Raw genomic sequence first — 54,632 nt, 5'->3', positions numbered from 1 at the left:
GTGTCCACGAAGGTGAGGATGGGCTTCTCCATCCGCTCGGCCAGCTCCATCAGCCGGCGCGCCTTGCGGTAGCCCTCCGGGCGCGGCATGCCGAAGTTGCGCGCCATGTTCTCCTTGGTGTTGCGCCCCTTCTGGTGCCCGATGACCATCACCGTCTTGCCATCGAAGCGCGCGAAGCCTCCGACGATGGACGGGTCCTCGCCGAAGTGCCGGTCGCCGCACATCTCGAAGAAGTCCGTGAAGAGGTGCTGGACGTAGTCCAGGAAGTACGGGCGCGCGCTGTGCCGCGACAGCTGCACCACCTGCCAGCGGGACAGGTCGCTGAAGATCTCCGACTGGAGCTTCTTCGCCTTCTTCTCCAGCTTCGAGATCTCCGAGGAGAAGTCCACGGATCCGCTGGTGGAGAGGGCCTTGAGCTCCTCGATCTTCTTTTCCAGCTCGATGAGCGGGCGCTCGAAGTCGAGCGCGTAGCCAATGCCGGTTGCCATGGCGCCGAACTAGCACCAGGGTTCAGGCCAATCAACGCGCAAGCGGTTACGCACCCCTGGAATGTCCAGGGGGGCCGCCCGTCTGGTGAAACATGGTCCTTGCCCTGTCCCTGCTGGCCGTGACGCTGTCCGCCGCTCCCGCCGGGCCCCCTTCCGGCCGGGCCCTCAACACGCAGGGGTTCCGCCTCTACCAGTCCGGCCGCTACGGCCAGGCCCTGGAGAAGTTCCAGGAGGCTGCACGGGCCACCCCGGACTATGCCCTGGCCCACTACAACGCCGCCGCCACCCTGGGCGTCCTGCGCAAGCAGGGCAAGGTCTGCGAGTACGGCGCCCACCGCGACGTCATCGTGGAGAAGCTGGCCACCGCCGTGCGCCTGGACCCGCGCCGCCTCCAGCGGGCGAAGGACGACCGGGACCTGGACGTCATCCGGGACACGCTGGGATGGCAGAAGCTGCTGGGCCGCACCCCGGAGAAGGAGGCCGACGTGCCGGCCCTCCTCAGGGCGGTGTCCTGGTACGGCCCCGGCGTGGGCGTCTACGGCACCACCCGGACCCTGAAGTTCCAGGACGCAGGCCGCGTGGAGCTCTGGAAGAAGGACGTGGACGCCTCCGGCTCGGCTCACGAGTCGCGGACCCCGGGCACGTACACCGTCCGGGGCCGCACGGTGGAGGTGAAGCTCCCGGGGAGCGCGCCCGTCACCGGGACCCTCGGCGCGGGCGGCGCCCTCACCTTCCCGGAGCCCCTGGGCACCTTCACCGACAGTCCGTCGGAGTGTGACGCCTGACGTGAAGTGACGACCCGTTCACGCCTGCACACCCCGAGGGGGCGCCGCCCTGGCACGCGTCCTCGCCGGTGCGCAGCTTCCCCGGGGGAGCGGAACGGGGGGAAGCAGTGCACCGACTCAACGCAAGACACTGGGGGCTCGTCGCCATGATCGCGGCTGCCCCCGTCGTCCTCGCCTTCATGCTGGGAGCCGCCGCGCCGCGGCTGCTGGAGCCGGTGCTGGGCACTCCGGTGGGCGGCCTGAGCTGGCTGCTCGCCACGGTGCTGGGGCTCATGGGCGGCGCCCTCTTCGCGCGCATCCTCGCGGCCCTGCAGCGCCCGCGCATCCAGGCGTCCCCGGTGCTGCGCGTGCTGGGCACGGTGGGCGGCGCCAGCGTGGCGGTGACCCTGTGCATCGTGCCGGCGGTGGCGCTGATGCTCCTGGGGCCAGGATGGGTGCTCCATCAGCACCTCGCGGTGCCGGAAGCCCCGACGGGGCGCTCACTCAAGGCGAGCGCCCTGGACCTGCTGGAGCAGGCGCGGCGGGCGTATCCCCACCGGCTGCCCCTGTCCCAGCTCATTCCGGGGCCCCACTAGGGGCGCACGGCAATCACGGCGTCAGGCCGCCTTGATCTTCGCCGGCGGCGCGGACAGGGCGTACCAGGCGGTGCGGAACGCCTTCAGCTCGCGCAGCCCCGCGGGGTGACGGCCCAGCGCGGGCGCCATCGTCACGGGCAGGCCAATCTTCTTCTCCATGGCCTTGGCCGCGTTCAGCTCCAGCTTGCGGCGGTTCTCGCACTTCTCGCAGGTGGACTTGGGGCCCACGCGGTTGACGAGCACCCGCTCCACCTGGAGCTTGCGCTCCTTGAGGTACTCCACCAGCCGCTCGGTGCGGGACGCAGCCAGGTCCTCGCCGCGCGTGACGACCACGAAGCGCGACTCGCTGGGGGACGCCAGCGCGTCCTCGAAGCGCTTCACGTGCTTGAGCATCGCCGCCAGCTCATCCGCCAGCTCGCCCAGGCCCTTGGCCCGGTGCTTGTTGAGGATGCCGTGCAGCGCGCCCAGCCACGCCTTCGCCGTATCCGCCAGCTCCACCACGCGGACGTTCATCACCTGCGGCGACGAGTCCACCACGATGCGCTTGAACCGCTCCTGCACCAGCGCGTCCGTCAGCACGGACATGGCCGCCAGCTCGTCGATGCCCGGGGGCGCGCACTCCAGCAGGTTGCGCAGGTAGAGCAGGTCCGCCGGCACGTCGTTGCCCGCCTTGGGCGCGCCCTCGAAGGCCTTCTCCGCCTTCTCCTTCAGGCGCTTGCGCAGGGCGTTGAACCACCCCGCCATGTCCAGCTCGCGCGCGTACAGGCCCTTGGTGCCCTTCACCTGCGTCTCGGTGTCCGTCAGGCGGCTCTGCAGCACGTCCGACAGCGAGTGCGCGGGGTCCGTGGAGATGAGGAGCACCGGTCCCTCCTTCTCCGTCAGCGTCACCGCCGCGGCGGCCGCGCAGGAGGACTTGCCCACCCCGCCCTGCCCCACGAAGAAGATGAGCCGCGTGGGAGGCAGCGGCGGCGCCGCGATGGGCGGCATGGACGGGGCGCGCACCAGCGCCGGAGGCCCTTCGGCCGCGCTGAACTCCAGCGCCTTGGTCTCCTTGCCCGCCGCCCACTCCTTGGCGAACTCCTTCAGCCCGTCCAGCCCCCGGGGCGCCACCTCGCGGCGGCCCAGCAGGTTCACGGGCACGTTCTTGTCCAGCGCCTGGTACTTGCGCACGTGCGGCGCCTGCAGGCCCCGGCGGCCCTGGCACGCGGGGCAACCCTGGTGGTCCTCCACCTGGTTGACCACCACCTCCGTCACCGGCAGCCCGCGCTCGCGCAGCTGGGTGAAGTACATGCGCGTCTGCGCTTCGGGCACCGGCTCCGCCAGCGCCACCAGGTGGAAGGCCGTGCGCGCCGGATCCTTCAGCAGCGCCAGCAGCTTCTCCGCCTTCTGGCCCACCTGCTCCAGGAAGCCGCCCGAGGACTCCGCCGCCGCGGCGGCCGCCGCCTTCTTGCCCTTGCCGCTGGGGGCCGGGGCGGCGCGGTCCTGGCCCGCCTTCACGAAGCCCAGGAACTTGCGCAGCTGCGCCGGCAGATCGAACAGGCGCAGCGTGTGGCTGGTGGGCGCCGTGTCCACGACGACGCGGTCGAAGTCACCCGAGTCCAGCAGGTCCACCACGTGGAAGAGCGCCACCAGCTCCTCCAGCCCCGGCACCGCCTGCTGGTAGAGCTTGCCCAGCTCCTCTTCCGACAGGTGCGTGCCCTTCACCGCCGCCTTCGCCAGCGCCGGCAGGTACTCCGCCAGGAACGGCTTGAGCAGCGCGGGCGGGTTCAACTCCGCGCCGAAGAGGCCGCCCTCGCCCTTGCCCGCCTGCAGCTTGGTGGGCTTCGCCGGCAGCTTCTTCTTCACCAGGTCCGACAGGGACTGCACCGGATCCAACGAGACGACCAGCACCCGGTGCTTGGGCACTTCTTCGGAGAGCCTCACCGCGTACGCTGCCGCAAGCGTGGTCTTGCCGACCCCGCCCTTGCCGCCGAAGAAGTGAAGAACTCGCGCGTCGCTCATTGCGTTGTGGCCTTCCTTGTGCCCCCCCGGCGGCACCCCAGATGACTCACGTCGGACAACCGCCCCGTGGGGGGCGGACGTGGCCCGAAGTGACACGTCCCGGCCGGGCCCTCACCAACGGGTGGGAGAGGCCCGGAGGATCCCCCGTCCAGGGGGGAAAAGTCAAGAATTGACAGGGGTTTTCGAGACCTCCCCCGCCCGTTTAAACCGGCTTGGGGAGCCCCCGTGCGCGCCCTCCAGGAGCCCTGCCAAGGGCCCGGAATCCGGGCCTTCCTGCCTACCCGTCAGGTCAGCGGCGGCCTCCGCCGGTCCACCCGCCCCGGGGAGCCGCGGCGGATCAGCGGATGAGGAAGCTGCTGGCCCCCAAGGGGCCCTCGTTGCCCTGTCCCCCCAGGGGGCCGCCCCCGCCTGGGGCGCCCTGGGCGCGGTTCTCCGCCGCGTAGCGGTTGAGCTTGTTGTAGAGCGTCTTCTCGCTCACCCCCAGCACCTCGGCGGTGCGGGCCTTGTTGTTCCCGTTCCGCTGGAGGCTGCCCAGGATGTACTCGCGCTCCACGGCGTCCAGGCTCAGGCCGAACGGCAGCTTGAACGTGTGGCGCTCCGGGGACTTGCCGGCCATGTCCGGCGGCAGGTGCTCGCGGGTGATCAGCTCCCCGTCGCAGAGGATGACGGCGCGCTCCACGGCGTTGCGCAGCTCGCGGATGTTGCCCGGCCAGTCGTAGTTCTTGAGCACCTCCATCGCGTCCGGGTGCACGCCGGAGACGCGCTTCGCGGAGTCCCCGCGGAACTTGTCCACGAAGTGCTGGACCAGGATGGGCACGTCGTCCCGGCGGTCGCGCAGGGGCGGCAGGTGCAGCTGGAACACGTTGAGGCGGAAGTAGAGATCCTCGCGGAAGCGCTGGTTCTTGATCTCCTGCTTCAGGTCGCGGTTCGTGGCGGACAGCACGCGCACGTCCACTTCGATTTCCACCTTGCCGCCCAGACGGCGCAGGCGCCCCTCTTCCAGGACGCGCAGCAGCTTGGCCTGCAGGTCGATGGGGATCTCACCCAACTCGTCCAGGAACAGCGTGCCGCCGTGGGCCATCTCGAAGACGCCCGGGCGGCGCTGATCCGCGCCGGTGAACGCGCCGCGCTCGTGGCCGAAGAGCTCGGATTCAATCAGCGTCGCGGGGATGGACGCGCAGTTGATGGCGATGAAGGGCTTGTCGCGGCGCAGGGACAGGTTGTGCACCGTGCGGGCGACGACCTCCTTGCCCGTACCGGACTCGCCGCTGATGGAGACGCTGGCCTTGGAGGGGGCCACCTTCTCGACCATCTCGATGACCTTGCGCATCGCGGTGGAGCCGGCGATGAGGTCCGAGGAGCCCAGCTGCTTGAGGCGGCGCCGCAGCGTCTGCACCTCGCGCAGGGTCTCCTTCTTCTCCAGCGCGCGGTCGATGCAGACCTTGAGCCGCGCGGTGTCCAGCGGCTTCACGATGAAGTCGTAGGCACCCTCGCGGATGGACTCCACGGCGGTGTCGATGGTGCCACGGCCGGTGAGGAACACCACCGGGCAATCCGGCAGCTCGTCGCGCAGGTTGCGCAACAGCCAGAGACCATCCGTCTCCGGCATGGCGAGGTCCGACAGGACGACGTCGGGCCGGAACTCACCGGCCTTGCGGAGGGCGTCATGCCCGTCGAACGCGGTCTCGACCTTGTGACCCCAGGCGGACAACATCTCCGCCAGTGCCTCGCAGGTCTCACGTTCGTCATCCACGGCCAGGATTCGTGCGCTGCCCAAGGTGAAAACCTCCACTGCGATGAAGCGTGATGAAACCGGATGGAAGACCGTCCGCGCCCTGAAGGGGGAAAGCTCAGGCGCGCGGAAACACGAGGCGGCACGTCCCCGCCTGGACGACGAACTCGATGCCCAACTGGGCCGCACGGAGCGTCAGCGCGGCGACGGTGTCCCTCGCCCGCTCGGGCGCCGAGGAGCCGTCCACCACCTCCAGCACCGCCGCGGAGCCCTCGGCGCGGACCGCGACGACCACGGTGGCGCCGGACTCCGCGCGCTGGAAGGCGCGCATCAGCACCTGCACCAGGAAGAACCCCAGCTCGGTGGTGTCGTCCATGCGGGCCTGCACATCCGGCTCGATGACGCGCTGGACCTGCAGGCGGCGCCGGCGGCTCTCATGACCGAGCACGTCCAGGGCCTTGCCGGTGGCATCCGACAGCGGCGCGTCCCCGGAGGGCCCCGCCCCTCGGAACACGATGAAGTCGGAGAAGAGCTTCAGCAGGCTGTCCACGCGGGCGATCTGCTCGCGCATCGCCTTGAGGTTCTTCTCCTGCGTGGCCGGGACCTGGCCGGACTCACCCTTGAGCTTCTCGGTGAGCACCTCGAGATGGATGGCGAGCGCGTTGAGCGGGTTGCGCACGTCGTGCAGCAAGCTGTCCATCAAGGGCGGAACCGCGTCGTAGCGGGCCGCGCCCACCACAGGGTCCGACACATCCTGGACAGAAGGCACACTGCTTGCCATGGCTGATGAGCTAACCACCTGGAACTCCTAGGAATTTCCGTCTCCCCACCCCCGCCGCCGCCCTACCGGAGCCAGGATTTAGGGAGCACCCCCGGGATCGTCAACCCTGGGTCGGTAATTCTTGCCGGAGTTCTAAAATTCCCGTGTCGGAACGGCCACTTAGGACCGCTCCCAAGTGTCACTCAACGAACGGGAACCCGCTTCCGGGCGATCAGCGCGTCCAGGGATTGTCCACCCCTGGACAGCGCGTTCGCCCTCAGGTGCCCGTGGCGGGGGCCGGGGGCTGCGCGGCGGCGCCGATGCCCACGAGCTGGAGGCCCAGCCGGGCCGCGTACTCGAAGATGCGCGGGTCCCGGTAGAACTCACCGAAGACGATGCGGGTGCAGCCGCTGTTCGCGATCAACTTGAAGCACGGCCAGCACGGACTGGCGGTCGTGTAGATGGTCGCCCCGTCGATGGAGACGCCGTTCTTCGCGGCCTGGATGATGGCGTTGGCCTCCGCGTGGACGGTGGCCACGCAGTGGCCGTTCTCCATCATGTGGCCCACCTCATCGCAGTGGGGCAGGCCGCGGATGGCGCCGTTGTAGCCGGTGGACAGGATGGTCTTGTCCCGCACCAGCACCGCGCCCACGTGCTTGCGGTCACAGGTGGCGCGGGTGGCCACCTGCTGGGCGATGTCCATGAAGTACTGATCCCAATTGCCCCGAGCGGCCATGCGGCTCAACCCTCCAGACGATGTGCCCGCAGCTCTAACGCCGGATCCGCCCCGGACCAACTTCTCGGTCCGGGGCTGTTGGATCAGCGACTCGCGGTCTTCTGGGGCCCCGCCTCGTCCGCGTCCGCGGAGCGCTCCAGCAGCCGCCCGAAGCCCTTGGCCTGGAGGAAGCCGCGCACCTTCGCGCTGGGTGCGGCGAAGGTCTCACCGGGCATGGGCACGTCGAAGCTGAAGTTCTGGGACGCGACCTCGAAGTCCACCTTCGCGGTGCGGTAGCCCTCCACGATGGCCAACAGCCGCCCCGTCTCCAGGCTGAAGATTCCGCCGCCAGAGGCGCCGTACCCGATGGGCGCGTCCGTCTTCAGCATGCGCGGGTGCTTCGTCTGCTGATCCCACTCCACCTGGGACACCATGCCGCCGGAGATGGACAGCGCGCGGCCGTAGGGGGACGCCGCCACCACCACGTCCTCGCCCGGCTCCAGCTCGTCATCGGCGGCCAGGTCCGCCACGGGCCACGCCACGCCCGACACGCGCAGGAGCGCCAGGTCCAGGTCCGGCACCTGGCCTTCGGCCACCACCTCCGCCAGGTACTCGTGCGACTCCGCGCGGCGGTCCAGCACCACCTTGAGCACGGGCGCCTTCAGGTCGCCCTGCTCCACCGCGTGCGCGTTGGTGAGCACATAGCTGACGGGCCCGGACTCACCGGCCTCCGTGCCGATGACGACCCCCGACGCCGAGCGGCGCACCTTGCCGTCCTCCGTCGTCACCAGCCGCACGTTGAGCGGGAGGATGCGCCGCACCATCGCCTTGCGAGTGGGCGGAGGCGTGGGCTCGGGGCGGGACAGCGCCCGCGCCACCTGCACGGGGGCTTGCGTGTGCGCCGCGACCGGGGTGTCCGCGGAGGACTGCGACGGGCCACTGGCGCACGACACGAGGGCCCACAGGAGGGGGGTGCCCAACAGCAACCGGTTCATCAACGCTCCAGGCGCGAGGAGGAGGGACGAAAAGACGACGGCACAGGCGAAACGCGGTGCGAGGTCCCATCATCCCGAGCCCCGGCCCGGATTGAAAAGCAGGCGGGCAGGCACCGTCTCCCCGGATGCCTGCCCTCCCCCACACCCGGGCTCAGCTGTAACGCTGTCGCATCAGGAACAGGATGGCGTCCTTCGCGCAGAACTCGCAGTAGCCGTAGCGCTCCGCCATCGTCTTGAGCGTGTCCTGCACCTGGGCCTGCTCTCGCGAGGTGAGCTGGTTGCGGTCCTCGGAGAGGTACTTGAGGACGTTCTCCTTGTTCTTGCGCAGCACGCGCTTGCGCTCCTCGAAGTAGTGGTCGCGCAGGCGCTTGAACATGTCCGGGAAGATGCGCGGGTAGTTCATGGCGCCGTCCGGGTTGTCCAGCCGGTGCGCGCCGATGCTCGCGATGAGGCCGCGGCGGAAGTCCGCCGGGGCCTCGCCCTGCGGCATCACGATGGCCTCCACCTCCGCCATGCGCGCCTCGTCCGGCTTCTCCATCTCCCCCGTCACGCGGTTGCGCATCTTCTCCCCGCGCACCCAGTGGCTGACGCTCTGGATGTAGCGCTCCACCAGCTCGCGGTACTGGCCTTCGGACACCAGGCCCATGGAGTCGCGCACCTCGGAGTCCACGCGGTCCAGGTACTCGCCCTCCACCACGCGCACGAAGGTTTCATGGTCGTGGTAGCCGTCCATCACCTCCTGGAGGAGGAACTCGTAGACGCTCTTGTCCTTGCAGAGCGAGTGCAGCTCCTCCAGCACCGCCAGCGCGTGGAGGCACTTGTAGTCGGGGTTCTGCGCGGCGTTGAAGAGGGCCGTCTTAATCTCCCGCGCGCTCGCGCCGGAGCGCCCCTCGTAGTTGGGGTACGCGTCGGACTCCTCGTACATCTCCTCGCGCAGCTTGAGCAGCTCCTTGGTGTTCGCCGAGGACAGCCGCGCGGGCACCCCCGCCTCCTGGTACAGGTGCAGCTTCTCCACCGGGGCCACCTGGTCCACCAGCGGCTTCACGCTGGCCGGGTAGCGGTCCGGGAGGGGCTTCTTCAGGCGCGTGAGCACCGCCCACATCGCGGCCACCTCCGTGGCGTGCGGCGCCACGTGCTTGCCCACGGACGTCGCGGTGATCTGCGCGTCGTAGATCTCCTGCTCGACCTTGTAGCGGCGCAGGTACGGCACGCGCACCAGCTCGATGCGGCCCTTGAACGACGCGAAGTCCGGCAGCTCCTTGAACGCGTTCAGGTGCTTCTCGTTGGAGGACGCGATGAGCACCTCGTCCAACTGGAGCACGAAGGGCTCCAGGGGCACCTCCCCCGTCTCACTGAAGCCCAGCAGGTACTTGAAGGCCTCCAGCGGGCGCTTGAGCAGGTCCGCATATTCGATGAGGCCGCGGTTGGCGTGCACCAACGGGCCGTGCGGCTCGAAGAGCACCGTGCTGTGCAGCGCGGCCGGCATGTTGAGCTGGGTGCGGTCCGCAGAAATCTGCTGCGCGATGGCGTCCACGCTCATCTGCGGCTCCACCGTCACCGTGCCCACCTGGTAGCGGCGCGACACGTAGAAGCGCTCCACCTGCACGTGCCGCAGCACCTTGAGGTAGTCGCCCCCGTAGGCGTTGAGCAGCGCGGTGTAGATGCGCCGGCACTTGGCGCACAGCTCGCCCTCGCGCACGTAGTCGGACAGGAGGAAGTCCCCCGTCGCCCCGTCGCCCAGCCCCTTCTTCTTGAGCGCCCCCTCCAGGAGGCCCTTGCGCTCCGCGGGCGGCACCGCGAAGAGCGGATGGTCGCGCAGCTCACAGGGCAGGCGCAGGTCCAGGGCCTCCGCGTCCAGGTGGGCGTACGTGGTGAGCTCCCCTTCCGCGGACTTCGCGCCCGCGCGCTCGCCGAAGCCGATGGAGCCCTTGATCAGCTTCTCCGAGGGGAACACCCACGCGATGCGGTAGAGGGCCCCCTGCGGCTGGCGCGAGTAGTCCTCCATGCCCTGCTTCAGCGCGTTGACCAGGCTGGACTTCGCGCTGCCGTTGGGGCCGTGCAGCAGGATCAGCTTGTTGATGCGCCCGGCGCGCACGAAGTTGCCCAGGATGCGGTAGAGGGCGTTCTGCACCTCCTCCTGCCCGGCGACGCGGCCGTCGCGGTCGGCGGACGGGACGTCGAAGACCTTGAAGCGCCGGATGGCCCCCGTGGGGTGCGGCACCAGCTCCGTGCCGTAGTGGTCCATCACGTCCCGCAGGTATTGGGCCGCGTTGCGCGACTGCCCCTTCGGGTCCGCGAAGAAGAGCGACAGGTACTCCTCGAAGGACAGGATGGACCGGTTCTTGACGAAGTCGGCGCTGACCTGTGCGCCCACCTCCTGCAGATAGCCCTTCGCTTCCACGGCGGCTCCCCTCTGTGGATGGGTGGTCTCTCGGATGTAGCCACGGCGCGTGGCCGTCGCATGAACCCCGGGGGATGACCTTCGTTCCCGGCCCTTGGGATGTAAAGCGACCGGCCCTGCCCCGGCGGACGGTGTGTTCGGGGCCGCGCGCTTGGCCGCCGGGCGTGTCCCACCCGGCCAGGCGGGCGGCTGGAAAAGGAAGGTCCAGGCGCGCTGGAAGTTTGAGGGCGTCCGTCGGATGACGGATGGTTCGCGATTCGCGCACCCGGGACGGGTGAGATACGGTCCCGGACGGCCACACCCCATCACGCCGCAACGCCTCAACCGGAGCCCACACGCGATGCACAAGGAGCCCATCATCGGCATCGACCTCGGCACGACGAACTCGTGCGCGGCGATCGTCGAGGACAGCGGGAACGTCAAGCTCATCCCCTACAAGGGCGGCGAGTACACCATCCCCTCCATCTTCGCCATCGACGACAAGGGCAACGAGCTCATCGGCTTCGAGGCGAAGCGCCAGTGGCAGCTCAACCCGCGCAACACCGTCTACGGCGCCAAGCGCCTCGTCGGGGTCAACTACAGCAGTGACGTCGTCGGCGTGATGAAGAAGTCCGTGGCGTACAACATGCGCGCCGGGGCCAAGAACGACGTCACCCTGGACGTGGGCAAGAAGGAGTTCACCCTCCAGGAGATCAGCGCCAAGATCCTCGGGAAGATCCGCGACGTCGCCTCCAACTACCTGAAGACGCCCATCAAGCGCGCGGTGGTGACGGTGCCCGCGTACTTCAACGACCGGCAGCGCCAGTCGGTGAAGGACGCCGGCAAGCTCATCGACCTGGAGGTCGTGCGCATCATCAACGAGCCCACCGCGGCGGCGCTCGCCTACGGCGTGGGCAAGACGCTCAAGGAGAAGGTCGTCATCTACGACCTGGGCGGCGGCACCTTCGACGTCTCCATCATCGAGATCCGCGACCGCGTCTTCGAGGTGAAGGCCACCGGCGGCGACGTGTTCCTGGGCGGCATCGACTTCGACAACGCCATCATCCACCACGTCCTCAAGGACTTCGCGGCCAAGACGGGCATCGACCTGGCCACGGACCCGGTGGCCATGCAGCGCATCAAGGACCTGGCGGAGCGGACCAAGATCGATCTGTCCGCGCGCGAGGAGGTCCCCTTCAACATCCCCTTCATCACGATGACGGCGCAGGGCCAGCCGCTGAACATCGAGATGAAGTTCACCCGCAAGATGCTGGAGCAGCTGACGAACCAGTTGGTGGACCGCACCCTCCAGATGGTGGCGCGCGTGCTGGTGGACTCCGGCCTGTCCACCAAGGACATCGACGAGGTGATGCTCGTGGGCGGCCAGACGCGCATGCCCGTCGTGCAGGACCGGCTCACCAAGTTCTTCGGGAAGCCGCCCAGCAAGGGCGTGCACCCGGACGAGGCGGTGGCCATTGGCGCGGCGCTCTATGCGCACTCGCTCGAGGACAACACCAACCTGCGCATCCAGCTGTTGGACGTGATCCCCATGGCCATTGGCCTGGAGCGCGGCGACGGCGGCTTCCACGTCGTCTTCCCGCGCAATGCGTCCATCCCCAACGCCAAGCAGCTGCTGGCCACGACGAGCATCGACAACCAGACCGAGCTGGCGATGCGCATCTACCAGGGCGACCACGACACGGTGGCGCGCAACGACCTGCTGGGTGAGTTCACCTTCTCCGGGATCATGCCCGCCAAGGCCGGCACGGTGAACGTGGAGATCATCTTCGACGTGAGCGTGGAGGGCATCCTCACCATGCGCGCGAAGGACCCCGCCACCGGCCGCGAGATGAAGACCACGGTGCGCGTCACGCAGAGCTGACGCGGCACCTGGCGCCAGAAACACCACGGCGCCCCTGCCTGCGGTGAGGCGAGGGGCGCCGGATGGAACCACCGACCGCCTGCGGGAAACCTCAGGCGGTCTTCTTCTCCTTCTCCATGACGATCTGCGGGGGCTCGTGCTTGGTGATCACCTGTTCGGTGATCTTGCACTCCTTGACGCCCTCGCGGAACGGCACGTCGTACATGATCTCCAGCATGGCGTCCTCCATGATGGCGCGCAGGCCGCGCGCTCCGGAGTGACGGCGCATCGCCTCGCGGGCGATGGCGCGCAGCGCTTCCTTGGTGAAGGTGAGCTTCACCTTCTCGATCTCGAACATCTTCTGGTACTGCTTCACCAGGGCGTTCTTCGGGATCGTGAGGATGGTGACGAGGTCATCCTCCTTCAGGTCGTTGAGCGTCGCGATCATCGGCAGACGGCCGATGAACTCCGGAATCATCCCGAACTTCATCAGGTCTTCCGGCTCGGTCATGGCCAGCAGCTCACCCACGCTGCGCTCTTCCTTGTGGGTGATCTTCGCGCCGAAGCCCAGGCCCTTCTCACCCACGCGGCGCTTGATCACGCCGTCGATGCCGTGGAAGGCGCCGCCGCAGATGAAGAGGATGTTCGTCGTATCGACCTGGACGTACTCCTGCTGGTTGTACTTCTTGCCGCCGCGCGGGGTGACGTTGGCGCGGGTGCCTTCGATGATCTTCAGCAGGGCCTGCTGCACGCCCTCGCCGCCCACGTCGCGGGTGGCGCTGGGCATGTCGCCCTTGCGGGCAATCTTGTCGATCTCGTCGATGTAGACGATGCCGCGCGCGGCCTTCTCCACGTCGTAGTCGGCGTTGTGGAGGAGGTTCTGGATGATGTTCTCCACGTCCTCGCCCACGTAGCCGGCCTCGGTGAGGCTGGTGGCGTCCGCGATGGTGAAGGGGACGTTGAGGAAGCGCGCCAGGGACTGCGCGAGCAGCGTCTTGCCGGAGCCCGTGGGGCCGATGAGCAGGATGTTGCTCTTCTGCAGCTCCACGTCCTCGCCGCCGGGGCTCTTCACGCCGGGGCGCGGCCGGGCGGCCGGCTTCTTCTGGTAGATGCGCTTGTAGTGGTTGTAGACCGCGACCGAGAGGACCTTCTTCGCCTGGTCCTGACCGATGACGTAGTCGTCGAGGAACGCCTTGATCTCCAGCGGCGTGGGCAGGCTGACCTGCGGCTTGCCCTCCTCGCGTTCGTTCTCGTCCGCGATGATGTCGTTACACAGCTTGATGCACTCGTCGCAGATGTAGACCGTGGGTCCGGCGATGAGCTTCCGAACCTCGCGCTGCGACTTGCCGCAGAACGAGCAGGACAGGTTGACGTGGTGCTCCTTCTTCACTGCCGCCTCCGAGTTCGCCGGTCCCGGCTCGGGACCTTCTCCGCCGACCACCACACTCCAACACCCGCGAAGCCGCCCACGTCTTTACGACGGCTCCAGGCCCACATGCTACAGGCCCTGAACCCACTATAGGGCCCTCCCCTCCGGGCAGGAAGCCCGGTGGAAGCGCCCTGCCCCAGGAGCGTTCAGCCCAGGTCAACGGGTCGGTCTTGGATAACAGCGACTCAGGCGTCCGTCACGCTCGACGCGATCTCTTCGACGTCGTCCGCCAGGGCGGCCGCCCGCTCGGCGACAGCGTTGGGGACTCGGCGGCTTCCCGCCAGCTCGGAAGCGAGCTTTCGCGCCATCTGCGCCAGTTTCCGCACCTGGAGGCTCTCCGGGGGCGGCTCCGGCGGGGGACGGGGGAAGCGCTCGGCGAACTCCTTCTTCAGCTCCGTGGGGGACTTCTCCGGGCTCCAGATGCTGTCGCGCAGGGACTTGTACTCGGTGGGGGAGAGCTGACCCCGCTCCTCCGCGTCAGCCAGGACTTCCACCACCTCGAAGGCGGGCGCCTTCTCCGGGAACTCCTGCTGCTGCAGCTCCTCCGGGTCCTCGTGCTTGGCCAGGAAGCTGAACGAGCGCGTGAGCTTCAGCGCGGTCTGCTTCTTGATGTGCAGCTCCTTGAGGCAATAGGCCTCGAAGGTGGCGTGGCCCCACTCTTCGTACTTGGCCTCGTCCCGGACCTGGACGAGCAGCTTGCCCAGCTCCGCCCAGGTGGACTTGAAGCGCTTGGCGGCGAGCAGGACGGTGTGGCGGAACGTCCCCGGGGGGACGCTCATGGCCTTCTTGGCGATTTCGACTTCGGCGACAGAGGCGGACATGCCTGTTGTATCGGGCACGTCCGGAGGGTGGGCAAGAAAGTCGCCCTACCCCCGCTTGCCGATATTGAACGAAAGCCCCACGGTGGCGCGCTCGCCCTCGTAGGCCTTGAAGGGCCACTTCTTCAGCTCCGCGAACAAGCACTCGTAGAGCGGCCCCTGCTTGAACTGGGGGTTGTCCACCCAGAGCTTCGCCACGCGGCCGTCGTTCCCGATGACGAACTCCATGGGGATCTTCGCGGCCAGGCCGGGCGTGCGCTCGGCCTCCTCCTTGAAGCAGCGGAAGAGCTTGGACTGGTTGCCCGCGACGACGCGGTTGATGGCGCCCTGGTCGAACTGCTGGGCCATCTCCAGGCCGTCCGGGTCCGTGGAGACGTTGCCCGTGCGCGGCGGCCGGTTGCCCACCGCGGCGCTGGCCACCGCCCCTCCGACTGTCTTCCCGCTGGCACTGCCCTGCCCCTGGGGGCGATCCGGGCGGCGCGGGTCGTTGGTCGGGTAGGCGAAGAGGTCCTCGTCGTCCGCGCGCCCCTGGGCCAGGCGGATGGTGGGCGGGTCCATGGTGATGCCGTCGCCCTCCTCGCCTTCTCCGAAGAGGCCGTACACGGCGGCGTTGCGCGCCAGGTACCAGCCGGTGACGCCCAACAGGAGCGCCACGCCCGCGGCGACGCCCGCCAGCACCTTCACGCGCTTCTGGTTGCGCGCCTGCTCGACGAGCATCGTCTGGGCGACGCGACCCTGCGCTTCGAAGCGCGCGATGTGCACCTGGAAGGCGGCGGTGTCCCGGAGGTTGCGGAACTCCCGCTCACCCGCCGGCGCCACCTGGCTGTCCGGGGTCAGCTCCCCCGTATAGAGCTTCTCCACCACCTGTGACGCGGTGATGGGCCCCAGCACCAGGTCGCCCATTCGGAAAAGCCACTGCCCATCACTGTCCACCGCGAGTTCTTGTCCGGCCAGCATTCGCGCGGGAGTATCGTGTTTCTCCCCGCTGTCTCGCAACGCCGTGGCCAGGCCCTCTTCTCGACGAATTCCCGCCGTACTGTGGACTTGGTATCGCGGTGGAAACTTCCGCGGCTTCCAACGCCAGGTGGAAGGTCCCACGGTCCAGGACGCGCTCGAAAACGCGCTCGGGCAGGTGGGAGCGCCGGCGACGGTGATGCCCTCCGGGCGCACCGACCGGGGCGTACACGCGCGGATGCAGGTCATCAGCCTGCGCCTCCCTGAGGACGTGCCGCTGGAGTCCCTGCCCGCGCGGCTTCAACCGCACCTGCCTCCGGACGTGGGGCTGTGCATCGCGAAGCGGCCACCGGGGGCCTTCCACGCGCAGTGGAGCGCGAGCGGCAAGGAGTACCGCTACCACCTGACGCTGGGCACACCGCCTGCGGAAGCATGGCGGCCGTACGCGCTGGACGTGGCGGCGGAAGAGGCGCTCCAGGCGGGGCACCGGGTGACTCCAGAGAAGTTGCAGGCGCTGCTTGCCCGCGCCGTGGGCACGCGGGACTTCACCGCGTTCCACGAGCGCTCCAGTCCCCAGAAGCCGCGCACGCTGAAATCCGCCACCCTGCGGGAGCTGGGCGGAGGGCTCTTCGAGGCGCGGCTTACGGGAGACGGCTTCGCGCGCTACCAGGTGCGGTACCTGGTGGGCAGCGCGCTGAAGGTGGCCGCGGGGCTCCTGTCCGAGGAGCAGTGGCACGCGGCGCTGGATTCGGGAGCGGCCCTGGCCGGGTTCAAGGCCCCGGCGCATGGGCTGGTGCTGTGGGAGGTCCGCTATCCTTCCGCGGTGGACCCCTTCGGGCCCGGCGAGCGCCTCCACCCGCCCGGTCTGCCCGACGCGCCACCCTTCTCGGGAGCGCCGCCGGGCTGACGTCACGCTTCAGTCCACGAAGCGCGCTTCGTACTTCGCCAGCAGATCCGAGATGGCCTCCCGGAGGTACTCGCTCTGGCGGATGCGCGTGGAGCGCGACAGCTCCTTCAGGGCATCCAGCTTCTCGCGGTTGAGACGAAAAACGACCGAGGTGAGGCGGGGATTCATGTCCAAGTGCGTGGCCTCCGACAGATACCCACACCATCTCACAATGTCGGACAATCTCAAGAAAACAACCTACGAGGCCGAACCCACCGGGATGATCCACTGCAACCCGGTGAAGAGCTCGGTGTCCGCGCGCAGTCCGGAGCCGAACCCGAAGGTGAATCCGAGCCCGCCGTACAGCGCGAAATGATCCGAGAGGGTGTGTCTGGCGCCGAACCCTATGCGAGGCCCCAGCCACGGCCCAGAAATCGGACGCACGGAAACGCCCAAATCGAAGAAGGTCCGCCACGACTCGGATCCGAAGACGCTGCGGTAGCCGGTGATCAGCGCCAGCTCCTCCCCGGGGCGGCCGGTGCTGCCGCGCGCGAGGAGGAACACCTCGTCCCCCTCATAGCCGACGGTGATCGCCGCCCCCAGATCCAGGTGCCCGGAGAGCCCGGACACGGCGGCGTCTCCGCTGATCCGTTCGGTGTACGTGGCCCCGGGTCCCACCGTGAGGATCAGCGAGCGCTGGCGCGCGTAGGGCCCGTCCTCCACGTACTCCACGGCGCCAGCGGGGGTGGCCAGGGCCAGGCCCCCCGCGATCAGGACGCCAGCGGAGAGGTTCTTCACCCCACCACCGGGAGCTTGAAGCCCTCGGCGCGCCCCTGCCCTGCCCCGGCGGCGGGGGCGATGCCGGCGGCCTCGTTGAGGCGGCCGGAGCGGAAGGGCTCCAGATCCAGGGCCACGAACTTGAAGCCCAGCGACTTGAAGGCGCCGTTGATCCGCTCGCGGATGCCGGCCTCGAAGAAGCGGGGGTACTCCTCGCTGGCCAGCTCGATGCGCGCCACGTCCTGGTGGTAGCGGACGCGGAACTGCTTGAAGTCCAGCGCGCGCAGCTCCGACTCCGCGGCGGCGATCTGCAGGAGCCGGTCGCGCGTCACGGACGTGCCGTAGGGGATGCGCGACGCCAGGCAGGCCATCTGCGGCTTGTCCCAGGTGGGCAGCCCCAGCTTGCGGCTCCACGCCCGGATCTCATCCTTGGTGAGCCCGGCTTGCGCCAGGGGGGACACCACCTGGTGCTCCTTCGCGGCCTTGTGGCCGGGGCGGTGATCCTTGAAGTCGTCCGCGTTGAAGCCGTCCAGCACCACGGACAGGCCCAGCTCCGCGCGCTTCGCCTCGCAGAGGTCGTACAGCTCCGTCTTGCAGAAGTAGCAGCGGTTGGTGGGATTGGCGGCGTAGTTGGGGTTCGCCAGCTCGTTGCTGGAGACGACGACGTGCCGGGCGCCCAGGCGGGCGGCCAGCTCACGGGCCTCCCGCTCCTCTTCCGGGGCCACGGAGGCGGACAGCGCGGTCAGCGCCAGGGCGCGCTCGCCCAGCACCTCCACCGCGACCTGGAGGACGAAGGTGGAGTCCACTCCGCCGGAGAACGCCACCAGCGCGCTGCCGTGCACGCGCAGGGCATCGCGCATCGCCTCCAGCTTGGGGCGGGACGCTTCACAGAGGGCTTCAATCCGCTCGGGGCTCAGCATGGGGGACTCCTAAAACGGAAGGGCCCCGGATTGCACGCGCATCGCGCGCGCAACCTGGAGCCCTTCGTCAGTCAGGACGACGGTGGGACCTTAGCGGGCCTTGCCCTTGGCGGCCTTCTTCTTGGCGGCCGGGGCCGGCTTGCCCACGCGGGCGGCGCGGGTGGCCGGACGCGCCTTGGCGCCCTTGGAACCCTTGTCCGCCTTGGGAGGCTTGGTGGCCTTCGCGGCAGCGACGCGCGCCGGCGGGTCCTCTTCGTCGCGGCGGGCCTTCTTCGCCGGGAGCGGGTTGGCCTTCATCTTCTTGCCGGTGATGACCTTCAGCTCGTCCGTGGACATCAGGCCCAGATCCAACAGGGCCTGGAAGATCTTCGTCCCGCCGTCCTCCACCGACTCCGAGTCGGAGTAGATGGTCACCTCGGGCGAGGTGGGCGGCTCGTACGGCTCCGTGATGCCGATGAAGTTGGGGATCTCCCCGTTGAGCGCCTTCTTGTACTTGCCGGTGGTGTCGCGCTCGATGAGCTTCTCCGTGGGGCAGTCCACGTAGACCTCCACGTACTTGCCCACCGAACGGCGCACCTCTTCACGGCTGGACTTGTAGGGGCTCACCGCGGGCACGAGCACCGCGACACCGTTGCGCGCCAGGAGGCTGGCCACGAAGCCCAGCCGGCGCACCACCGTGTTGCGCTCGTCCTTGGTGTCGCCGAGGCCGGCCCACAGGTCGTTCTGGAGTTCGCCCTCATCGAGGACCTCCACGTTGCGTCCGACCTGGCGCAGCCGGGCCGCGATGTAGGCGGCCGTCGTGGTCTTCCCGGTCCCGGACATGCCGGTCAGCCAGAGGGTGAATCCAGTGTTGGTGGCCATAAGGGTTCAAACTCCCTGCGTCCGGAGCGCTTCTTGCACGCGGCGTGGGACGCGGCAGATCCAATAGACCGCCGCTTTATAGACGAAAACCCAGTGACTTGACAATTCGGACCCACCTTTCCGCAGGTGGGGTCGCTCGCCGGGCAAGTTCCCGCCCTTACACGGGTTTTTCAAACCTGAAATCCGCCAATGCAAGCGGAACGGATTGAAAACCCCCCGCGCTCCAGAGCGACCGCGAGGCAGAGGCGGCACGGCCTCCGCGTATGGCGACCACGACGTAGGACACGCGCGGCAGCAGTGGGATTCCCGAGGGCGCGGCCTGGTGGCGATCCTCCGCGGAGAAGACGGCGGGGGCGTCCACGTGTGAATGGAAGACGCACACGACCGCCTCCTTTCGCGCGTCCGCGTCCAGGCAGACCTGGAGCCACGCCTCTGGCGCGAAGGCGTAGGCGACGCGCGGCGTAGGGGAGGTGTTGGGCAGCGGGACGACGCGCCAGCAATCGCCCTCCCCGTCCCCGCTCCGGAGGATCACGCCGCAGCCTTCCAGGGGCCACGCGGCCTCCAGGTGGCGGAGCATTTCCGCGAGGACTTCCGGTGGGGCGTCCTGGCTCAGGGCTTCGCTTCCGCGGCCGCGCAGCGCGAGCACCGGCGGAGCTCCAGGTCCGTCATCGCGCCCGGGGCGCTCAGCCACCGTCCGCCCAGCGACGTGCCCAGGCCCAGCCGCAGCCGCTGGAACACCAGCGCGCCCAGGGCGCCGAGGGCCACGCCCAGGGCTCCATCCGGCGGCGTGCCCAGGTGGCGCACCGTCTCACCGAAGCACCACACGCACCCGTCCGGGCCGCGGAAGACGACCGCGCCGCGCATGCCGTCGCCGCCGAGCGCCACCCAGGGGGCCTCGCCGCTCCAGGCCGCGGGCAGCTCCGCGAGCAGTCCGCCGCCGGGCGTGCCCACCGCGTCCCGGTTCACCTCCGGCAGCACGCGCGCCAGCACCTCCGCCACCGGCTGTCCCACGTCGCTCGCGGACGCGAGGAACCCCGGCGACCAGGGCCCCATCGTCAGCGAGCCCACACCCGACACCGGGGTGCCGCCGCCGGCCAGGTACGCGGTGGCCGTGAGGCCGGACGCGCCCAGCCCGTCCACGCGCGCGCCGCCAGCCAGCAGCGCCTCCTGCCCGCGCCCGCCCACGTCCCGCAGGAGGATCTGCCGGGAGTAGCGGAGAATCTGATCCTCGCGCAGCGCCATGACGCCCTGCCCTTTCAGCCCCCCGCCATGGCGGGGATGAGGGTGAGCCGGTCCGCGTCCTTCACCGGCGTGTCCAGGGACCTGAGCGCGCGGATGTCCTCGTCATTGAGGAAGACGTTCACGTAGCGGCGCACGGCGCCCTTGTCGTCGAAGAGGCGCGCGCCCATGCCGGGGTAGCGCGCCTCCAGGTCGCGCAGCACCTCGCCCACGGTGGCGCCGGTGGCCTGGACCTCGGGCTGGTTGCGCGTGAGCGTCCTCATCGGCGTCGGAATGCGGATCGTGGCCATCGCTCATCTCCCCCGCTTGCGGATGATCAACCGGTGCGTGCCGTCCCCTCGCGGATCCAGGGACACCACGTCGTGGCCCTCGTCCTTCGCGCTGCGGGGCACGTTCTTCAGGGGCTCGTCACCCTTGAGCAGCACCTCCAGCAGCGCGTCCGGGGGCAGCGACTCCAGCTTCAGCTTGGTGCGCACGTAGGTCATCGGACACACCTCGCGGGTGATGTCCAACGTCGCCGTCACGTCGGGCATGCGGTGTCCTCCTGGGACGAAGGGAACGGGGGCAGCGTCTGGATGGCGCACCCCGGACAGCCGGGCGCGCGCGTCACCTTCACGGTGCGCCCCTCCAGCGTCTCGCCGTCGAGCACGTGCAGCGTGGCCACTCCGCGGGGGCCCCTCGCCGCGCCCGCCAGCAGCTCCAGCGCGAGCAGCGCCTGCACCGCGCCGATGAGCCCCGCCATCGCGCCCAGGACGCCGGCCTGCGCGCAGGTGGGCACCGCGTCCGGGGGCGGCACGTCCTCGTAGAGGCAGCGCAGGCACGGACCGCCGGGGTCGATGCGCAGGGCCTGCCCCTGCATGCGCAGCACGCCGCCGTACACCAGCGGCACGCCCGTGAGCACCGCCACGTCGGACAGGAAGAACTTGGTTGCCACGCCGTCCGTGGCGTCCACCACCAGGTCGTGCTCGCGGAAGAGCGCCTCGGCGTTGTCCGCGTCCAGCCGCGCCGGCAGGGCCTCCACGCTCAAGCCGGGGAAGGCGCGCAGGAGTCCCCCGGCGGCGGACTCCGCCTTGAAGCGGCCCACGTCCCGCGTGCGGTGCCAGAGCTGCCGGGGCAGGTTCGTCACGTCCACCCGATCCGGATCCACCAGCGTCAGGTGGCCCACACCGCCCTGCGCCAGCGCGAGCGACGCCGGACAGCCCAGGCCGCCCGCCCCCACCACCAGCACCCGCGCGCGCTCGATGCGGCTGGCCTGGGGAATGCGCGCGTGGTGGTCGGTATCCGGCGAACCGTGCATGGGACTGGTGCTCCGCGAGGAACGAAACGAATATGGTGCGGCGACTCCACGTCTGGTCCGTCGGACGTCGGGACGCTCCCGAGGCCTTCCCAACCGCTGTCGCCACCGCCGCCGTCACAAGCGGCCCTCACCTGCCAGGACATATGAAAAACCTGACCGGCGCGCTCGTGTTTTCCACCCTGCTGTCCCTGGCTGTCGGCTGCCACAAGAACACCGGGGAGAGCCCCGACGCGGCCACGCAGACGGGCACCGTCCAGGAGGAGCTGAAGTCGAACCGCGAGGCCGCTCCCCCGGAGGCCACCGCCGAGGCCGGCACCAAGGACGCGAGCGCCGTGGGCTACGACTCCGGCGCCACCGACCGCCTGGCCCTGGAGGCCTGCGTGGACGGCTGGCTCAAGTCCCGCAGCCTGGACCGGTTCGGAAACGCGAAGGGCACCATGTACGCGGGCGGCACGCCCCTGTTCGACGAGCGCACGGGGCAGAGCACCGACCGCCTGGACTACATCCTCGCCCGCCAGCCCGAGGCCAAGAAGGCGTGCGTGGACGAGGGCGCGCCCAGGTAGGGCCGTCTCCTTCCGCACCCGCCAGGATGCCGGCCTGGCGGCCTGCCGGGAATTCCGCACCTGGGGTGAGGTCTCGTAAGCTGCCGCTCGAATGGACAGCGACCTCCGCCCCGGCGACGACCACCCGGCCCATGACCTGAAGGCCCGCGTCCGCGCCGTGCTGGAGCGCCGCAACCTCACGGACAACGTGTCCGCGGAGCAGGCCGCGGCCTCCTGGGAGCAGGACCGCTTCGTGGCCCGGGCCCGCGCGCTGTTCTACGCGCGGATGATGTTCCTCACGCTGGGCCTGCTCATCCTCGCCGTGCCAGCGTGGAGCGGCTACTTCGGCTTCAACGGGCCCATCTCCTTCCTGGGCTACTTCGCGATGCTCATCTACAGCGTCGCGAACCTGCTCGTCATCGACCACCCCAAGGCGGGCCGGTGGGTGACGTATCTGTCGCTGTGCTTCGACCTGCTGATCACCGTGGTGCTCATCGCCCGGCCGCAGGTGGGCGGCGGCCTTCAGAGCCCGCTGCTGGCGACGCAGCTGCTGTTCACCACCCTCTTCGCCATCCTCTTCCCCAAGCCGCTGGCCATCCTGCCGCCGCTCCTGGCGCTGCCCATCACCACGCGCCTGGACCTGCTCCTCAACCGCGCCGTGACGGCCGTGGAGCTGCTCACGCTGCTCTGGTACCTGGGGCTCAACTTCATCATCGTCTACGTGCTCGTGTACCTGAACGAGCGCGAGGCCACGGCCCACCGCGAGGTGGTGGCCCTGCAGGGCGACCTGAAGGAGCTGGCGGTGGTGGAGGAGCGCAACCGGCTGGCCCGCGAGATCCACGACGGCCTGGGCGCGTCCCTGTCCTCGATGATCATCCAGGCGGAGTACATCTTGAACCTCGCGAGCGAGGACGGGCTGCGCACGGAGATCCGCGAGATGAAGGCCACCGCGGAGGAGTCCATCGAGGAGCTGCGCCGCAACCTGCGGATGATGCGCGACGACTTCGAGCTGGCGCAGGGCCTGGAGGACTACATCAAGACGTTCCGCGACCGCACCGGACAGACCATCCGCTTCGAGCGCACCGGCCTGGCGCGCAAGCTGCCCCCGGACGCGCAGCTGGCGCTCTTCCGCATCCTCCAGGAGTGCCTGTCCAACGCCGCGAAGCACGCCGAGGCGCAGGAGGTCCAGGTGCGCCTGGACTTCAGCGCGGAGGGCGTGCACCTGGTGGTCCGCGACAACGGCAAGGGCTTTGATCCGGCCCGCACGCCGCGCGGGCATTACGGCCTGCTCAACATGCGTGAGCGGGCGATGAAGCTCGGGGGTTCCATCGTGGTGGACTCGGCGCCCGGCGCCGGGGCCCAGGTGGCCTTCTCCCTTCCCTGCCTTTCCGCCTGACAACACGCACCGGAGATCCGCCCCGTGGACCCGACTTCCAGCGCCGCCCCCCTCCCCATCCGCGTGTTCGTCGTGGAGGATCAGACCAAGATCCTGAAGAACCAGCTGCGCCTCTTCGAAGGCCACCCGGACATCGACATCGTGGGCACCGCGCTGTCGGGCGAGGCCGCGCTGGCGGAGGTCGAGCGCGAGCAGCCGGACGTGCTGCTCCTGGACCTGGGGCTGCCGCGCATGAGCGGCATCGACGTCACGCGCGAGGTGAAGGCGCGCTTCCCGAAGGTGGAGATCCTGATCTTCACCATCTTCGACGAGGAGGACAAAGTCCTGGAGGCGGTGAAGGCGGGCGCGTCCGGCTACCTGCTCAAGGGCGCCACGGTGGACAAGATCGTGGAGGCCATCAAGGAGGTGCGCGCGGGCGGCACGGTCATCCAGCCGAACCTCGCGCGGCGCCTCTTGCGCCACTTCCGCGTGGAGCCGGACACCGCGCCCGTGCCTACGGAGCCGCTGGCCGTGGCCCCGTCCGCCGCGGAGCCCGTGGCCCCGCCGCCCCCCGCGCCCTCGGGGGAGGAGGCGTCCTCGCAGGAGCCGCTGCTCAAGCCGCTGTCGGACCGCGAGCGGGAGATCCTCCAGCTCATCGCCAAGGGCGTGTCCAACAGCGAGGCGGCCCGGCTGCTGTCGCTGTCGAAGGCGACCATCCGCACGCACCTGGAGCACATCTACCGGAAGCTCGAGGTGACGAACCGCGTGGAGGCCGTCACCGAGGGCATCCGAAAGGGCCTCATCTCCGTCTAGTAGACGGCCCCTGATGGGTCGCGCCGGTTCTTTTCACGGACGACGCGGTGCGTGGCCTCTACAGTGGGGAGTCTTCGTTCCCCACTGACAGGAGCCCCACCATGGACGTCCGCGCCGCCGTCGCCTTCGAGGCCGGCAAGCCCCTGAGCATCGAAACCGTGCACCTGGAAGGCCCCAAGGCGGGCGAGGTGCTCATCGAGCTGAAGGCCACCGGCCTGTGCCACACCGACGAGTTCACCCGCTCCGGCGCGGACCCGGAGGGGCTGTTCCCCGCCATCTTCGGCCACGAGGGCGCGGGCATCGTCGTGGACGTGGGCCCTGGGGTCACCAGCGTGAAGAAGGGCGACCACGTCATCCCGCTCTACACGCCGGAGTGCCGCGGCTGTAAGTCGTGCCTGTCCCAGAAGACGAACCTGTGCACGGCCATCCGCGCCACGCAGGGCAAGGGCCTGATGCCGGATGGCACCAGCCGCTTCCGCCTGGGCAAGCAGATGATCCACCACTACATGGGCTGCTCCACGTTCGCGAACTACACGGTGCTGCCGGAGATCGCCGTGGCGAAGATCCGCGAGGACGCCCCCTTCGACAAGGTCTGCTACATCGGCTGCGGCGTCACCACGGGCGTGGGCGCCGTCGTCTACACCGCGAAGGTGGAGGCCGGCGCGAAGGTCGTCGTCTTCGGCCTGGGCGGCATCGGCCTCAACGTCGTGCAGGCCGCGCGCATGGTCGGCGCGGACATGATCGTCGGCGTGGACCTGAACCCCGCGCGCAAGGAGATCGCGGAGAAGTTCGGGATGACGCACTTCGTGAACCCGAAGGAGGTGGAAGGCGACCTCGTGCCCTACCTGGTGAACCTCACCGGCGGCGGCGCGGACTACTCCTTTGAGTGCATCGGCAACGTGAAGACGATGCGCCAGGCCCTGGAGTGCTGCCACCGCGGCTGGGGCGAGAGCATCATCATCGGCGTGGCCGGCGCGGGTCAGGAGATCAGCACCCGGCCGTTCCAGCTCGTCACGGGCCGCGTGTGGAAGGGCAGCGCGTTCGGCGGCGCCCGCGGCCGCACGGACGTGCCGAAGATCGTGGACTGGTACATGGACGGGAAGATCCAGGTCGACCCGCTCATCACCCACACGCTGAAGCTGGAGGAGATCAACCACGGCTTCGACCTGATGCACGAGGGGAAGTCCATCCGCAGCGTGGTGAAGTACGCATGAGCGCCGGGGCTCCCACGCTCGTCAGCGAGCACGCGTGCTTCGGGGGGACCCAGTCCTTCTGGAAGCACCCGTCCGAGGCCTGCGGCGGTGAGATGCGCTTCAGCGTCTTCACCCCGCCCCAGGCGAAGCACGGCAAGGTGCCCGTCCTGTACTACCTGGCGGGCCTCACCTGCACGGAGGAGACCTTCCCTACCAAGGGCGGCGCGCAGCGCGTGGCGGCCGAACTGGGGCTGATGCTCGTGGCCCCGGACACCAGCCCCCGTGGCGCGGGCATCCCGGGCGAGGACGCGGACTGGGACTTCGGCACCGGCGCGGGCTTCTACCTGGACGCCACCCAGGAGCCGTGGAGGGCGCGCTACCGCATGGGCACGTACATCACGAAGGAGCTGCCCGGCATCATCGGGGCGCACTTTCCCTCGCGCATGGACCGCGAGGGCATCTTCGGGCACTCCATGGGCGGGCACGGCGCGCTGGTCATCGCGCTGCGCAACCCGGGCCGGTACAGGTCCGTGTCCGCGTTCGCGCCCATCGGGGCTCCCATCCGCAGCCCCTGGGGCAAGAAGGCCTTTGGCGGCTACCTGGGGCCGGAGGAGCAGACGTGGCGTGAGTACGACGCCACGGAGCTCTTGAAGGCCGGCCGGCGCGTGCCGGCGCTGCTCGTGGACCAGGGGACGAAGGACAAGTTCCTGCCGGATCAGCTGCACCCGCACTTCCTCAAGGAAGCCTGCGAGGCGGCGGGCCAGCCCCTCACCCTGCGGATGCAGGAGGGCTACGACCACGGCTACTACTTCATCTCCACGTTCATGGAAGACCACCTGCGCCACCATGGCGCGGCGCTGAACGCGGGCTGACCGGCGGCCCGGGCGCTCATGCCCCCTCAATCCCCTTCCCTCCCCGGCCCGAAACGTGGGAGGCGTGGGGCATGAGCGCCTCCTTCAAGTCCCTGGGCCTGTCCCCCGAAACGCTGGGCGCCGTGAAGCGCGCCCGCTTCGGTGCCCCCACGCCCATCCAGGCGCAGGCCATTCCGCCCGCGCTCGCGGGCCGCGACGTCATCGGCTGCGCGGCCACCGGCACCGGCAAGACGGCTGCCTACCTGCTCCCCATGGTCGAACGCTTCGCGGGCGAGCGCGGCACACGGGGCCTCGTCCTCGCCCCCACGCGGGAGCTGGCGCAGCAGGTGGCGGAGCAGGCCCGCTTCTTCGGCGAGCCCCTGGGCGTCATGCCCACGCTCATCGTCGGCGGCGAGGACATGAACGCGCAGGTGGAGGCACTGAAGCAGCGCCCCACCCTCATCATCGCCACGCCGGGCCGGCTCGTGGACCTGCTGGGCGTGAAGGCCGTCAACCTGTCGCGCATCCAGACCCTGGTGCTGGATGAGGCGGACCGGATGCTCGACATGGGCTTCCTGCCTCAAATCAACCAGGTGCTCCACGCGCTGCCCCGCGAGCGCCAGACGCTGCTGTTCTCCGCCACCCTGGGCGCGGACGTGACGCGCTTCGGACAGCGCGCCCTGCACAAGCCCGTGCGCGTGGAGGTCACCCCCAGCGGCACGCCCGCGCCCCGCGCGGAGCAGCACCTCTACATCGTGAAGCCCGAGGAGAAGTGGCCCCTGCTCCTCACGCTGCTCTCCCAGGACCAGGCCAGCGCGCTCGTGTTCGTGCGCACCCAGCAGCGCGCGGACAAGATGAAGGAATTGCTCTCCGCCGCGGGCCACAAGGCCGCCGCCCTGCACGCGGGCCGCACGCAGGCGCAGCGGCGTCAGGCATTGGAGGGCTTCCGCCGGGGGCAGTACCGCTGCCTCGTGGCCACCGACCTCGCGGCGCGCGGGCTGGACGTGGATGACATTGGCCACGTCATCAGCCTGGACGTGCCGCACGGGCCGGAGGACTACGTGCACCGCATCGGCCGCACGGCTCGCGCGGCGGCCAGCGGACGGGCGTCGCTGTTCGCGTTGGAGATGGAGCGGCGCACGCTCCAGGACATCGAGCGCATCATCCGCCAGGAGCTCCCGCGCACGGAGGTGCCGCGCACGGACCCCATCTTCAAGCGGGAGCTGGAGACATTCCTGGCGAAGCAGCGCGACCCGGGGCCGCCCCAGGCCGACCATGGCCGGTCCTCCCGGCCTCAGGGGGCCGCGCCCGGGCGGCATGCCCGGACGCATGGCAAGGGCCGCCCGAAGGGGCCCGCCAGCGGTCAGTGATCGTGGTCGTCGCCGGGGCCGTGCACGTGGCCGTGCTCGAGTTCCTCGGGCGTGGCGGCGCGCACTTCCTTGATGGTGACGTCGAAGTGCAGCTCCTTGCCGGCGAACGGGTGGTTGAAGTCCACCAGCACCGTGTCCTTGCGGACCTCCTTCACCAGGAAGTCGACCTCGTCGCCCTCCGGATCCGTGGCGCTCAGGATGCCGCCGGCCTTGATCTCCAGGTCGTCGGGGAACTCGGAACGGGGGACCTCCTCGACGCCCTCGGGGTCGTAGTCGCCGTAGCCGTCCGCCGCGGAGACGACGGTCTTCAGGGACTCGCCCGCGGACTTGCCCTCCAGGGCCTTCTCCAGGCCGGGGACGATCTCCTCGTAGCCGTGCAGGTAGACGAGCGGATCGCCTGCCTCGCTCTCGTCCACGATCTTCCCGTCACCGAGGTGCAGTTTGTAGTCAATGGCGACAACGCTGTCCTTGCCGATTTTCATGGGGCCCTCATAGCGCATTCAGTCATGTCGCGGTGGAAGGATGATGCTCACCGTTACCGCGTGCACAGGGACGTCCTACCAACGCATCCTCAGCTCGAAGCGCCCGTGACCGTCGTCGGACTCCAGCACCGCGCTGGGGCTGGCGGCTCCGGACTGGCGCAGCGCCTCTTCGCAACACCCCGCCGCGGCCTCCGCCGGGAAGGGATAGCCCTGGAACGTCACCCGCCAGTCCCGGGGCGAAAGCTCCGTGGAGGTGATCTCCACCGGCTCCATCACCGAGCGGAAGCTCAGCGCCACCCGCTTCATCGCGCGGTCCGGGCCCGCGACCTTCAGGGCCACGTTCACCACCTTGCCCACCAGCGTCTCGAAATAGCCGCGCACCAGGTCCCGCCCCATCTGCCGCAGGGCCTCCTCCCGGGGCCGGCCGGCGTAGGCGGCCTGGAGCACCAGGTTCTGGCAGCGCAGGAAGACCGACGCCGGATAGGAGGCCCGGGGCCGGTCCGGGTCGTACCCCGCCGCGGCCATGCGCTCGCGCAAGGCGTTGTCCAACCGCACGCAGCGCAGGAGCGATTCGAACAGCGTCGACTGGATGACGACCTCGGCCGGGGACATGGACGCTCTTATTGGGGAAACGCGTTGAAACCGGGAAGACGCGCGACACTATCCTTTCGGGTCCGGGATGCGAGCCTCCTGGCGACATCACGTTCAGGACTCGTGGTTTCAAGGCCTTGGAGCGCTCGGGGAGGCAATCGCCCGCCCCTGGAAACGATTTCCGGGCAGGGCCGTCCGTGAACCAGACGATGGATGGCTTCACGGACGAAGCACTCATGGACCAGTTCTGTCAGGGAGAGCCGCTGGCGTTCGAGGCGCTGTTCGCCCGGCATGCCGGACGTGTGCACGGCTTCCTTGCCCGCATGGTGAGGGACGGGCCGCTGGCGGAGGACCTGCTGCAGACGACCTTCCTGTCCGTCATCCGAGCCCGGGGCCGCTACGAGCGGGGCACGCGCTTCACCCCCTGGCTGCTCACCATCGCGGCGAACGCGGCCCGGGACGCGCTGCGGCATCAGCAGCACGTGGACGCGCACGCGCACGCGCCGCCGGACGGCCCCACGTCCGCGCCCGCGCCGGATGGTGACCCGGCCATGCGCCGGCGCATCGAGGACGCGCTCCAGCAATTGCCCGTGGAGCAGCGCGAGGCGGTGGTGCTGAGCAAGCTGGAGGGGTGGTCCTTCGAGGAGATCGCCGAGATGCGCGGCATCCGCGCGGGCGCGGCCCGGCTGCGGGCGCACCGGGGTTACGAGAAGCTGCGCGAGCTCCTGGGCGGCCTGGAGGAGATGGCATGAGCCCTCCGTCCAACCCGTGGGGGCCGCCCCGACTGGATCCGAAGGCGATGGAGCGCGCGCTGGCAGCATCGCGCGCGGAGCTGGCGCTGAAGCAGCCGGTGCGGCGCTGGCGTTCGCAGGCGCTGGGGCTGTTCGCGGCGTCGGCGGGCCTGGCGCTCGCGGTGATGGGCGTCCTGCTGGCGCTGGGGCGCACCACGGGCGCGATGCTGATGGGCCGCGCGCCCCTGCTGGCGATGCTCCTGTCCACGAGCGCGGTGTGCGCCTGGGGGGCGATTGCGCCTCGACGGCGCGGGCTGCGTCAGGTGGGCGTGGGCATGGCGATGGTGGCCGCCATGCTGCTGGTGCTGATGCGGGCAGCCCCGAGGGAGCCCTCCTCGCTTCCAGAGTGGGTGTGCACGGTGAGCCATCTGGCATTGGCGCTGGTGCCCCTGGTGGTGGCGCTGGTGGGGCTGCGGTCGGCGGCGTTCGACCCGCTGCGCGCGGCGGTGGCGGGGTTGTCGGTGGGGACGGTGGGGGCGTTCGTGGGCGAGCTGGCGTGTGAGCAGGGCCCCGGACACGTGGCCACGTATCACCTGGGGGCGTGGGCACTCGTGGTGCTCACGACCTGGGCGCTGTCCAAACGCATCCAACCCCGGACCTACGCACCATGATGCACGACCCCTCGCTCATCTTGACGGAAGACGTGGACGGCGCACCGGTGCGCATGGGCACGGCGGTGATGATCGTCCGCACCGAGCCGGACGACGCCGTGTCGGAGCGCTTCCTGGGCCGCGTGGGCGTCGTCGTGGCGCTGGTGTTCGACGATCCGCCCCGGCAGTACCCGGGCGACCCGCTCATCCAGGTGCGCGTGGACGGCGTGGGCGAAGACCTGTTCTTCGCCCGGGAGCTCGTCGCGGCGCCCCAGGGTCACTTCGTCGCGTTCGGGTCGTCGAGCTCCGGGTAGTGGCGGAAGATGCCCTGCTTGTTGAAGGGCTGCGCGCGGGGGGACTTCTTGTACGCGGCGATGCGGGGGCGCTCCGCGATGCGCTGGCGCAGGGCCATCACGCCAGGGACCTCAGGGGCGATGCGGCGCATGGCATTGGGAAAGGCATACAGCAGGCCTTCCACCAACTGGTACAGCGCCAGCTCCGGATAGGAGAAGTCGCGCCCCAGGAGGTACTTGCCACCGCCCTGCGTGTTCGCCTTCAAGACGCGCTCGAAGTAGCCCAGGAACTTCGGGATGCGCTGGGTGTGGAAGTCCTCGGCGCGGTGCTTCGCGGCGTCCTTCTGCTCGTCGTAGTACTTCATCACGGCGAGCGGGTGATGCGTGTCATGCGCTTCCGCGACCGCGTCCGCGACGGTGAGCTGGAATTGACGGGCGTGGAGGCGCGATGCCTCGTCCGCGGGGACCAGGCCGAAGCGCTCCCCCAGGTACGAACAGATGTTCGCGGCCTGGGAGAAGACGACGTCGCCCACCTTGAGCACGGGCGGGGCGTACGCGGGCACGGGGCCCTTGCCGATCATGGCGGATACGGCCTTGGCTCCGCCGCCCTGGGATTCGGGCTGGAGGCCCACGTCCACCCAGTCCACGCCCGCCTCCTCCAGCACCAGTCGCACGAACTCGCCGCGGCCGGGGATGCCGGGCCAGTAGTACAGCTCGAACTTCGCGTCGCTCATCGCCGTCACCTCGCGTGATGGGAACCGGCGCGCATCCTGTGCTCGCGGGATGCGCAATCCGGAAACCCATCCGCGGGGAGGATTCACTCCCCCACAGTTCAGTGCGTGCCGCTGGTGAACTTCAGACCAATGATTGCGACGATCATCAACGTCAGGAAGAACAGGCGCGCGGGCGTGGCGGGCTCATGGAAGAGCACCATGCCCGCGATCGCCGCGCCGGCCGCGCCGATGCCCACCCAGACCGCATAGGCCGTACCGATGGGCAGCTGCTTCACCGCGAGGGACAGCAGGCCCATGCTCGCGATGATGGCCGAAGCCGTGAGCACACTGGGCAGCGGCCGGGTGAAGCCCTGGGTGTACTTGAGGCCCAGCGTCCAGGCGACTTCCAGCAGGCCAGCGATGATGAGGAGGATCCACGACGACGACATGGCGCACGACTCCCGTGAAGGCGTCGTCTTGTCGTGACCGGGTACGGCGCACCTCGTCCGGGCTCGGAGGCCCCACACCGGGGACTCCACACGCGAGGCGCAAGCTAATCGGGATGGGCGCTTCCCGCCACTGCTCTCATCGCAGCCAGCGCCCGCCTACGGGATTGCAGACTATCCCAGATTCGCTTATTGAACGAGTTTAAGCAGAAATTCAGGAAAGGACGTTCAATGCAAGCCAAGCATTTCGCCGTGGTCGCAGGCGTGTCGCTGTTCGCGTTCGGGCTGGTCGCGGAGGCGGCGGAGATCTTCCGCAACACCGGAACGCTCACCGGCTGGAACGCCATCAACCGGGAGCACAACGGGTCCGTGAACGAGGTGACCAACGTCACCTACGAGGGCCCCACCGCCATCAAGGTCACGCAGATCTACGACCCGAACTACACGGGCCGGTACCACTCCGAAGTCGTGAAGAACAACGTGTACCGCCGGGGCGACACGGGCTTCTATGGCTTCGCGTTCCGCCTGCAGCAGGACTGGCAGTTCCAACCCCAGTCCTACAACATCGCGCAGTTCATCGCGGACTTCTCCGACACCGGCTGCGACGACTACATGCCGTCCACCATGGTGTGGCTGTCCGGCAACCAGCTGATGACCCGCGTGAAGCAGGGCACGGTCTGCGCCCAGAAGACCGTCACCTTCCCCAACCTGGCCACCGTCAGCGCCGGGGAATGGCACAAGGTCATCCTCCAGGTGAAGTGGGCCAGCGACAGCACCGGCTACATCAAGCTCTGGTTCGACGGCGTGAAGGTCCTGGAGCAGTTCAACCTGGCGACCACCGTCGCTGACGACCGTTCCTTCCAGTTCCGCGTGGGCCTCTACGCCAACGGCTGGCACGACAGCGGTTACATGCAGGGCTCCCAGCCCAACCGCAGCATCTGGTTCGACGAAATCGCCGCCGGCACGACGTTCGCCGACGCCGACCCTGCGCAGTGGTAGTCCCGGTGGGCGCGGCGAGGTCCTCCCCCCGCCGCGCCGCCAACTTCACGGCAGCTGCGTCTGGAACGCGCTCCAGCGCGTGTGGATCCACTGCCGCAGGTACTCCACCTCTTCCGCGTGCGTCTTGAAGTCCTGGCGCAGGTGCCAGTCCGGGAAGTTGCCGTATCCCTCCTCGTCCGGCTTCGCGAAGTCGCGGTACTGCTGCCCCCACTGCGCCTCGTCGCGCTGCGCGTTGGGCCCCAGATCCTTCACGTAGCCGTCGATCAGCGCCTGCACCGCGGCCTCGCTCAGCTCGTTCTTCAGGGCCTGGCGGTAGCGCTCCCGCATGGGGCCCGCGATGCCGGGCTCCGCCAGCATCTTCTTGAACAGCACGTTGTCGGACGCATACGTGGGCCGCGCCGTGGGGCTGGTGCGCGTGGTGTCGAAGTTCTGTCCGAAGCTCGCGTCCAGGTCCCACGGGATGTAGCGCCAGGGTCCGCCCGCCTTCGGGTCATACGCGTGATAGGCGTTCTTCCCCTGCGAGTCATTGCCCTGGATGAGCGTATTGAAGATCCACCAGTCCTCATAGTCCCGCGCCTTCAGCTTCGTGCCGAACTGCTGGCGGAAGGTGTCCGCGTTGGAGTCCGCCGCCCACGCGACAAAGGCATCCAGTGTGTCGAAGGCATGGGGCTGGTTCTCCTCGGGCGTGCCCTCGGCCTTCTCGAAGCCGACGTGGAGGTGCTCCTTCGGCTGTCCATTGCTCTTCAGGCGGGAGAAGTTGGCGCCCGCGTCCACGGCCTTGAACAGGTCCGAGTCCTTGTCGATGCCGTTCTCCTCCATCAGCCGCTTGTCGATGTGCTCCGCCGCCGTGTAGAGGCCGCGGTACTTGTTGTTCGCGTACACCACCACGCTGAAGGTGCGGATGCGCGCGGCGTCCGGGGACAGCCGGTGCCACAGGTCGAACGCCAGCCGCGAACGCATGTAGGAGTTGTCATTGAACGTGGAGATGAGCACCACGCGCTTGCGGTCCTTGAAGCCGTCACCGAAGACGGGCTCGGAGAACGGGTCGGCGTCCGCGAACTTGAGCGTCAGGCTGCGCTTGGGGAACACACTGGAGGTGGCGCCCCGGTACTTCGCCTCGATGGTGTAGCGGTGGCCCCGGTACACCACCGCCGCGGGCCGATAATCACCCGCCGTCAGGCCCACGTCCGGATTGAAGAACAGGTGCACCACGGGCAGCCCGTACTCCTCCGTGTAGGCCACGGGGTCGACGATGTCGACCTTGCCCGGCGCGTTGTCGTTGTTGGCCACGCCCACCTTGAGCGTGCCCGTCTCGCCGGTGGTGCGCTCCTCCAGCGTGAGCATCCACACCGCGCCCTGACTGAGGGATGGCGTCCAGCGCAGCGTGGCGGTGGACGCGTCGAACGTGGCGCCTGGCGGCAGGTTCCTCACCCCGAAGCGCAGCCCGGGCTCCGCGAGCCCCGTCGCGCACTTCACCTGCGCGGTGAAGGCCTCCCCCTCCAGCACCCAGCGCGTGCCGCCCGCCGTGGGCGCGCAGGCCTGCGGCGCCGTCCCCGCGTCCGGTGAACCCGCGTCCGGCGTCCCGGAGCCCGCGTCGGACGGCCCGTCCGTCCCCGCATCCGGGGAAGGCTGCGCGCCTCCATCCACCGGGCCCGCGTCGGAGCTCGCACCCGAAGGCGCTTCGGGCATGGGGGCCTCGGAGTGCTCCCCGCTGCCACACGCCACCAGGGCAAGGCACGCCAGCCCCGTCAGTCCCCGCGTCCACCCTCTGCTTGCTCGCACCGAGAATCATCCTCCTTGGCCCACGGCCGCAGCAGACCGTGGAGGCAAGGGGTAGGCATCGCACCGGGGTCCCGACACCCGTGCTCCGGGGAGGTGTCCCACGCCCGACAACGCCAATGTCAGTACGTCGCGATCAGCCCCACGTGGAGGCTGGAGTACGTCTCCTCGGCCACACCGCCGTTGTTCCACCCGGTGCGCGTGCCGGCTCCGGAGAAGGTGTCGCGGAAGTGCGCCAGCCTCCAGGCCACGTCGTAGCCGAACGGCCCCCAGATGTCCCCGGTGACGCCCAGCTCCGCGGTCCAGCCGAAGCTGGACACGGACGTGCCGTAGTCGGTGACCTCCTGCGCGCGCCGGCCCCCGTCCGCGTCCGGCGAGTGCCCCGGCTTGGGCGAGAACAGGAGCCCTCCCGACGCGTCCAGGCGCACGGAGCTGAACAGCGGCACGGTCAGGTCCAGCGCCACGGACGGGAACACGCGGTGCGTGCCGGTCAATGGGTTGTCCGTGGACTCCTCCACGTCGAACGCGCGCGTCTGGATGCCCGCGCGCGCGCCCACGTAGCCCTGCTGCGGCCGCGTCGTGCCGAAGCGGAAGTAGTACCGGTACATCGCCTGCGCGGTGAAGGCCGTGTCGGTGGCGGACACCTCGCGCACCGGCGTCTTGCCCCCATCCCCGGTGAGCGTCACATCGGAGCTGGAGAAGCCCCGCTGCACGCCCAGCTTGAGCCCCAGCCCGCGCAACACCGACTGGGGCTCGCGCGCCAGGGGCAGCACCTCCGCCTCCAGCGCCAGCCCGAGGTACGGATAGGACGAGGAGAAGTCCACCGTGTCCCCGAGCTGATCCTCCTCCGGCAACCGGTCGTACGCGCCACAGCTGTCCACGCCGGGCCGCGCGCAGTAGCGGCGCCACGTCGCGGTGAGGGACAGGTTGAGCCGCACCCAGGTGGGCGCGCCCACCTCCAGCGCCGTCTTCCCATGCGCATCGCGCGACGGCGCGGCGCCCAGCCGCAGCGACAGCCATGCGGGGGACTCCCGCGTGCCGTGGAAGGCCGACGGCGTCAGGGCGTCGGAGGCCGCCGCGGCCGGAGCCGCCAGGGCTCCAGCGAGGGCCAGCGTCCACAACAGGCCCGAGGGGACCCTCGCGCTTCGGGTGGTCGTCATGCGCGGGTCAGGTTCACCCAGCGCCGGGGCGAAGTCCAGACTCGGAGATCAGGCGTTCATCACGTGACCCACGCTCGCCGTGGAGGACACTGGCGCGGGCTGTGGAGTGAGCGAAGGCGAGGGCTCCTGGGCCCCCACGGGAGCCGGCTGCGGCTCCTGCGCACGACCCAGGAAGTCACGCCGGTAGATGCGCACCATGGCCATGAAGATGGAAGCGATGAGCGGCCCCACCAGCAGGCCCATCATCCCGAACACCGCCAGCCCGCCGAACATGGACAGGAAGACGAGCAGCGGGTGCAGCGCCATGCGCGAGCCGCACAGCCGCGGGCGGATGACGTTGTCGATGGTGCCCACCAGGAACGTGCCCCACGCGAGCAGGAACACGCCCTCGCTCCACCGGCTCCCCGCGATGAGCGCCACGCCAATGGGCCCCCACACCAGCGCGGTGCCGCCCACCGGCACCAGCGCCACCAGCACCATGGCCGCGCCCCACACCCCGGCGTGCGGCACGCCCGCGATGAGCAGCCCCACGAAGCCCACCGCTCCCTGCACCAGCGCGGTGACGGTGTTGCCGTAGATGATGGCGTACGCGACGTCCGTGAACTCGTGGGAGAAGGCGTCGAAGTAGCGGCGCTCCAGCGGGATGAGCCGCGCCACCTCCCCCACCAGGCGACGGCCGTCCAGGAAGAAGTAGTACATGGCCACCGTCATCAGGAACATGTTGACGACCAGCTCCGTGCCGGCCCCCACCAGGTCCGCGAGCAGCCCCGCGCCGCCTGACACCGCCGTCATCAGCAGGCGCTCCGTCTCCGAGCTCTCCGGATCGAAGCGCACGTAGCGGGCGATGCCCCGGGGCAGGCTGTTGAGGAAGTGGTGACGCAGGTCCACCTGATCCAACAGGTCCTGCGCCTGGCCCACGAACTGGAGCACCTCGCGGACCACCATCCAGCCCACCAGCGCCAGCGGAGCCAGGATGAGCAGGAACACCGCGAGGGTGGACAGTCCCGCCGTCAAGGACTTGCGGCCCTGGAGCCGCCGGTCCAAGGAGTCCTGGATGGGCATGAACAGGACGACCAGGAAGCCGCCCAGCAGCACCGGCATCAGGAACGGCAGCAAGATGCGTGAAAAAAGAATCAGCGCGAGCGCGAACAGCCCCGCGAAGATGAAATTGGACCACCGCTTCGAGTCGCCCACCGTCACCGCCCCACCCCGTCCCCAGACCTGCTGCACGCAACGTAGGAACGGCATTTCCCGCCCGGAAGCCCGTCCCTCCCTCACCCAAGAGCCATCCATGACTTCTGGACGTTTCGCTCCCCTGTCGGCCGTCGCCACGGTCGTGCTGTCCGGCACCTTCCTGATGCTCGCTCCCGCCGCCTGTCATGGAGGAGGGCCCCTGGACTGCGGGGACACCTGCGCGCCCGTGGAGGGCACCTACCCGCTCTTCTTCCAGGACGACGCGGGCGTGCCCCCCGAGTGCGCGAACCTGGACGTGCAGCTCATAGCCGACGGCGAGCGGCTGTCCATCCAGCGCGCCGACGGCGGCGGCGTCCTCACGGGCACACTGACGGGGGTGGAGCTGACGGGCCGGGTGCACGCGTCCGGCGCGGTGGTCCTGAACGGCGGGCCGCTGCCCAGCAGCGACGGCGGGGTGAACACCTTCTTCAGCGTCAACGCGATCTTCACCGCGGGCCCCGACGACGGCGGAAGCCTGTCCGGGACCTTCAGCGGTGACTTCTCGCGCAACCAGGGCAGCAGCACCCTGGGATGCATCGTGACGCGCCAATTCACGGCGACCCGGCAGTGAAGCCAGGGCCGCCGGGAGCGGCGCCAGGGGCGGAAGAACTACTTCTTCTTGCCTTCGGCGGCGGCGGCCTTGGCGGCTTCCTTCTGCTTCTTGATCCGCTTCTTCCAGTGCTGGCGGATCTTCATCTGCACGCGGCGGTGCTTGCTCTTGCTGTTGGCCATGTGGGTGGCTCCTGGTCTCCGGAATGGAGCAAAGGGGGGCTTACCTATCAGAAGCCTACGGGCTCCCGGAAGAGGAACCCTCGGGGTCCTCCGGGGCAGGCGCCGCGGGCTCTTCCGGCGCGGGCCCTGGCGCCCCGTCCGGCGGGGGCTCATTGGGGGCCGGACGGGTCGGGAAGGGAATGCCCTCCGCGCTGCGCACCTGGGTGGGCAGGGCGCTGCCCAGCGTCACGTCGCCCTCGCGGTCCTCGTCGCTGGGGCGCTCCCTGGAGGCCGGCACGCTCGTCTGGTGGGGGCGCTTCTTCACCGAGGCGAAGATGGGGCGGCAGGCGTCCACGAAGCGGCGCACCTCGTCCAGGGGCAGCGCCGGGGAGTAGTTGTCGTTCACCCCCGTCATGGGCTCCGCCATGCACATGGCGTTGAGGATGGCCTCCTCCGTGCACTCCATCACCGCCTCGTAGAGAGGGTCCAGGCGCTGATCCAGGAGGATCTTCATCTTGTAGACCATCTTCTGGGTGCGCCTGGGGATGATGTTCGCGGTGGAGAAGCCCACCACGATTTCGCCGGAGCCGTGCGCCGCGTAGCTGCCCACCCGGCCGATGCCCAGGCCCACGCGCTTGCAGAGGCGGTTGATCTGATGGCTCAAGAGGGGCGCGTCCGTGGCGACCACGGCGATGATGGAGCCATAGGACTTGCCGCGGTGGGGGGTGTTCTTGAACTTCTCCACCAGCACCTCGCCCACCGGCAGGCCGCCCACGCGCAGGTTGTGCATCTTCCCGAAGTTGGACATGACGAGCACGCCCAGCGTGTAGCCGCCCAGCACCTCCGGCAGCTTGCGCGACGACGTGCCGATGCCGCCCTTGAAGTCGCACGTCACCATGCCGGTGCCGCCGCCGACGTTGCCCTCCTGCACCGGGCCGGACTTCGCGTTGTTGATGGCGGCGAAGACGTGCTCCTGGCGCACGTGGCGGCCGGAGATGTCGTTGAGCCACGAGTCGTCGCACTCGCCCACCACGGGGATGATGACGTCGTGCTCGTCGCCGATGCCCGGGTAGCGCTGGACGAGGTAGTTGGCCACGCCGTCGGACACGGCGCCCACGGCCATGGTGTTGGTGAGGAGGATGGGCGTTTCGATGAGGCCCCACTCCATGAGCTGCGTCATGCCGGAGACCTCGCCCGCGCCGTTGAGCACGAAGCCGCCTCCGCTCATGCGTTCCATGAAGATGTTGCCCAGGTTGGGCAGGATGGCCGTGACGCCCGTGCGCACCGGACCGAAGCCGGGCCGTAAGGGCCCGGAGCCTTCGATGATCGTGGTGTGCCCCACCAGCACGCCTTCCACGTCGGTGATGGCGTTGTACTTCCCCGGCTTGAAGCGCCCCAGCGGCAGCCCCAGCTCCCGCGCCCGGACCCTCGGCCCACTCTCTTCCGGTATCCGCACCATGGCGGCGACCGTACCCGACAATCCCCGACCGTCAACCCCGGTTCCCTACCAACTGTCACACGGGCTCAGCCGCGCGGCGGCACCTTGAGTCCCTCCACGAGCAGCCGCGTCTGCACGCGGGCGAGCGCCTCCGCGGCCTCCACGCCCCGGAGCGACTCGTCCAGTTGCCGGTCCACGAACAGCGAGGCGAGCCCGTGCACGAGTGACCACGCGGTGAGCGTGAGGGGCCGCGACTCCCCCGCGCGCAGGAGGCCCGCCGCCTGTCCGGCCTCGATGGTGTCCACCAGCAGCCTGAAGGCGTCCGCCTCCCCCTCCACCATCTGCGGCGGTGAGCGCGGCCGGGTGAAGTGCGGCCCGAACATCACCCGGAAGTGCGGCGGGTGGCGCACGGCGAACAGCACGTAGGCCACGCCCGCCTCGTGCAGCCGCTCCAGGGGACTGGCGTGGGGGGCCATGCGCTCGCGCATCTCGCGGGCCATGGCGCGGAAGCCCTCGTGCGCCACCGCCTCCAAGAGCGCCTCCTTGTCCGCGAAGTGCCGGTAGGGCGCCGCGTGGGTGACACCGGCCCGCCGGGCCACCTCCCGCAGCGTCAGCGCGCTGAAGCCCTCCTCGGCGATGAGCCCCACCGCCGCGTCCACCAGCGCCTGCCGCAGGTCCCCGTGGTGGTAGCGCTCCCGGTCGGCCGGGGCCTCCTCCTGCTTCCGCTTGCCCTTCGTCGCCACCGTCCGTGCCTTTCCCTCAAGTGTCCAGCACCGCACGCGGAACCTACCCTTCCGCCGCGCGAAGTTGCCAGCGTCAACATCAATGTTGACACTGGAAACATGAGATGTTTACAGTGTCTATAAGATGGGCGGCGCGGGGGGCTCCCGCGCCGTGACGCCGCACACGGAGAGGAAGCCGTCATGACGACCGCGATGAAGCAGACGATGTCCACCTCCGCGCCGGGCTGGCTGCGGGCCTTCCGCGCGCTTCCCCGCCAGCACGGGTTCGAGCGGCTGCGAGTGGAGGGCCAGGTGCCGGAAGGGCTGCGGGGCTCGCTGTACCGGGTGGGGCCGTGGACGTTCGACGTGCACGGCCGCCAGTACCAGCACTGGTTCGACGGGGACGGCGGGATGCTGGGCGTGCGCTTCGGCGCGGACGGGATGACGGGCGCGTCGCGGCTGTTGGACACGCCCACCATGGTGGCGGAGCGCGAGGCGTCCTCGCAGCGCTACGGCGGGTACGGCACGCCCACGCCGCTGCTGCACAAGCTGCGCAACGTGCGCAAGAACTCCGCGAACACGTCCGTGATGGCGTGGAACGGCAAGCTCTACGCCCTCTTCGAAGGCAGCGTGCCGGTGGAGGTGTCGCAGGACGACCTGTCCACGCTGGGCGAGACGGACTTCGACGGCACGGTGGTGGAGACGTTCTCCGCGCACCCGCACCGCGTGCCGTCGCGCAAGGCGTCCTACAACTTCGGCATCAGCTACGGCCGGGAGACGCTGGCGAACCTCTATGCGCTTCCGGACGGCGGCAAGGCGCAGCGGCTGGGCGCGGTGACGCTGCCGGGCGCGACGATGGTGCATGACTTCATCGCCACGGACCGCTACCTCGTCTTCTTCCTGTCACCGCTGCGCCTCAACCTCTTCCGCATGCTGCTGCGCGTGGGCTCGTTCTCGGAGAACCTGCGGTGGCGGCCGGAGGCGGGCGCGGAGGTGCTGGTGGTGCCCATCGACGACGTGGCGCACCCGATTCGCATCGCCACGGAGGCCTTCTACATGTGGCACTTCGGCAACGCGTACGAGCAGGGCGACACGCTGGTGGTGGACTACGTGCGCTACCCCGACTTCACGACGAACCAGTGGCTGGGAGAGTTGGTGCACGGCCCCACGTCCCTGGACGCGAAGGGCATGCTGCACCGGGCGGTGGTGGACCTGAAGGCACGCACCTTCCGCACCGAGCAGCGGCTGGACGCAAGCTGCGAGTTCCCCCGCGTGGCCCCCGGCGTCGTGAACCGCGCGAACCAGACGGTCTACGTGGGCACGCACCGCAGCGACGAGGCCCGGCGCGGCCTCTTCGACGGCGTGGCGCGCGTGGAGATGGCCACGGGCCGCATGACGACAGCAGAGCTGGGGGAAGGCACCTACCCCTCCGAGCCCGTCTTCGTCCCCCGCCCCGGCGCCAGCGCCGAGGACGACGGCTGGGTGCTCACGCAGGTGTTCGACGTGAAGACGGACACGTCCCATATCGCCGTGCTGGACGCGCGCCGGATGGAGGACGGGCCGGTGGCGCGCTGCCACTTCGACCACGCGCTGCCGCCCACGTTCCATGGCGGCTTCGCGCCCGCAAAATGAAAAAGGGACGGCGCCTTTCGGGCACCGTCCCCTTCCCCGCCGGAGCGTCAGCGGTGGCTCAGGACTTGAGCTCCGGACGAGGCGGAGGCGTCGGCTCCTGGGGAGCGGCCGTCGCGGCGGCGGTGGCGGCGGCCTGGGCGGTCTGCTCCTCAATCCGCTGCACGACCTTGTTGAGGGGCGGCGCGTGGGCCCCGGCCGGGTTCTCCGTCTGGGCCCGGCGCGCCTCGCGCTCCTTGTAGCGACGGATGGCGGGCGCCATGATCTCGCCAATCAGCGTCCGGTAGTCCATGCCCGCGCCCTGGGCGATGAGCACCAGGTCGCTCCAGCCGGGCGTGAGGCCGGGCAGCGGGTTGCACTCGATGAAGTAGATGCGCCCCTTGTCATCCATGCGGAAGTCGATGCGCGCCACGTCGCGGCACCCCAGCGCCATGAACGAGTTGCGCGCCGCCGTGCGCAGCTTCTCCAGGAGCGCCGGTTCAATCTTCGCGGGCGCGTCGTAGCGGATGCGGTCCGTCCAATCCAGCTTGTGCTGGAAGCTGTAGACGGGGTTCTTCTCCGCCTTGTCCAGGAAGACGATCTCCATGGGCGGCAGCACGCGCGGACGCCGCTCGCCGAGCAGGCCCACCGTGAACTCGCGCCCGCCGATGTACTCCTCAATCAGCGCGGGCTGCTGGTACTTGCCGGCGATCTCCCGCACCACGTCGCGCAGCTCCGCCTCGGAGTTGCAAACGCTCTTGGTGACGACGCCCTTGGAGCTGCCCTCCGCCACCGGCTTCACGATGAGCGGGAAGCTGGTGAACTCCTTGTTGAGGCGCTCCTTGCCCGTGACCATCAGCTGGAAGTTGGGCGTGAGGATGCCCGCCTGACGGACGATCTTCTTCGCCAGCGCCTTGTCCAACGCGATGGACAGCGTCGCCGGATCCGAGCCCGTGTACGGGATGTCCAGGAGCTCCAGCATCGCGGGCACCTGGCTCTCGCGGTTGCGGCCCTTGAAGCCCTCCGCGATGTTGAAGACGATGTCCAACGGCGTGCTGGAGAGCACCGTGGGCAGCTCCGCCGTGGCCTCCAGGTCGATGACCTCGTGGCCCCACGACGCAATCGCCTCGCGGATGGCCTGGAGGGTGTTGGGCGAGTCGTACTCGGCCTCGCTGTCCTCCTGAACGATCTCCGCCGTGGCGCTGGGCTTCACGCGCTTCACGTTGAAGCTGAAGCCCACGCGCAGCGGGCCGGTCTTGCGCGCGGGCTTGCCCTGGCGGCTCTTGGAGTCGCGGATCTTGTGGCGCTTGCCCGCGCTCTGGATGATGGAGTTGATGACGCCATCCAGGTGCAGCCCTTCCAGCTCCGCCGCGGCGTAGATGCCCGCGCCCGGCTCCAGGCTGGGCAGCGCGTTGATCTCCAGGAAGTACGGCACGCCCGCGTCGGACACGCGGAAGTCCAGCCGGCCCAGGTCGCGGCAGTCCAGCACCTGGAGGATCTTCTGCGCCGTCTTGCGGATGTCCTCGGACATCTTCGCCGGGATGTTCGCCGGCGCGCGCACGGACACGGACTTCTCCCGGCGCGTCTTCAGCTCGTAGTCGTAGATGGCGTACTTGCGGCCCTGGGACACCTCCGGGTCGATGACGTACTCCACCGGCGCGAGCACGCCGTCGTAGTCGTTGTCCACCGCGGCCAGGAACGGCACCGTGAGGTCGCGCCCGCTGATGTACTCCTCCACCAGCACGCCCGCCGGGTACTTCTCCAGCGCCTTCGCCACCTTCTCCTTCACCTGCTCCAGCGTCTCCGCGATGGAGTCCTGGGTGATGCCCTTGGAGGAGCCCTCGAAGTTGGGCTTCACGATGACGGGGAAGCGCAGGTTCTCCGGCTGCAGCTCGTTGAGCTTCTCCACGTACTGCCAGCCCGGCGTGCGGATGCCGTGCTTGGAGAGGATCATCTTGGTGAGCTGCTTGTCCAAGGTGAGCGCCAGCGCGTACGCGTCCGAGCCCGTGTACGCGAAGCCCAGCTCGTCGAAGAGCGCAGGGTAGAAGGCCTCACGGAAGCGGCCGCGGCGGCCCTCCGCCGTGTTGAAGATGAGGTCCGGGCTGTACGCCTCCAGGCGCGCGACGGTGCGCGACGCGGGGCCGCTCACCTCGAAGCGCTCCAGGCGGTGGCCCAGCCGCTCGATGGCTCCCGCCAGCGTGTTCACCGTCTCCTGCGTGTCGAACTCCGCCTCTTCTTCCGAGTCCGACAGCCGCAGGTTGTAGGTCAGCGCGATGCGCATGGCTTGCCCCGTCTCACTTTCCTGAATGCCTTTCCGCGGCGCACCTTGGCCGCGGACATCAACCGGCCGGGTGCGCGCGTCGCGGCCACCGGCGTGCGGGCTGCAACCGTCGCGTCCGCCACAACCTTCCCGTCCACCACCTGCGTCTGCGCCCAGGTGTCCCCCAGGCGCAGGCCCAGCGGGTCGCGCAGCACGCGCCACGCCTCCACGCCGCCAATCACCACGAAGCCCGCCAGGGCGGCCACCACGCCGTGCGGCGCGGGCATCATCCCCAGCAGCACCACCAGCGCGAGCGGCGCGTTGCGAAGCGTGCTGTCGCGGTGCCGCGCCGCGGAGCGCGTGGGCAGGTGCATCACCTTCACGCCGAAGATGCGCTTGCCCACGCTCTGCCCCTGGAGCATCCCGTCCGCGAGCAAGAGGAACAGCAGCGCCACCACCGCGCCCGCGGCTCCGCACACCACGTACAGGCCCCAGGCCACCGCGCAGTCCACCACGCGCGCGCCCAGGCGCAAAAGCAGCGATGCCTTCGGGTACGGGGAGTCCGGCTCCACGTCCTCCTGCACCAGCCGCAGCACGCGACCCGTGGTCCGCCCTTCAGCCATGAGGCTGCGTTCGGGGGAGGTGCTCACTCCTCGGGCTCCAGCGTGAGCCCCTCTTCGGTGGGCTCCGGTTCATCCAGCCCCGCCAGCTTCGCCAGCCGCTCGTGCGCGGACAGCGGGTGGACGAAGGGCACCACCGTCTGCGCGTGCTCTCCCGCGGCTTCCGCCGCGAGCCGGGCCGTGGGGCTTCCGCCCTCCGACATGCGCAAGAGCCGCTGCCGCGCGTCGTCCTCGTCGTGCCGGGCGGCCTCGCCCTCCCGGGTGAAGAAGACGAACGCCATGGCCGGACGCTTGGAGGACTCGCGCATCGCGAACTGGACGCCGTCCAGGTTCCAGCCCTTGCCCGTCCACTCGTTCAAGGTGCGCTCCAGCGCGCCCTCGTCCACCGTGGACAGCTCCACCACTTTGTACTGCAACGGCCCTGGCTCACGGATGACGGGGGCCTGTCCCTTCCCGGGGCGCTGGTTCCGTCCGGAGCGCGGCGCCGGGCCCTTGCGGGTCGTCCGGGCCTTCCGAGCCTGGGAGTCCGACGTGGCGCCACGTCGTGGCGGAGGCTTCTCGGTTCTGCGTCCGGGCCGCTTCTTCTGGGTGGGCATCGTGTGGGGACCATTTGGGCGCAAGCGGCGGAAGCGATCAAGCCTTCCGCCGAACACGCACGCCCGGGGTGTCGCCTACAGGAGCTTGGCCGCTTCCAGGGCGTGGTAGGTGATGACCAGGTCGGCGCCCGCGCGCTTGATGGACGTGAGGACCTCCATCATCACGCGCTCGTAGTCCACCCAGCCGTTCTGCCCGGCGGCCTTGAGCATCGCGTACTCGCCGGAGACGTTGTAGGCGGCGAGCGGCAGGTCGAAGTTCTCGCGAAGCGCGCGGATGACGTCCAGGTACGACAGCGCCGGCTTCACCATGATGAAGTCCGCGCCCTCCTCCACGTCCAGCGCCGTCTCGCGGAGGGCCTCGCGCACGTTGCCGGGGTCCATCTGGTAGCCGCGCCGGTCGCCGAACTGCGGCGTGCTCTGCGCGGCTTCCCGGAAGGGACCGTAGAAGCCGGAGGCGTACTTCGCCGAGTACGCCATGATGGGCGTGTCCTGGTGCTTCACCTCGTCCAGCGCCTTGCGGATGGCGCCGATGCGGCCGTCCATCATGTCCGACGGCGCGATGATGTCCGCGCCCGCCTGCGCGCAGGTGACCGCCATCTGGGCGAGCAGGGGCAGCGTGGCGTCATTGGCCACGTGCTGGCCGTCCAGCACGCCGCAGTGGCCGTGGTCGGTGTACTCGCACAGGCACACGTCCGCGATGACCTGGAGGTCCGGCTCCGCGGCCTTGATTTCGCGGATGGCGCGCTGGACGATGCCGTCCTTCGCGTACGCCTGGGTGCCCTGCGCGTCCTTGTGGTCCGGGATGCCGAAGAGGATGACGGAGGGCACGCCCAGCGACTTCGCGAGCTTCGCCTCCTTCACCGCGTGCTCCAGCGAGAAGTTGAAGACCCCCGGCATGGAGGCGATGGGACGGCGCACGTCCCGTCCCTCCACGACGAACAGCGGATAGATGAAGTCCGTGGGCGAGAGGCGCGTCTCTCTCACCATGTCACGGAGCGCCGCCGAGCGGCGCAGCCTGCGGGGACGGTGGACGGGGTGGGCCATGGGTCGCCGGTATAAACCGCCGCGCCCCGCGCTTCACCCCTTCCGAACCCTGAATCCGCCTGCTCAGCCGGCGACGGGGCGCCAGGTCGCCTGATGGCGGCGAGAATCGCGAGCCATGCGGTCGGCCCGCCGCCCGGCCAGGTCCGCCTCGTACAACGCCCGGGCGTAGCGCACCCGCGCCGCCTCGGTCCCGGTGATCAGCTCCCGCTCCGCCGCCTCCAGCTCACGGCGCGCGTCCTGAAGCTGCTGCTCGGTCCCGTCTGCCCACGTCATGCCCATGTCTCCTGTGTGGTGTGCCCGCGGCGGGTGGAGTCCAGCGTGCCGCGGGTCGTGGACAGGCATTGCAGACGCTGGACCAGCCCTCCCGTTGGAACTCACAGGAGTGCAACACGCGGGAATGACGAGGTGTCGCGTCGCGCCACGCGCGCTCCGGGTGCGCAACGCCCTTCCCAGCGGCGCGAACGGGCGAACGCGGCCGCGGGTGCAATCATCGCCCCGCCGGGTCGTCTACAGTCGCGACCGTGACGACTTCACCTCCCGCCCTTGAAGTGCAGGGCCTGCGAAAGACGTATCGCCGACCGTTCGGACGCGGCGGCCATGAAGCCCTCCGGGGCATGGACCTCCACGTCCCGGCGGGCAGCGCGTTCGGGCTGATTGGCCCCAATGGCGCGGGCAAGACGACCTTCATCAAGAGCGTGCTCGGCATCGTGCGGCCCACCTCGGGCACGGTGCGCGTGCTGGGCGGCTCACCCGAGGATCCCGCCATCCGCGCGCGCATCGGCTACCTGCCGGAGCGGCTGCACCTGCCGGGCACGTGGAAGTCCCCCGCGTTCCTGGCCACCGTGGCCCGGCTCAAGGGGCTGAAGCCAGACGCGGCCGCGCAGGCGCGGCTGTTGGAGCGAGTGGGCCTGGCGGACGCGGTGGACCGGCGCATCGGCGGATACTCCAAGGGCATGCGGCAGCGGCTGGGGCTGGCGGCGGCGCTGTTGGGGGACCCGGCGCTGCTCGTCCTGGATGAGCCCACGGACGGCATCGACCCCATGGGCCGGCTGGAGGTGCGCCGCATCCTCCAGGAGGAGGTCCAGAAGGGCGTGACGCTGTTCCTCAACTCCCACCTGCTGGCGGAGACGGAGCGCGTGTGTGACCGTGTGGCCATCCTCGCGGACGGGCGCGTGCTGCGCGAGGGACGGCTGGAGGAACTGGCGAAGGCCGGGGCCCGCTGGCGCGTGCGCTTCGCCCCGGGCGCGGACGCGGCGGCATTGACGTCCGAGGGCTTCATGCCCGCCGGCGGTGGCCGCGAGGAAGGCGTGTACACGGTGGACGCGGCGGACGTGGCGGTGCTCAACGCGGCGCTGGACAAGGCGCGGGCCCGGGGCGCGCTGCTCACGGAGCTCAAGCGTGAGGGGGCGGACCTGGAGGCGGTGCTCGTGGGCGCCGTCGGCCAGCCGGGAGTGGCGGCATGAAGAGCCCCGTCTTCGTCATCGCGGGCTACGTGCTGCGCGAGGCGGCGTCGCGCAAGTTCATCCTGGCCTTCATGGTGGGGCTCACGCTGGTGCTGGCCACCGTGGCGCTCAGCCTCAAGCTGGAGGTCGTGGACGGAGCGCTCGCGGCGACGCGCCTGTTCGGCGAGGTGATGCGCTCCAACATCATGTCCGTGGACGTGGCGCTGCGGCCCATCTACCGCGCGGCGGCGTACCTGGTGTTCTACGGCGGAATCCTCTTCGGCATCGTGGCGTGCTCGGACTTCGCGCCGGGGCTCTTGTCGCCCGGGCGCATCGAGCACCTGCTCGCCCTGCCCCTCCAGCGCTGGCACCTGCTGGCCGGCACGTTCCTGGGCGTGATGACGCTGGCCGTGGGCGGCACGGTGTACGCCGCGGGCGGGCTGACGCTCATCTTCGGGGTGAAGGCGGGGTACTGGACGGTGGGGCCGCTCATCGCCGGCGGGCTGGCCTGCGTGGGCTTCGCGGCCGTGTACGCGGTGATGCTCACCACGGCGACGCTGGTGCGCAGCGCGGCCTTGTGCTCCGCGGCGGGCTTCGTGCTGCTGGTGGGCGGCATCCTCGCGGGCTTTCGCCAGGACATCTCCCGCTATCTGGAGTCCGGCTTCGGGCGCGCGGCGTTCGACGCGGTGACGCTGGTGCTGCCCCGGCTGTCCGCGCTGGCGTCCCGCGCGGCGGACCTGGCCAGCTCCACGCCGCTGGAGAAGGGTTCGTTGGGCATGCTGCTGGGCGGCGTGCTGGTGTTCGCGCTGGGAGCGCTCTCCGTGGGCTTCTGGCACTTCGAGGGAAAGGACTGCTGAACCATGGATTCGCGCGGGCGCAGGAGGGTGTGGCTCTTGGGGGCCGTGTTGTTGTTCGCCGGAGCCGCGCTCCTGATGTTCACGGGCCAGGGGGACGCACCGCCGGCCCCGGAGAAGGACGTGGACTTCCCCCGGCGCATGCGCGGCACGGACGTGGCGCGCGCGGAGAAGCGGCGCACGTGGGTGATGCCCGCGGGGGTGGACGCGGGCGTGGCCGCGCCCGTGAAGCCGAGGGATCCGCTGCTCGCGGCACTGCCCCGGGGCCCGGGCCACACGGCGGTGGTCATCGAGGCGAACGCCCTGCGCTACTCGCCCGTGGGGGAGCTGCTCATGGACTGCCTCTTGCGCGACGGCGGCAAGAACCTGGAGCAGTTCAAGGCGCTGAGCGGCGTGGATCCGCTCCAGGACCTGGACCGGCTGGTCATCACCGACGAGGGCGTCATCCTCTCCGGCGACTTCAGCAAGGCGAAGTACCAGGAGCTCCTGGGCGAGCGCGTGTCGTCCGACCACGGCCCGGGCGCGCGGGTGTACGAGGGCGGCGACACGACCTTCGCCCTGGCGGACGGCGGCACGCAGCGCGGACGCATGGACGCCGCGGTGGGCACCTGGAACAACCAGATGCTGGTGTTCGGCTCGTCGCCGGACACCGTGAAGACGGTGCTGGACCGCATGGAGGGGCGCGGGGCGGAGGACGGGCCGCCGCTCCTGGACGAGAACAGCACCTATGGGGAGATGTACGGCGTGCTGGCGGTGGAGACCCTGGTGAAGCTGATGGGGCCAGATCAGGGGGAGTTGGCGCAGCGGCTGAAGGACGTGGCCCAGAACGTGGAGCTGCACCTGGACACCAGCGGCGACGTGGCCATGGTGGCCAACGTGACGGGCATGGACGCGGAGAAGATGGCGGACCTGGGCAAGTCCCTGGGCGGCGCGCTGTCCATGGCGCGCATGAAGGCGCAGGCGGACGGCAAGGAGGACCTGGCGCAGCTCCTGGACTTCGCCAAGGTCCGGCCTGACGGCACGTCCTTCAAGCTGGAGCTGGCGGTGCCGCTCGCCACCCTCCAGCAGGAGCTGGCCTGGTGCCGTGAGGAGCGCCAGGCCGCCGAGCGCGCGAAGGCCTCCCCCTAGGGAGCAGGCGGGCCGCCTTCGCTGTTTTCAGCCGGACACTTCGTACGGAATACTGCGTCCCCGACAGGGATCCCCGACCCGCCGGGAAGGCCGGGCGTGGGCTCCTCGAGGGTCCGATGAACGCACGCGTGGTGAGGGTGGCTCCCCTCCTCTTCGGTTCGGGGCTTTGCGCGCTGATCTACCAGACGGTGTGGGTGCGGGAGTTCCGCCTCATCTTCGGCGCTTCGACCGCCGCGTCGGCCGCCGTGCTCGCCATCTTCATGGCGGGGCTGGGGCTGGGCAGCGCGCTCCTGGGCGCGCGGGCGGACCGGCAGGCGAAGCCGCTGGCCTTCTACGCGAACCTGGAGCTGCTCATCGCCGCGAGCGCCGCGCTGAGCCCCTTCCTCGTGGAGGCGGTGCGCGCCATCTACATCGCCCTGGGCGGCACGCCGGTGATGGGACTGGGGCTGGGCACCGTCGTGCGGCTGGTGCTGTCGCTGCTGGTGCTCGCGGTGCCCACGGTGCTCATGGGCGGCACGCTGCCGGCCGCCGCGCGCGCGGTGCTGTCGGATGAGGATCCGCACCGCCGCGACCTCGCGCTGCTCTACGGCGTCAACACGCTGGGCGCAGTGACGGGCGCGGCGGCGTCCACGTTCCTCCTGCTGGAGGTGCTGGGCAACCGCACCACGCTCTGGTCCGCGTGTCTGCTCAACGCGCTCGTGGCCATCACCGCGCGCTCCGTGAGCCGCTCCCTGGAGTCCGCCGCTCCGGCCGCCACCGCCACCCCCGCCGAACCCGTCGCCGCCGCTCCCGTGACGCCCGCTGCCCCCGTGGCCGACGTGGGCACGCTGCCGCCCCGGGGCTTCGTGCTCGTGGCCGCCGCCGTGGTGGGCTTCGCGTTCCTGCTGATGGAGCTGGTCTGGTACCGGATGCTCGGGCCGCTGCTGGGCGGCACCACCTTCACCTTCGGCCTCATCCTCGCCCTGGCGCTCCTGGGCATCGGGCTGGGCGGCGCCGCGTATGCCGTCTTCTTCCGCCAGCGCCCCGCCACGCTGCAAGGCTTCGCGCTCACCTGCGCCGCGGAGGCCGTGCTGATGGCCGTGCCGTTCGCGCTGGGGGACCGGCTGGCCATCCTCGCCGTGCTGCTGCGCCCGCTGGGAGGCCTGGGCCTGGCCGGCATGGCGATGGGTTGGACGTTCATCACCTCCATCGTGGTGCTGCCCGCTGCTTTCGTGTCCGGCGTGCAGTTCCCGCTGCTCCTGGCGCTCATCGGGCGCGGCCGGCAGGACGCGGGCCAGCAGGTGGGGCAGGTGTACGCGTGGAACACGGGCGGGTCCATCGTGGGCTCGCTCGCGGGCGGCTTCGGGGTGCTTCCGCTGCTGACTGCGCCGGTGACGTGGCAGGCCGTGGCGGGCATCCTCGCCGCGCTGGGGCTGGGCGCCTCCATCCTCTCCTTCCAGCGGGAGCGCCAGCGGGGCGCGCTCGTGGCGCCGGTGCTGGCCACTGTTCTCGCCGTGGTGCTGCTCGCCGCGCAGGGGCCCACGGCCGTATGGCGCCACTCCGGAGTGGGCGCAGGCCGCTCTGGGTTGCACGAGCCCGACGCCCAGGACATCGACCGGTTCCAACGCGCCCGTCGCGCCGGCGTCACCTGGGAACACGAAGGCGTGGAGAGCAGCGTCGCGCTCGCGGATGACGACGGCCTCAGCTTCATCGTCAACGGCAAGGTGGACGGCAACTCCATTGGCGACGCTCCCACCCAGGTCATGTCGGGGCTCGTCGGCGCGCTGCTGCACCCGGCGCCGCGCACATCTCTCGTCATCGGCCTGGGCACGGGCAGCACCGCGGGCTGGCTGGGCAAGGTGCCGGACATGGAGCGCGTGGACGTGGTGGAGATTGAACCCGCCATCCTGGAGGTCGCTCGCCGCTGCCACGCGGTGAACGGGGACGTGATGAACAACCCGAAGGTGCACACCTCCTTCGGCGACGCGCGAGAGGTTCTGCTCACCACCCCCCAGCGCTACGACATCATCTTCTCCGAGCCCTCCAACCCGTACCGGGCCGGCATCTCCAGCCTCTTTACGCGCGAGTTCTACCAGGCGGCGAAGCAGCGGCTGGCCGAAGGGGGGCTGTTCCTGCAATGGCTCCAGGCCTATGAGGTGGACGCCCTCACCGTCCAGAGCGCCTATGCCACGCTGTCCTCGGAGTTCACGGCCGTGGAGACCTGGCAGACGCTGAGCGGAGACCTGCTGCTTGTCGCCTCCATGCAGCCGCCGACGTACGACCTGCAGGCCATGCGCCGCCGCATCTCCCAGGAGCCCTACCGCTCCGCGCTGCGCTCCGTGTGGCGGACGGATGAAGTGGAGGGCGTGCTGGCGCACTTCGTCGCGACCGCGGCGCTGGCGAAGCGGGCGGCGGAGGACGGCGCGAACATGATCAACACGGACGACCTGTCCTCCATGGAGTTCGCCTTCGCGCGAAGCCTGGGCCGGACCGCCTTCTTCTCCACACTGGACCTGCGCAGCGCTGCGCGGCGGCTCGGGGCGGACCGGCTGGCGTTCACGGGTGGCACCCCGGACTGGAACCGCGTGGAGGAGCTGCGCGTGTGGCTGGGGTACAACGCCCCCGGCCCCATGTCCGAGCAGGTCGGCGCCTACAAGGGCTTCGTCAGCGCCGCGCTGGCGGGCCAGGACGCCGCGGTGCTGTCACAGTGGCAGCACCTGAAACAGGTGCCCCGCGGCCCGCGAGAGCAATACACGCTGGCTCGCGCCCTGGTGATGACCGGCCACCCGGAGGCGCCCGCGGCCTTGCGATCCCTGGGGGAAAGCCTCCCGACGGAGGCGGACATGCTGGAGGCCCTGTACCTGGAGGCACAGCGGCAGGACGCCGCGGCGGCCGCGACCCTGGAACGCGCGTTCGCGCGGCTGCGGGAGGATCCGTGGCCGGTGGGGCCGCTCATCGAGGCGGCCCTCGACTCCTCGCTCCGGCTGGGCGTGCGTTCACCGGAGCTGGCCCGACGGCTCTATACAGCACTCGATCAGCCCTTCGCGGCCAGCGTTGCCACCGCCCATCGGAAGTTGATCCGCGCGAAGCTCGCGGTCGCAGCGGGAGGCATGAAGATGTGCGCGGAGGGCCTCGCCCCCTTGGAGCCGCACGTCCCCTGGAACCGCTCCCTGCTGTTGGCGCGCGCCGAGTGCTATGCCCAGTGGGGTGACGCGCGGGCAGGAGCGGCACGCGAGGACCTGGAGCGCTTCCTGGCCCAGGTGCCCGCCCCCTTCCTGGAAGACGTCGAAGCGGAAGGAGCATCCCCGCACGGAACGCCGGAGCAGAAGTCGCCGCCGACCACGACCGCACCGGCGGGCCAGTAGACCCGCCACCCGGCCCGGCGCTTCAGGGCGCCGGGCGCGCGCTCTTCGCCCTCGCCGGGGGACGGGGCCGCCAGCCGAGGACGACGCGGCCATACGGCGCGGGCCCCATGTCCAGCCCGGGGACCTCCAGGCTGTTGCGCTCGCGGTCCAGCAGCGCGTAGTCGTTGATCAACGACAGGCCCACCGACGAGCTCAGCCACAGGTCGCGGCCCAGGTGGACGTTGACGGTGGGCCCCACGCGCACCTGCGTCTCGCGCAGGTAGCTGGCGCCCATCGCCTGCAGCTCGGGTTCGAAGCGGGTGCGGAGCACCTGCATGTCCAGCGCCCCCACCAGCCCCAATTCCACCGAGTCGCCCAGCCTGCGCAGCAGCGTGAGCCGGGGCAGGCCCACCTCCAGGATGTACGGGCCCTGGTTGTAGGTCAGGCTCAGCATGGGCACCACCGGCAGCTTGTCGAAGGGCCACAGCGCGACCAGCCCGAACGTCAGCCCAAGCCCCGGCGAGTCCTCGAACTGGTAGCGGGCCATCGCGAACGCCACCCACGACGTGTCCAGCGTGAGGTCGAAGGAGGACTGGAAGTCCGTGCGGGTGCTGGCCGTCACGCCGCCCACCAGCAACCAGCGCGGCGCCACCGGACGGACGGCCGTGAGCCCCAATTGGATGCGGTGGAACTGCCGTTCCACCGAGTCCGGCCCGGCATCGGGCACGTCCGCGCCAATCCACCGCGTCTCGTAGCCCACCGACGGCAACAGGTACGTGCGCCCCAGGACGAGCGGCGGCAGCGGCACGCGCAGCTCCAGCGTCCGGCGCTCCTTGACGTGGACCCCGCCGCCCGCCTCCAGCGAGCCTCCTCCGGAGATGCCGTAGCTCAGGTAGAGCCGGTCCGCCTGCGTCTGGGCTCCGGCCGGGGTGCCCAGCAGCAGCACCGCCACGGCGCACCAGGCCAGGACCGGGGCCAGGAGTCGCCGTCGCACGACGAGGCGGTCGTCCACGCGCATCACACCCTGCCTTCGCAACGCGGGGCGGCCGGTCCCGGCCCCGAAGCCGGGGAGTCTACCCCGCCCCGCCCCACTCGGGGTGAAGCGAAATGGGCATGGGTGTGTCAGCCCACCATGGCGTTGACCTCATCCGTGAAGGCCGCGTCCGAGTCCGCGTGGACCACGAGCGGCGGCAGCACGGTGAGGTCCGCCCGGCCGTTCTTCACCGCGTGCAGCAGCACCAGCTTCGCGGGCCGGTCCGCGCGCGGGTGCACCATGCGCACCGTGCGCGGCTCCAGTTGAAGCGTGCGCAGCACCGACACCAGTTCACTGAAGCGCGACGCCGGGTACACCATGCACAGCCCGCCGCGAGGCACCAGCAGGTACGCCGCCGCGCGCACCACGTCCGGCAGCTCGCAGGCAATCTCGTGCCGCGCGAGCGCCTTCTCCCGGGACAGGTTGCTCTGGCCCGCGGTGCGGGCGCGGTAGGGCGGATTGCACAGCACGTGGCCGAAGCTGCTCGCGGGAAACGTGTCCGCCACGTGCCGCAGGTCGCCCTGCACCAGCGTCACCGCGCCCTCGCAGCGGTTCAAGTACACGTTGCGCTCGGCCAGGGAGAACAGGCCCGGCTGCAGTTCCAGCGCGGTGATGTCCGCGCGCCCCAGCCTTCGCGCCAGCACCAGCGGGATGATGCCGCAGCCGGTGCCCAGGTCGAGCAGCCGCCCCCGGTGAGCCCCCGCCTCGAACACCGCGAAGTGCGCGAGCAGGACGGGATCCAGCGTGAAGCGGTAGCCGTCCCTGCGCTGGAGCACCTGCACGTCGCCGCCGCAGATGGCGTCGAGCGTCTCCCCCGGGCCAGGCTCCAACCGCAGCCGCACCCGGCGGGGCCAATCCTGCGCGGTGCCGGTCAGCGCACGCACTGGGCGGGCCGTCAGACTTCTGGATCCAGGAAGAGCAACCCCGCTGGCACACGTGGCTCCACGCGCAGGGTGCGCGGGGGCAGCGTGGCCTGGGCCTCCATCACCGCCCGCACCTCCCACACGGGCGGAGGGTTGAGCGCGAAGCCCGCCTGGAACGTGCCGGCCTCCACTCCCGCCACCAGCGCCTCCAGGCCCTGAACGGGGAACACCTGCGGATGCCCGGAGGCCTCCGGCTCCTGGATGCCCAGCACCGTGCGCAGCACCAGCGTGTTGAG

At 69.9% G+C, this 54,632-nt stretch carries 57 protein-coding genes and 1 riboswitch (2 of these 58 only partly in view); of the genes, 20 read left to right on the top strand and 37 right to left on the bottom strand.

Features of this window, described 5'->3' with window-relative positions; all coding sequences use genetic code 11:
* A protein-coding gene (locus KYK13_RS19620; protein WP_223646402.1) for an acetyl-CoA carboxylase carboxyltransferase subunit alpha crosses the window boundary here: on the bottom strand, positions 1-488 show its 5' portion. Its footprint begins 481 nt before the window's first position; only the first 488 of its 969 coding nucleotides appear in the window; it begins with the start codon at positions 486-488; the stop codon falls past the left edge of the window.
* Between the two features lie 92 nt (positions 489-580).
* Here KYK13_RS19620 and KYK13_RS19615 point away from each other — a divergent pair, with 92 nt between their 5' ends.
* Both KYK13_RS19615 and KYK13_RS19610 read left to right on the top strand, forming a co-directional pair.
* Positions 581-1,273 (top strand): tetratricopeptide repeat protein, encoded by a 693-nt coding sequence (locus tag KYK13_RS19615; protein WP_223646400.1) that lies wholly within the window; start codon positions 581-583, stop codon positions 1,271-1,273.
* Between the two features lie 146 nt (positions 1,274-1,419).
* The gene (locus tag KYK13_RS19610; RefSeq protein WP_223646398.1) at positions 1,420-1,848 is read left to right on the top strand and encodes a hypothetical protein; all 429 of its coding nucleotides are present in this window, start codon (positions 1,420-1,422) and stop codon (positions 1,846-1,848) included.
* A gap of 21 nt (positions 1,849-1,869) precedes the next feature.
* Here the strand turns inward: KYK13_RS19610 and KYK13_RS19605 are convergent, their stop codons facing one another.
* The 6 genes from KYK13_RS19605 to KYK13_RS19580 all read right to left on the bottom strand — a co-directional run bounded on the left by KYK13_RS19605 (position 1,870) and on the right by KYK13_RS19580 (position 10,452).
* Positions 1,870-3,849: an ArsA family ATPase gene (locus KYK13_RS19605; protein WP_223646396.1), complete on the bottom strand. Its 1,980-nt coding sequence runs from the start codon at positions 3,847-3,849 to the stop codon at positions 1,870-1,872.
* Positions 3,850-4,186: 337 nt separating this feature from the next.
* Positions 4,187-5,626, bottom strand: a complete 1,440-nt coding sequence (nla6, locus tag KYK13_RS19600) for an enhancer binding protein Nla6 (protein ID WP_223646394.1) — start codon at positions 5,624-5,626, stop codon at positions 4,187-4,189.
* A 73-nt stretch (positions 5,627-5,699) separates the two neighbouring features.
* On the bottom strand, positions 5,700-6,362 hold the full coding sequence (locus tag KYK13_RS19595; protein WP_223646392.1) for a histidine kinase dimerization/phospho-acceptor domain-containing protein: 663 nt from the start codon (positions 6,360-6,362) through the stop codon (positions 5,700-5,702).
* 256 nt (positions 6,363-6,618) lie between these two features.
* The gene (locus KYK13_RS19590; RefSeq protein ID WP_223646390.1) at positions 6,619-7,077 is read right to left on the bottom strand and encodes a cytidine/deoxycytidylate deaminase family protein; all 459 of its coding nucleotides are present in this window, start codon (positions 7,075-7,077) and stop codon (positions 6,619-6,621) included.
* An 83-nt stretch (positions 7,078-7,160) separates the two neighbouring features.
* On the bottom strand, positions 7,161-8,051 hold the full coding sequence (locus KYK13_RS19585) for a serine protease (RefSeq protein WP_223646388.1): 891 nt from the start codon (positions 8,049-8,051) through the stop codon (positions 7,161-7,163).
* 151 nt (positions 8,052-8,202) lie between these two features.
* Positions 8,203-10,452 (bottom strand): PrkA family serine protein kinase, encoded by a 2,250-nt coding sequence (locus KYK13_RS19580; RefSeq protein ID WP_223646386.1) that lies wholly within the window; start codon positions 10,450-10,452, stop codon positions 8,203-8,205.
* Between the two features lie 340 nt (positions 10,453-10,792).
* Between KYK13_RS19580 and KYK13_RS19575 the strand changes: the two genes are divergently transcribed.
* Complete coding sequence (locus KYK13_RS19575) at positions 10,793-12,313, top strand: Hsp70 family protein (protein WP_223646384.1); 1,521 nt, start codon at positions 10,793-10,795, stop codon at positions 12,311-12,313.
* A gap of 91 nt (positions 12,314-12,404) precedes the next feature.
* Here KYK13_RS19575 and clpX read toward each other — a convergent pair whose 3' ends face one another.
* The 3 genes from clpX to KYK13_RS19560 all read right to left on the bottom strand — a co-directional run bounded on the left by clpX (position 12,405) and on the right by KYK13_RS19560 (position 15,442).
* On the bottom strand, positions 12,405-13,682 hold the full coding sequence (gene clpX / locus KYK13_RS19570) for an ATP-dependent Clp protease ATP-binding subunit ClpX (protein WP_207056413.1): 1,278 nt from the start codon (positions 13,680-13,682) through the stop codon (positions 12,405-12,407).
* A gap of 224 nt (positions 13,683-13,906) precedes the next feature.
* Positions 13,907-14,560, bottom strand: a complete 654-nt coding sequence (locus tag KYK13_RS19565; RefSeq protein ID WP_370645392.1) for a hypothetical protein — start codon at positions 14,558-14,560, stop codon at positions 13,907-13,909.
* A gap of 27 nt (positions 14,561-14,587) precedes the next feature.
* Positions 14,588-15,442, bottom strand: coding sequence for an AgmX/PglI C-terminal domain-containing protein (locus KYK13_RS19560; protein ID WP_223646380.1), 855 nt, complete (start codon positions 15,440-15,442; stop codon positions 14,588-14,590).
* Between the two features lie 97 nt (positions 15,443-15,539).
* On the opposite strand from KYK13_RS19560, the gene KYK13_RS19555 reads away from it, so the two are divergent.
* Positions 15,540-16,400 carry a tRNA pseudouridine(38-40) synthase TruA gene (locus tag KYK13_RS19555; RefSeq protein WP_223646378.1) on the top strand — a complete coding sequence of 287 codons (861 nt, stop codon included), beginning with the start codon at positions 15,540-15,542 and terminating at the stop codon, positions 16,398-16,400.
* Positions 16,401-16,409: 9 nt separating this feature from the next.
* Here KYK13_RS19555 and KYK13_RS19550 read toward each other — a convergent pair whose 3' ends face one another.
* The 9 genes from KYK13_RS19550 to KYK13_RS19510 all read right to left on the bottom strand — a co-directional run bounded on the left by KYK13_RS19550 (position 16,410) and on the right by KYK13_RS19510 (position 21,473).
* Positions 16,410-16,574 (bottom strand): ribbon-helix-helix domain-containing protein, encoded by a 165-nt coding sequence (locus KYK13_RS19550; RefSeq protein ID WP_120563010.1) that lies wholly within the window; start codon positions 16,572-16,574, stop codon positions 16,410-16,412.
* Between the two features lie 63 nt (positions 16,575-16,637).
* Positions 16,638-17,177 (bottom strand): hypothetical protein, encoded by a 540-nt coding sequence (locus KYK13_RS19545; RefSeq protein WP_223646375.1) that lies wholly within the window; start codon positions 17,175-17,177, stop codon positions 16,638-16,640.
* Positions 17,174-18,076, bottom strand: coding sequence for an ATP-dependent sacrificial sulfur transferase LarE (gene larE, locus KYK13_RS19540; RefSeq protein ID WP_223646373.1), 903 nt, complete (start codon positions 18,074-18,076; stop codon positions 17,174-17,176). The genes KYK13_RS19545 and larE overlap by 4 nt, the downstream gene beginning before the upstream one ends.
* A gap of 90 nt (positions 18,077-18,166) precedes the next feature.
* The gene (gene cysC / locus KYK13_RS19535; RefSeq protein WP_223646371.1) at positions 18,167-18,937 is read right to left on the bottom strand and encodes an adenylyl-sulfate kinase; all 771 of its coding nucleotides are present in this window, start codon (positions 18,935-18,937) and stop codon (positions 18,167-18,169) included.
* Between the two features lie 157 nt (positions 18,938-19,094).
* Positions 19,095-19,583, bottom strand: coding sequence for a Mov34/MPN/PAD-1 family protein (locus KYK13_RS19530; RefSeq protein ID WP_255654321.1), 489 nt, complete (start codon positions 19,581-19,583; stop codon positions 19,095-19,097).
* A complete protein-coding gene (locus tag KYK13_RS19525; RefSeq protein WP_223646367.1) occupies positions 19,547-20,179 on the bottom strand; it encodes a ThiF family adenylyltransferase in 633 nt (210 codons plus the stop codon). The genes KYK13_RS19530 and KYK13_RS19525 overlap by 37 nt, the downstream gene beginning before the upstream one ends.
* A gap of 14 nt (positions 20,180-20,193) precedes the next feature.
* Positions 20,194-20,466, bottom strand: a complete 273-nt coding sequence (locus KYK13_RS19520; protein ID WP_223646365.1) for a ubiquitin-like small modifier protein 1 — start codon at positions 20,464-20,466, stop codon at positions 20,194-20,196.
* A gap of 3 nt (positions 20,467-20,469) precedes the next feature.
* Positions 20,470-20,709, bottom strand: coding sequence for a sulfurtransferase TusA family protein (locus tag KYK13_RS19515; RefSeq protein ID WP_223646364.1), 240 nt, complete (start codon positions 20,707-20,709; stop codon positions 20,470-20,472).
* A complete protein-coding gene (locus KYK13_RS19510; protein ID WP_223646358.1) occupies positions 20,697-21,473 on the bottom strand; it encodes a HesA/MoeB/ThiF family protein in 777 nt (258 codons plus the stop codon). Before KYK13_RS19510 ends, KYK13_RS19515 begins: the two co-directional genes overlap by 13 nt.
* 143 nt (positions 21,474-21,616) lie before the next feature.
* Here KYK13_RS19510 and KYK13_RS19505 point away from each other — a divergent pair, with 143 nt between their 5' ends.
* From KYK13_RS19505 to KYK13_RS19480, 6 genes are all read left to right on the top strand, one after another.
* On the top strand, positions 21,617-22,036 hold the full coding sequence (locus KYK13_RS19505; RefSeq protein ID WP_223646356.1) for a hypothetical protein: 420 nt from the start codon (positions 21,617-21,619) through the stop codon (positions 22,034-22,036).
* 91 nt (positions 22,037-22,127) lie between these two features.
* Entirely contained in the window at positions 22,128-23,411 is a 1,284-nt protein-coding gene (locus KYK13_RS19500; RefSeq protein WP_223646354.1) for a sensor histidine kinase, read from the top strand.
* 24 nt (positions 23,412-23,435) lie between these two features.
* Positions 23,436-24,203, top strand: coding sequence for a response regulator transcription factor (locus KYK13_RS19495; protein ID WP_223646352.1), 768 nt, complete (start codon positions 23,436-23,438; stop codon positions 24,201-24,203).
* Between the two features lie 101 nt (positions 24,204-24,304).
* Complete coding sequence (locus KYK13_RS19490) at positions 24,305-25,417, top strand: S-(hydroxymethyl)glutathione dehydrogenase/class III alcohol dehydrogenase (RefSeq protein WP_223646350.1); 1,113 nt, start codon at positions 24,305-24,307, stop codon at positions 25,415-25,417.
* Positions 25,414-26,268, top strand: coding sequence for an S-formylglutathione hydrolase (fghA, locus tag KYK13_RS19485; RefSeq protein WP_223646348.1), 855 nt, complete (start codon positions 25,414-25,416; stop codon positions 26,266-26,268). The genes KYK13_RS19490 and fghA overlap by 4 nt, the downstream gene beginning before the upstream one ends.
* A 71-nt stretch (positions 26,269-26,339) precedes the next feature.
* Positions 26,340-27,617: a DEAD/DEAH box helicase gene (locus KYK13_RS19480; RefSeq protein ID WP_223646346.1), complete on the top strand. Its 1,278-nt coding sequence runs from the start codon at positions 26,340-26,342 to the stop codon at positions 27,615-27,617.
* On the opposite strand, the gene KYK13_RS19475 is transcribed toward KYK13_RS19480, so the two are convergent.
* Together KYK13_RS19475 and KYK13_RS19470 are read right to left on the bottom strand one after the other, a co-directional pair.
* Entirely contained in the window at positions 27,611-28,099 is a 489-nt protein-coding gene (locus KYK13_RS19475; protein ID WP_223646344.1) for a peptidylprolyl isomerase, read from the bottom strand. The two genes, KYK13_RS19480 and KYK13_RS19475, sit on opposite strands and share 7 nt — an antisense overlap.
* Positions 28,100-28,174: 75 nt before the next feature.
* Positions 28,175-28,711: a DUF2378 family protein gene (locus KYK13_RS19470; RefSeq protein WP_223646343.1), complete on the bottom strand. Its 537-nt coding sequence runs from the start codon at positions 28,709-28,711 to the stop codon at positions 28,175-28,177.
* A 215-nt stretch (positions 28,712-28,926) separates the two neighbouring features.
* On the opposite strand from KYK13_RS19470, the gene KYK13_RS19465 reads away from it, so the two are divergent.
* Genes KYK13_RS19465 through KYK13_RS19455 form a run of 3 tightly spaced genes read left to right on the top strand, consistent with a single transcriptional unit; the run spans position 28,927 to position 30,385 of the window.
* The gene (locus tag KYK13_RS19465) at positions 28,927-29,442 is read left to right on the top strand and encodes an RNA polymerase sigma factor (RefSeq protein WP_370645429.1); all 516 of its coding nucleotides are present in this window, start codon (positions 28,927-28,929) and stop codon (positions 29,440-29,442) included.
* Positions 29,439-30,092, top strand: coding sequence for an NrsF family protein (locus tag KYK13_RS19460; protein WP_223646342.1), 654 nt, complete (start codon positions 29,439-29,441; stop codon positions 30,090-30,092). Before KYK13_RS19465 ends, KYK13_RS19460 begins: the two co-directional genes overlap by 4 nt.
* Positions 30,089-30,385, top strand: coding sequence for a Carotenogenesis protein CarS (locus KYK13_RS19455; RefSeq protein WP_223646341.1), 297 nt, complete (start codon positions 30,089-30,091; stop codon positions 30,383-30,385). Before KYK13_RS19460 ends, KYK13_RS19455 begins: the two co-directional genes overlap by 4 nt.
* Here the strand turns inward: KYK13_RS19455 and KYK13_RS19450 are convergent.
* Together KYK13_RS19450 and sugE are read right to left on the bottom strand one after the other, a co-directional pair.
* Positions 30,349-31,098: a glutathione S-transferase gene (locus tag KYK13_RS19450; protein WP_223646340.1), complete on the bottom strand. Its 750-nt coding sequence runs from the start codon at positions 31,096-31,098 to the stop codon at positions 30,349-30,351. The two genes, KYK13_RS19455 and KYK13_RS19450, sit on opposite strands and share 37 nt — an antisense overlap.
* Before the next feature lie 98 nt (positions 31,099-31,196).
* The gene (gene sugE, locus KYK13_RS19445; RefSeq protein ID WP_223646339.1) at positions 31,197-31,526 is read right to left on the bottom strand and encodes a quaternary ammonium compound efflux SMR transporter SugE; all 330 of its coding nucleotides are present in this window, start codon (positions 31,524-31,526) and stop codon (positions 31,197-31,199) included.
* A gap of 17 nt (positions 31,527-31,543) precedes the next feature.
* A riboswitch (guanidine-III (ykkC-III) riboswitch) is annotated at positions 31,544-31,613 on the bottom strand.
* A 141-nt stretch (positions 31,614-31,754) separates the two neighbouring features.
* Here sugE and KYK13_RS19440 point away from each other — a divergent pair.
* On the top strand, positions 31,755-32,522 hold the full coding sequence (locus KYK13_RS19440; protein ID WP_223646336.1) for a polysaccharide lyase: 768 nt from the start codon (positions 31,755-31,757) through the stop codon (positions 32,520-32,522).
* A 45-nt stretch (positions 32,523-32,567) separates the two neighbouring features.
* Here the strand turns inward: KYK13_RS19440 and KYK13_RS19435 are convergent, their stop codons facing one another.
* The 3 genes from KYK13_RS19435 to KYK13_RS19425 form a co-directional block, all read right to left on the bottom strand.
* A complete protein-coding gene (locus tag KYK13_RS19435) occupies positions 32,568-34,211 on the bottom strand; it encodes a CotH kinase family protein (protein WP_370645427.1) in 1,644 nt (547 codons plus the stop codon).
* Positions 34,212-34,423: 212 nt separating this feature from the next.
* Entirely contained in the window at positions 34,424-35,461 is a 1,038-nt protein-coding gene (locus KYK13_RS19430) for a hypothetical protein (protein ID WP_223646331.1), read from the bottom strand.
* Positions 35,462-35,509: 48 nt separating this feature from the next.
* Positions 35,510-36,655, bottom strand: a complete 1,146-nt coding sequence (locus KYK13_RS19425; RefSeq protein ID WP_223646667.1) for an AI-2E family transporter — start codon at positions 36,653-36,655, stop codon at positions 35,510-35,512.
* 97 nt (positions 36,656-36,752) lie between these two features.
* On the opposite strand from KYK13_RS19425, the gene KYK13_RS19420 reads away from it, so the two are divergent.
* Positions 36,753-37,265, top strand: a complete 513-nt coding sequence (locus KYK13_RS19420; protein WP_223646328.1) for a hypothetical protein — start codon at positions 36,753-36,755, stop codon at positions 37,263-37,265.
* Positions 37,266-37,303: 38 nt separating this feature from the next.
* Here the strand turns inward: KYK13_RS19420 and KYK13_RS19415 are convergent, their stop codons facing one another.
* From KYK13_RS19415 to KYK13_RS19405, 3 genes are all read right to left on the bottom strand, one after another.
* A complete protein-coding gene (locus KYK13_RS19415; RefSeq protein ID WP_014396669.1) occupies positions 37,304-37,426 on the bottom strand; it encodes a hypothetical protein in 123 nt (40 codons plus the stop codon).
* 55 nt (positions 37,427-37,481) lie between these two features.
* Positions 37,482-38,864 (bottom strand): P1 family peptidase, encoded by a 1,383-nt coding sequence (locus KYK13_RS19410; RefSeq protein WP_223646665.1) that lies wholly within the window; start codon positions 38,862-38,864, stop codon positions 37,482-37,484.
* A gap of 65 nt (positions 38,865-38,929) precedes the next feature.
* Positions 38,930-39,586: a TetR/AcrR family transcriptional regulator gene (locus tag KYK13_RS19405; protein WP_223646326.1), complete on the bottom strand. Its 657-nt coding sequence runs from the start codon at positions 39,584-39,586 to the stop codon at positions 38,930-38,932.
* A 180-nt stretch (positions 39,587-39,766) separates the two neighbouring features.
* Between KYK13_RS19405 and KYK13_RS19400 the strand changes: the two genes are divergently transcribed.
* Entirely contained in the window at positions 39,767-41,197 is a 1,431-nt protein-coding gene (locus KYK13_RS19400) for a carotenoid oxygenase family protein (protein ID WP_223646324.1), read from the top strand.
* A gap of 58 nt (positions 41,198-41,255) precedes the next feature.
* On the opposite strand, the gene KYK13_RS19395 is transcribed toward KYK13_RS19400, so the two are convergent.
* The 5 genes from KYK13_RS19395 to KYK13_RS19375 form a co-directional block, all read right to left on the bottom strand.
* Complete coding sequence (locus KYK13_RS19395) at positions 41,256-43,454, bottom strand: ATP-grasp domain-containing protein (protein WP_223646322.1); 2,199 nt, start codon at positions 43,452-43,454, stop codon at positions 41,256-41,258.
* Positions 43,439-44,056 (bottom strand): RDD family protein, encoded by a 618-nt coding sequence (locus tag KYK13_RS19390; protein WP_223646663.1) that lies wholly within the window; start codon positions 44,054-44,056, stop codon positions 43,439-43,441. Before KYK13_RS19390 ends, KYK13_RS19395 begins: the two co-directional genes overlap by 16 nt.
* Positions 44,057-44,079: 23 nt before the next feature.
* The gene (locus KYK13_RS19385; protein WP_223646320.1) at positions 44,080-44,469 is read right to left on the bottom strand and encodes a hypothetical protein; all 390 of its coding nucleotides are present in this window, start codon (positions 44,467-44,469) and stop codon (positions 44,080-44,082) included.
* A 255-nt stretch (positions 44,470-44,724) separates the two neighbouring features.
* Complete coding sequence (gene hemB, locus KYK13_RS19380) at positions 44,725-45,693, bottom strand: porphobilinogen synthase (RefSeq protein WP_223646318.1); 969 nt, start codon at positions 45,691-45,693, stop codon at positions 44,725-44,727.
* A 63-nt stretch (positions 45,694-45,756) separates the two neighbouring features.
* On the bottom strand, positions 45,757-45,966 hold the full coding sequence (locus tag KYK13_RS19375) for a hypothetical protein (protein ID WP_223646316.1): 210 nt from the start codon (positions 45,964-45,966) through the stop codon (positions 45,757-45,759).
* A gap of 341 nt (positions 45,967-46,307) precedes the next feature.
* Between KYK13_RS19375 and KYK13_RS19370 the strand changes: the two genes are divergently transcribed.
* From KYK13_RS19370 to KYK13_RS19355, 4 genes are all read left to right on the top strand, one after another.
* Positions 46,308-47,156: an ABC transporter ATP-binding protein gene (locus KYK13_RS19370; protein WP_304504119.1), complete on the top strand. Its 849-nt coding sequence runs from the start codon at positions 46,308-46,310 to the stop codon at positions 47,154-47,156.
* Positions 47,153-47,992, top strand: coding sequence for an ABC transporter permease (locus tag KYK13_RS19365; RefSeq protein WP_223646312.1), 840 nt, complete (start codon positions 47,153-47,155; stop codon positions 47,990-47,992). Before KYK13_RS19370 ends, KYK13_RS19365 begins: the two co-directional genes overlap by 4 nt.
* A gap of 3 nt (positions 47,993-47,995) precedes the next feature.
* The gene (locus KYK13_RS19360; protein ID WP_223646310.1) at positions 47,996-49,117 is read left to right on the top strand and encodes a hypothetical protein; all 1,122 of its coding nucleotides are present in this window, start codon (positions 47,996-47,998) and stop codon (positions 49,115-49,117) included.
* A gap of 116 nt (positions 49,118-49,233) precedes the next feature.
* Positions 49,234-52,461 carry a fused MFS/spermidine synthase gene (locus KYK13_RS19355; protein WP_223646308.1) on the top strand — a complete coding sequence of 1,076 codons (3,228 nt, stop codon included), beginning with the start codon at positions 49,234-49,236 and terminating at the stop codon, positions 52,459-52,461.
* Between the two features lie 22 nt (positions 52,462-52,483).
* Here the strand turns inward: KYK13_RS19355 and KYK13_RS19350 are convergent, their stop codons facing one another.
* The 3 genes from KYK13_RS19350 to KYK13_RS19340 all read right to left on the bottom strand — a co-directional run.
* A complete protein-coding gene (locus KYK13_RS19350; RefSeq protein WP_223646306.1) occupies positions 52,484-53,434 on the bottom strand; it encodes a DUF6268 family outer membrane beta-barrel protein in 951 nt (316 codons plus the stop codon).
* A 128-nt stretch (positions 53,435-53,562) separates the two neighbouring features.
* Positions 53,563-54,357, bottom strand: a complete 795-nt coding sequence (locus tag KYK13_RS19345) for a tRNA1(Val) (adenine(37)-N6)-methyltransferase (protein WP_223646304.1) — start codon at positions 54,355-54,357, stop codon at positions 53,563-53,565.
* A gap of 11 nt (positions 54,358-54,368) precedes the next feature.
* Positions 54,369-54,632: the 3' end of a DUF1015 family protein gene (locus KYK13_RS19340; protein ID WP_223646302.1), read on the bottom strand. It continues 882 nt past the right edge of the window; only the last 264 of its 1,146 coding nucleotides appear in the window; the start codon falls outside the window, past its right edge — the gene reads right to left on this strand; the stop codon is at positions 54,369-54,371.

This window comes from Corallococcus sp. EGB, assembly GCF_019968905.1.
Taxonomy (GTDB): domain Bacteria; phylum Myxococcota; class Myxococcia; order Myxococcales; family Myxococcaceae; genus Corallococcus.
The sequence above is the reverse complement of the archived record's forward strand: the minus strand, read 5'-3'. Positions and strand labels throughout refer to the sequence as shown.

Coding starts and splice junctions, on each gene's coding strand:
- KYK13_RS19430 (WP_223646331.1), bottom strand. CDS start 35,461: ATGACGACCACCCGAAGCGCGAGGGTCCCCTCGGGCCTGTTGTGGACG.
- KYK13_RS19375 (WP_223646316.1), bottom strand. CDS start 45,966: ATGACGTGGGCAGACGGGACCGAGCAGCAGCTTCAGGACGCGCGCCGT.
- KYK13_RS19450 (WP_223646340.1), bottom strand. CDS start 31,098: ATGAGCGACGCGAAGTTCGAGCTGTACTACTGGCCCGGCATCCCCGGC.
- KYK13_RS19590 (WP_223646390.1), bottom strand. CDS start 7,077: ATGGCCGCTCGGGGCAATTGGGATCAGTACTTCATGGACATCGCCCAG.
- KYK13_RS19475 (WP_223646344.1), bottom strand. CDS start 28,099: ATGAAAATCGGCAAGGACAGCGTTGTCGCCATTGACTACAAACTGCAC.
- KYK13_RS19585 (WP_223646388.1), bottom strand. CDS start 8,051: ATGAACCGGTTGCTGTTGGGCACCCCCCTCCTGTGGGCCCTCGTGTCG.
- KYK13_RS19480 (WP_223646346.1), top strand. CDS start 26,340: ATGAGCGCCTCCTTCAAGTCCCTGGGCCTGTCCCCCGAAACGCTGGGC.
- KYK13_RS19595 (WP_223646392.1), bottom strand. CDS start 6,362: ATGGCAAGCAGTGTGCCTTCTGTCCAGGATGTGTCGGACCCTGTGGTG.
- KYK13_RS19410 (WP_223646665.1), bottom strand. CDS start 38,864: ATGGTGCGGATACCGGAAGAGAGTGGGCCGAGGGTCCGGGCGCGGGAG.
- larE (WP_223646373.1), bottom strand. CDS start 18,076: ATGCTGAGCCCCGAGCGGATTGAAGCCCTCTGTGAAGCGTCCCGCCCC.
- KYK13_RS19470 (WP_223646343.1), bottom strand. CDS start 28,711: ATGTCCCCGGCCGAGGTCGTCATCCAGTCGACGCTGTTCGAATCGCTC.
- fghA (WP_223646348.1), top strand. CDS start 25,414: ATGAGCGCCGGGGCTCCCACGCTCGTCAGCGAGCACGCGTGCTTCGGG.
- KYK13_RS19525 (WP_223646367.1), bottom strand. CDS start 20,179: ATGGCGCTGCGCGAGGATCAGATTCTCCGCTACTCCCGGCAGATCCTC.
- KYK13_RS19465 (WP_370645429.1), top strand. CDS start 28,927: ATGGACCAGTTCTGTCAGGGAGAGCCGCTGGCGTTCGAGGCGCTGTTC.
- KYK13_RS19415 (WP_014396669.1), bottom strand. CDS start 37,426: ATGGCCAACAGCAAGAGCAAGCACCGCCGCGTGCAGATGAAGATCCGC.
- KYK13_RS19505 (WP_223646356.1), top strand. CDS start 21,617: ATGAAAAACCTGACCGGCGCGCTCGTGTTTTCCACCCTGCTGTCCCTG.
- KYK13_RS19575 (WP_223646384.1), top strand. CDS start 10,793: ATGCACAAGGAGCCCATCATCGGCATCGACCTCGGCACGACGAACTCG.
- KYK13_RS19560 (WP_223646380.1), bottom strand. CDS start 15,442: ATGGGCGACCTGGTGCTGGGGCCCATCACCGCGTCACAGGTGGTGGAG.
- KYK13_RS19490 (WP_223646350.1), top strand. CDS start 24,305: ATGGACGTCCGCGCCGCCGTCGCCTTCGAGGCCGGCAAGCCCCTGAGC.
- cysC (WP_223646371.1), bottom strand. CDS start 18,937: ATGGCCACCAACACTGGATTCACCCTCTGGCTGACCGGCATGTCCGGG.
- KYK13_RS19455 (WP_223646341.1), top strand. CDS start 30,089: ATGATGCACGACCCCTCGCTCATCTTGACGGAAGACGTGGACGGCGCA.
- KYK13_RS19520 (WP_223646365.1), bottom strand. CDS start 20,466: ATGGCCACGATCCGCATTCCGACGCCGATGAGGACGCTCACGCGCAAC.
- KYK13_RS19610 (WP_223646398.1), top strand. CDS start 1,420: ATGATCGCGGCTGCCCCCGTCGTCCTCGCCTTCATGCTGGGAGCCGCC.
- KYK13_RS19440 (WP_223646336.1), top strand. CDS start 31,755: ATGCAAGCCAAGCATTTCGCCGTGGTCGCAGGCGTGTCGCTGTTCGCG.
- KYK13_RS19400 (WP_223646324.1), top strand. CDS start 39,767: ATGACGACCGCGATGAAGCAGACGATGTCCACCTCCGCGCCGGGCTGG.
- KYK13_RS19355 (WP_223646308.1), top strand. CDS start 49,234: ATGAACGCACGCGTGGTGAGGGTGGCTCCCCTCCTCTTCGGTTCGGGG.
- KYK13_RS19365 (WP_223646312.1), top strand. CDS start 47,153: ATGAAGAGCCCCGTCTTCGTCATCGCGGGCTACGTGCTGCGCGAGGCG.
- KYK13_RS19510 (WP_223646358.1), bottom strand. CDS start 21,473: ATGCACGGTTCGCCGGATACCGACCACCACGCGCGCATTCCCCAGGCC.
- sugE (WP_223646339.1), bottom strand. CDS start 31,526: ATGTCGTCGTCGTGGATCCTCCTCATCATCGCTGGCCTGCTGGAAGTC.
- KYK13_RS19390 (WP_223646663.1), bottom strand. CDS start 44,056: ATGGCTGAAGGGCGGACCACGGGTCGCGTGCTGCGGCTGGTGCAGGAG.
- KYK13_RS19515 (WP_223646364.1), bottom strand. CDS start 20,709: ATGCCCGACGTGACGGCGACGTTGGACATCACCCGCGAGGTGTGTCCG.
- KYK13_RS19615 (WP_223646400.1), top strand. CDS start 581: ATGGTCCTTGCCCTGTCCCTGCTGGCCGTGACGCTGTCCGCCGCTCCC.
- KYK13_RS19500 (WP_223646354.1), top strand. CDS start 22,128: ATGGACAGCGACCTCCGCCCCGGCGACGACCACCCGGCCCATGACCTG.
- KYK13_RS19435 (WP_370645427.1), bottom strand. CDS start 34,211: ATGCCCGAAGCGCCTTCGGGTGCGAGCTCCGACGCGGGCCCGGTGGAT.
- KYK13_RS19360 (WP_223646310.1), top strand. CDS start 47,996: ATGGATTCGCGCGGGCGCAGGAGGGTGTGGCTCTTGGGGGCCGTGTTG.
- hemB (WP_223646318.1), bottom strand. CDS start 45,693: ATGGCCCACCCCGTCCACCGTCCCCGCAGGCTGCGCCGCTCGGCGGCG.
- KYK13_RS19370 (WP_304504119.1), top strand. CDS start 46,308: ATGGACCTCCACGTCCCGGCGGGCAGCGCGTTCGGGCTGATTGGCCCC.
- KYK13_RS19395 (WP_223646322.1), bottom strand. CDS start 43,454: ATGCGCATCGCGCTGACCTACAACCTGCGGCTGTCGGACTCGGAAGAA.
- KYK13_RS19605 (WP_223646396.1), bottom strand. CDS start 3,849: ATGAGCGACGCGCGAGTTCTTCACTTCTTCGGCGGCAAGGGCGGGGTC.
- KYK13_RS19460 (WP_223646342.1), top strand. CDS start 29,439: ATGAGCCCTCCGTCCAACCCGTGGGGGCCGCCCCGACTGGATCCGAAG.
- KYK13_RS19420 (WP_223646328.1), top strand. CDS start 36,753: ATGACTTCTGGACGTTTCGCTCCCCTGTCGGCCGTCGCCACGGTCGTG.